Here is a 50,485-nt window from a genome sequence, read left to right as displayed (position 1 = left end):
GCCTTCCGCATGCGAAACCGCGACCTCGTCTACGTCTCCAACGCCCCCTTCACCGAAGTCTCCAAGGTCGTCAGCGTCTTCTCCACCGTCGCAGGCCCCGTCGCATCCGCAGCCTCCGTCTACGCCTACTCACGGTAGGCGACGACCGGCTCGCAACGCCCCCGGACGCGGTTCCGGGACAATCCCGTCGTGCCGCGGCGCCGACGGCGAGCCCGGGCGGGAGGGGCACGCCCGTCGGGTTCGACGTCGAGGTCGGATCCGGCGCGGCAACCGCCGCAGGACGGTCGCGTCGGCCACCGGCGTTCTCGCGTGGCATCCTCGTCGATTCGACGCGCGAACCTCGGATCATGCCGGTCGGCGCCCGAGCGCGCCTCGGCGTGCCGTCGACCGCCCTTGGCGGATCGACCGCCGCGGTGATCGCGCAACGCGAATCACCTGCCCTTCGCCGGGAACGGCCCATCCGGGCTTTCGCCCGTCGGTCGATCGCTGCGCCGCGCACCGCGCAGCGCCCCAGCAGCGAAAAACGGCTAGTCCATCGGTACTAGAACCACCTGACCGATACGCCGAGCAAGGTGTTGCGGCGCGCGATCGCCGCAGGATCGTCATCAGGATTTTTTCCCAACAACCATGGATTGGTGCGACCGCGCGGGAGAATTGCGCACAATTTAGTTCGAATCGGCCGACATTTCCGAACGTTTGTCCGCATCGCTGAGGTTCTTGATCTGCGCATTGCGCCGGAGTACCGCTGATCAGGCCGGAATTCCTCAGGATTCGGTCAAAAACCCCGAAATAATCTTGCCGGGTGCCGAAACTGAGCTTACGGTTCGAACTATCACCCGAAGTCAGAATGACGGTACGAAGATCATGAGTGAACCAGACATCGACAAGGCCCGCTTCATCACGTTGGCCGCGGACATCGTCTCCGCCTATGTCAGCAACAATCACGTCCAGAGCGCCGAACTGCCGAAGCTTCTGAGCGATGTGCACGAGGCGATCGTCGGCGTGTCTGGTGCAAATGGCCCGGTCGCCGAGGTCGGGCCGCCGAAGGCGACCGCGCAGGAAATCCGTCGCTCGGTCACGGCGGATTACCTGATCAGCTTCGAGGACGGGAAGCAGTACAAGACCCTGCGCCGGCACCTGACCCTGCGCGGCCTCTCGCCCGAGCAGTATCGCGCGAAGTGGGGCCTGGCGCCCGACTATCCGATGACGTCGCAGAGCTATTCCGAGCAGCGCTCCGAGCTGGCCCGCGCCCTCGGCCTCGGCCAGCAGCGCCGCAAGAACGTGGCGAAGGCCGCCCCGTCCGAGCCGGTGGTCACCGAGGAGGAGGCGCCCGCCGCCGAATCCGAGGCGCCCGCCAAGAAGACCCGCGCGCCCCGGAAGAAGAAGGACGCCTGAGGACCCGCCTCGGCGACCCGGGACGCGACGACACGAGACCTGCGATGCGGAAGGCCGGAGGCGGGATGACCCCTCCGGCCTTTCTGCATTCTACGCGGCCTCGGAACGTTCGGCGCGTCGTCGGCTTGCTTCCGGCGACAGGCTTGCGCGCCGGCCGGGCGGTCGCCGCGGAAGACCATCCGAGCAGGAGCGAGACATGGCCTTCATCGAGACAAGGGACGGCACACGGCTCTACTACAAGGATTGGGGCACCGGCCGGCCGGTGGTGCTGATCCACGGCTGGCCGCTCGACGCCGACATGTGGGAACATCAGATGCCGGTGCTCGCCGAGGCGGGCTACCGGGTCGTCGCCTACGACCGCCGCGGCTTCGGCCGGTCGGACCAGCCTTGGACCGGCTACGATTACGACACCTTCGCCGACGACCTGAAGGCGGTGCTCGACCACCTCGACCTCCGCGACGCCGCCCTGGTCGGCTTCTCGATGGGCGGCGGCGAGATCGCCCGCTACATGTCCCGGCACGGCGGCGCGCGCGTCGCGAAGGCGGTGCTGGTCTCCGCGGTGACGCCCTACCTCCTCAAGACCGGCAACAATCCCGACGGCGTCGACGGCAGCCTCTTTCAGGGCATGATCGACGGCCTCGTGAAGGACCGTCCGGCCTTCCTGGCGAACTTCGCCAAGACCTTCTTCGGCGCCGGCGTTTTCCACTCGCCGGTCTCGACGGAGACGATGACCTGGGCCGGCAACCTGGCGATGCTGGCCTCGCCCAAGGCGACGACGGCTTGCGTGAGCGCCTTCGGCACCACCGACTTCCGGGCCGACATGGCGCATTTCACGGTGCCGACGCTGGTGATCCACGGCGACGACGACCAGACCGTGCCGATCGCGGTATCGGGAAAGGCGGCCGCCGCCGCGATCCCCGGCGCGGCGTTCGTCGTCTACGAGGGCGCCCCGCACGCGGTGCCGTTCACCCATGCCGAACGGTTGAACGCCGACCTGCTGGCGTTCCTGGAGGGCTGAACGCGTGCGTGCGCGAGCCCGGGATCGGGCTCTCGCGCGCCGCATTCGGCCGCGATAGACAGGCCGCAAACGCCCGTCGGTCCGGGCCGGCCCGCGCCGCCGCGGGCGGCCCGGCGCCCCGACGACCCCGAGCGCCCGGAGCCCTGCATGCCTCGCCCGTCCACCCCGATCGTCCTGGTCGCCGCGCTGATGCTGTCCGCCGGCCCCGCCGCCGCGCAGATGGCCAAGACACCGGACGTCAAGACACCGGACATGAAGACCCCGGATGCGCCGCCGCTGAAGTCGGCGATGCCCGAGAAGGCGGCGCCGACGGGCAAGGGCGAGGTGCAGCTCTCCTTCGCCCCCGTGGTGAAGCGGGCGGCGCCCTCGGTGGTGAACGTCTACGCCTCGCACATCGACAAGCGGCCCAACGCCCGCACCAGTGCCATGGACGAGTTCATGCGCCGGTTCTTCGGCGCGGAGGGCGGCCGCGGGCAGGGCGGCGCCCCGGGCGAGCGGGCGCAGAAATCCCTCGGCTCCGGCGTCATCGTCGACGCGTCGGGGCTGATCATCACCAACAACCACGTCATCGACAACATGAACGAGGTCCGCGTCTCGCTGGCCGACCGGCGCGAGTTCGAGGCGACGATCGTGCTGCGCGACCCGCGCACGGATCTCGCCGTGGTGCGGATCACCAACCCGACCGGCGGGCTGATCCCGATGCCGTTCGGCGACTCGGAGAGCCTGGAGGTCGGCGACTTCGTGATGGCGATCGGCAACCCGTTCGGCGTCGGCCAGACGGTGACGCAGGGCATCGTCTCGGCGCTGGCGCGCACCCAGGTCGGCTCGTCGGACTACCAGTTCTTCATCCAGACCGACGCCGCGATCAATCCGGGCAATTCCGGCGGGGCGCTGGTCGACCTGCGCGGGCAATTGATGGGGATCAACACCGCGATCTACTCGCAGTCGGGCGGCAGCCACGGCATCGGCTTCGCGATCCCCGCCAGCATGGTCAAGGCGGTGGTCGAGACCGCCAAGAACGGCGCCACCACCGTGCGGCGGCCCTGGCTCGGCGCGCGGGTGCAGAGCGTGACGCCGGACATCGCCGAGAGCATGGGCCTCGACCATCCGACCGGCGTGCTGGTGGCGAGCCTGCAGGCCAAGAGCCCGGCGGACGAGGCGGGGCTGAAGCGCGGCGACCTGATCCTGACGGTCGACGGCTTGAGCGTCGACGACCCGGAAGCCTTCGGCTACCGCTTCGCGCTCAAGGGCATCACCGGCCAGACCAAGTTCGGCATCCTGCGCGGCACCAGCCGCAGCACGCTCCCGGTCAAGCTGACGCCGGCGCCCGAGACGCGGCCGCGCGACGTGCTGAAGGTCCGCACGCGCTCGCCGTTCTTCGGCGCCACGCTGATCAACACCTCGCCGGCCGTCGCCGAGGAGATGCTGACGGACTTCCCCGTCGACGGGGTCGCGGTGCAGGCGGTCGACGAGAATTCGATCGCGGCGCGCGCCGGCCTGCAGAAGGGCGACATGCTGGTCTCGATCAACGGGCAGCCGGTCTCGACGACGAAGGACGTCGAGCGCGCCACCCGCACCGTGCAGAGCGCCTGGGAGATCGCGATCAACCGCAACGGCGAGGTGCTGACCTCGATGTTCGGCGGCTGAGGCCGCACCGGCCCGGACGCGACCCCGGCCTTAGGCCGCCTGGAACGCGATGGCGGTGGCCTGGATCTCCTCGAGCGGCTTGCCGATCAGCGCGGTGATCGCGTCCTTCGGCATCGGGGCGCCGAACAGGTAGCCCTGGCCGTAGTCGCAGCCCTGGTCGGAAAGCCAGTCGACGCTGGCATCGGTCTCGATCCCCTCGGCGGTGGTGACCAGCCCGAGGCTGGCGCCGAGCTTGATGATCGCGTCGACGAGCTTGGCCCGCTCGGCGCTCATGGTGATGGTGTCGACGTAGGTGCGGTCGATCTTCAGCTTGTCGAACTTGAGCTCGCGCAGGTGGTAAAGGCTGGAATAGCCGGTCCCGAAGTCGTCGAGGGCGATGCGCACGCCGAGGTTCTGCAGCGAGGTCAGGGTCGTGCGGGCCGCCTCCAGGTCCTGCACCAGGGCCGTCTCGGTGATCTCGACCTCGAGGCGGCTCGGGGAGAAGCCGGTCTCGGTCAGGATCGCGAGGATGCGCTCGCACAGCCAGCGGTCCTGGAACTGTTGCGGCGCGATGTTGACCGCGAGCTGGAAATGGGGCGGCCAGTCCCGGGCGTCGAGGCAGGCCTGGCGCAGGAGCTTCATGCTGAGCTCGGCGATGAGGCCGGTCTCCTCCGCGATCCCGATGAAGCAGGCCGGCGCGAGCAGCCCGCGGACCGGGTGCCGCCAGCGGGCCAGCACCTCGACGCCGACCAGCGTCTTCTCCGGCAGCGTCACCACCGGCTGGTAGTACGGCTCGATCGCGCCGCTCGCGATCGCCTCGCGAAGCTCGCTCTCGAGCTGGGCCCGCGCCTTCAGCTCGATGTCCATCGCGCTCTTGAACACGCGGAACACGCCGCGGCCGTCCTTCTTGCCCTGGTACATCGCGAGGTCGGCGGCATGCAGAACCACGTCGGCATCCGCCTGGTCGGCCGAGATCAGGGCGATGCCGATGGTCGCGCCGACCTTCAGCTCGTTGCCCTGCCACTGGATCGGCGCCGCGATCGCCGCGATCAACCCTTGCGCGAGCCGTGTCAGGCCGTCGCTGCCGCCGTCGAGCGGCACGAGCAGGGCGAACTCGTCGCCGCCGAGCCGGGCCGCAAGGCCGGCGTCGGGCGTCAGGGCGGACAGGCGCTCGGCGACGGCGCACAGCACGGCGTTGCCGGCCGCGTGCCCGTAGATGTCGTTGACCGGCTTGAAGCGGTCGAGGTCGACCAGAAGGACCGCCTGGGTCGGGACCAGGGTCGCGGCCGCCCTGCGGCGCTCCAGCGTCTCCAGGAACAGGCGGCGGTTGGCGAGCCCGGTCAGGACGTCGTGGCGTGCCACCGCCTCGGCCTCGGCGGCGGTGATGTCGCGCTCGCGCATCGCCACCCGCAGCAGCAGGGACTTCCGCAGACTGGCGACGAACACCGCCATCCCCATCAGCGCCACGAGCATGAACTCGTTGGAGAGCTGGTGCGCCTGGACGAAAGCATTGAGCCAGGAGAAAACCTCAAATTGAATTCCAATGACCCATAAACACGCACCGATCATCAGCAAGCAGAGAACCTCGTAAAGCTCTCCTTCGCCCCAGCTGCCGCGTTTTCCGATCATGAACCGTCCCCCCGATCGGTCTCACCCTGAGCACGGGCGAGCTTAAGGGAGTCTCACGCGTCGTGGCGGCGGCAGGCGGCGCGGCTCGTTTGGCGGACGCCGGACGAAGACTTCGGTCGCGGGGGTAAATGGAGCCTTTCGCCCTTCGTCAGGCACACGCGCCCGCGTCGGCGCCGATCCCGGCCGCTCGAATCAGGCCGACCCGACGTTCGGCGGCCCTTGCCGAGGGAGGGGCGCAGGGTGTTGATGCCGGCATGCCCGACCTGTTCGCAACCGCCGGCCTCGATGCGTCGGCGCCCCGCCCGCTCGCCGACCGGCTCCGGCCCGGCACGCTCGCCGAGGTCGTCGGCCAGGATCACCTCACCGGCCCGGACGGCGCGCTGACGCGGTTGCTGCGTGGGCGGACCTTCGGCTCGCTGGTGTTCTGGGGACCGCCCGGCACCGGCAAGACGACGGTGGCGCGCCTGCTCGCGCACGAGACCGACCTGCATTTCGAGCAGATCTCGGCGATCTTCTCCGGCGTGCCCGACCTGCGCAAGGTGTTCGAGGCCGCGCGCAAACGCCGGGCGACGGGGCAGGGGACGCTGCTCTTCGTCGACGAGATCCACCGCTTCAACCGGGCGCAGCTCGACGCCTTCCTGCCGGTGATGGAGGACGGGACGGTGACGCTCGTGGGGGCGACCACCGAGAACCCGTCCTTCGAGCTCAACGCAGCGCTGCTGTCGCGCGCCCGCGTCCTGCTGTTCCGCGCGCTCGACGACGGCGCCATCGCCAAGCTGATCGCGCGGGCGGAGGACCTGACGGGCCAGGCGCTGCCGCTCACCGAGGAGGCGCGCGGCGTGCTCGTGCGCATGGCCGACGGCGACGGGCGCGCGGCGCTGACCCTGTGCGAGGAGGTCTGGCGCTCCGCCAAGCCCGACGAGATCCTCGACGCGGAGGTGCTGCAGACGCTCGTCCAGCGCCGCGCGCCGAACTACGACAAGGCGCAGGAGGGCCACTACAACCTGATCAGCGCGCTGCACAAGACGGTGCGCGGCTCGGACCCGGACGCGGCCCTGTACTATCTCTGCCGCATGCTCGACGGCGGCGAGGACCGCCTGTTCATCGCCCGCCGGCTGGTGCGGATGGCGGTGGAGGATATCGGGCTCGCCGACCCGCAGGCGCTGGTGATCACCACCGCCGCCAAGGACGCGTTCGACTTCCTCGGCAGCCCCGAGGGCGAGCTCGCCCTGGCGCAGGCGGTGATCTACCTCGCCTGCGCCCCGAAATCGAACGCCGCCTACGAGGCCTACAAGGCCGCGACCCGCATCGCTAAGGAGCACGGCTCGCTGCCGCCGCCGCGCACCATCCTCAACGGCTCGACCAAGCTGATGAAACGGCTCGGCTACGGCGAGGGCTACCGCTACGACCACGACGAGCCGGAGGCGTTCTCGGGGCAGGATTACTGGCCGGAACGGCTTGGCCGCCAGCACCTCTACGCGCCGACCGACCGCGGCATGGAGAGCCGCTACCGCGACCGGCTCGCCCACTGGGAGCAGCTTCGGAAAGCGCGGCGCGAGGAGGGATGAGCGCCGGCATGGACGTCCTCCTGAAAGGCGTGGCCGGCGGCCTCGTGACGATGGCGATCGTGCTGGCCTCGCGCCGCGGCAACGTCCTGCCCGGCATCCTGCCGCTGGCGCCGACCTTCGCGATCATCGCGCTGCTCGCGGTCGGGGCGAAGGGCGAGGCCGGCGCCTTCCGCGAGACCTGCCTCGCGGGCGTCCGCACGATTCCCGCCTACCTCGTCTTCCTCGCCGTGGCGTGGTGGCTCGGCGGGTTCTGCGACCATCGCCTCGCCCTCCTCGGCGGGCTTTGTGCATGGCTGCTGGCCGCGCTCGCGATCTTCCTCGCGCCGCGCTGGCTGTGAACGCTGGACCGGGCGCCCGTCAGCCTGTAGGGCACCCGCCCCCCGACCCTTCGCGAAAGACAAAGACCCGATGGCGGCCTGCGGCCTCGATTTCGGCACGTCGAACACGACCCTCGGACACCGCACCGCGCCGGGTCCGCGCCTCGTCCCGCTGGAGGGGCGCCACGTCACCATCCCGAGCGCGATCTTCTTCGAGCCGAACCGCGAGGCGGTGATCGGCCGGGCGGCGACCGAGGCCTATGTCGAGGGCACGCCGGGCCGGATGATGCGCAGCCTCAAGTCGGTGCTGGGCTCCGGCCTGATCGAGGAGACGACCCCGGTCGGGCGCGAGCGCGTGCGCTTCCGCGACGTGATCGGGCGCTACCTCGCCGCGGTGAAGGCGCGGGCCGAGACCGCGGCCGGCGAGACCTTCGACACGGTGGTGCACGGGCGCCCGGTCCACTTCGTCGACGGCGACGCCGAGGGCGACCGCCGGGCCGAGGACACCCTCCGCGAGATCGCCGAGAGCATCGGCTTCCGCCACGTCTCGTTCCAGTACGAGCCGATCGCCGCGGCGCTCGACCACGAGCAGAGCGTCCGCAGCGAGGAGATCGCGCTGATCGCCGACATCGGCGGCGGCACCTCGGACTTCTCGATCGTGCGGCTGTCGCCCGAGCGGCATGCCAAGGCGGAGCGGGCCGACGACATCCTCGCCAACGACGGCGTCCGCATCGGCGGCACCGACTTCGACCGCTTCCTCAGCCTCGGCACGGTGATGCCGCTGCTCGGCCTCGGCAGCCCGATGAAGCGCCCCGAGCTCTCGGTGCCGAACGCCTATTTCCACGACCTCGCCACGTGGTCGAGCATCAACCGGCTCTACAACGCCAAGACCCTGCGCGAGATCGCCGAGATCATCCGCGACGGCGCGCGTCCGGACCTCGTCGAGCGCCTGCGCACGGTGGTCGAGCTGGAGCGCGGGCATTCGCTCGCCATCGCCGTCGAGGGCGCCAAGATCGCCGCCTCGAACGACGGCGCCTCCGAGGTCGATCTCGATTGGGTCGAGCCGGGCCTGGCGGCCTCGGTCGACCGGACGGCCCTCGTGTCCCACACCGAACCGCTGGCGGTGCGGATCTCCGAGCGGGTCGGGCGCTGCCTCGCCCAGGCGGGCTTGCGCGCGGACCGGATCGATTCGCTGTTCCTCACCGGCGGCTCCACCGGCCTGCCGCATGTCCGCCAAGGGCTGACGTCCTGCCTGCCCGGCGCCCGCGTCGTCGAGGGCGACACCTTCGGCTCGGTCGGCATCGGTCTCACCATCGAGGCGATCCGCCGGGCGGCCTGAGCCGCGACGCCGGCCTGCCGTGCGGCGAGGGCGAATTGTCGCCGCCGCGGGCGGGTGCTAACGCCCTCGCATGACAGGCAATCCACCACGCGGCGGCGGCTCGGCCGGGAAAGGCTCCGGCCGGGGCCCGGACAAGGGCGCAGGCAAGACCGTCGGCAAGGGCTCCGGCCGTCCGCCCGCCGCGAAGTCCGCGGCCGGCAAAGCCGCGGCCGGAAAGGCCGCCTTCGGCAAGAGCGCGAGCCGCGGCCCCCGCGCCGGCGGTCCCGGGAAGCCGCGATTCGGCCGGCCCGAGCGCGCCGGCACCGGTCCGCGCAGCTCGGCGCTGGACGCGGCCCAGCGCGCCGCGCAGCTTCGCGGCGACGACGCGACCGGACGGTCGCCCTGGGGCGAGGTCGAGGGGGCCGAGCCGGCCCCCCGGCCCGCCCGCGCGCCGCGGCGCCCGGCGCCGGAGGAGCACGCCTCGACGGAGCAGACCCGCGCCGAGCCGTCCCGTACCAAGCCGGCGATCGCGCGGGCGACCCGTCCGCGGCCGGCCGACGAGATGCCGGCGCCCCTCGCCGAGGGACCGACCCGGCGCCAGCAGCGCGCGGCGGCCTCGGCGACGCTGGCGTCCGGCGTGCAGACGCTGACCGTCGAGACCGACGAGGCCGGGATGCGGATCGACCGCTTCCTCACCGCGCGGTTCCCGCAGCTGCCCTTCGCCCGGGTCCAGAGCATCGTCCGCAAGGGCGAGCTGCGGGTCGACGGCAAGCGCGCCAAGCCCAACGACCGGCTCGAGCCGGGCATGGCGGTGCGGGTGCCGCCGCTCAAGCTCGACCAGCCCGCCGACCGGCCGCGCAACCCGGTGCGGGACCAGAACGACGCCGAGTACATCCGCTCGCTGATCCTCTACGAGGACGCGGACATGATGGTGCTGAACAAGCCGTTCGGCCTGGCGGTCCAGGGCGGTTCGGGCACCGTCCGGCACGTGGACGGGCTGCTCGAGACGCTGGCCGGCCCAGACGGGCAGAAGCCGCGCCTCGTCCACCGCCTCGACAAGGACACCGCCGGCTGCCTGATCGTCGCCAAGACCCGGGTCGCGGCGGCGACGCTCGCCAAGAGCTTCCGCTCGCGGGCGGCCCGGAAGATCTACTGGGCGCTCACCGCCGGCGTGCCGCGCACGCCGCAGGGCCGGGTCTCGACCTACCTGGTCAAGGAAGAGCCGACCGATGCCGACGCCCGCATGCGGATCGCCCAGCACGGCGAGGAGGGCGCCACCCACGCGCTGACCTACTACGCCACCGTCGACCAGGCGGCGCAGAAGGTGTCGTGGCTGTCGTTCAAGCCGGTGACCGGGCGGACGCACCAATTGCGGGCGCATGCCGCCCATATCGGGCATCCGATCGTCGGCGACCCGAAATACTTCTCGGTCGAGAACTGGGCGCTGCCCGGCGGCATCCAGAACCGGCTCCACCTGCTCGCCCGCCGGATCGTGATCCCGCATCCGCGCACCGGCAAGCCGATCGACGTGAGCGCGCCGCTGCCGCCGCACATGGCCCAGAGCTGGAACCTGCTCGGTTTCGATGCCGCGCGCTACGACCCGATCGTCGACGCGCCGGAGGCGTGAGGCCAAGCGTTCGTGATCGCGGCGGCGCCCGGCCGTCGTGCACCGCGCGGGCCGCGAGGGTTGGCAACCGCCCCGCGAGGCTCATATCCTCGAAGGGCACCGGGCCGGCGGCCATCCGCCCTGGGCACCCGGCCGACATCGACCCTCGTGGTGAGACCTGATCGACATGAAGCTCACGACGCTGGCCTGCCTCGCCGCCCTCGGCCTGCTCGGCCCCGAGACGCTGGCGACGGCCGCGCCCGCGGCGCCCCCGAGCGCGCAGGCGCAGCCGTCGCTGGGCCGCGCGGGGCCGCCCAGCGCCCACAGCGGCGACAAGCGGCGGCGTTCGTACGCCGCGTGCAACCGCGCCTCGCATGCGCGCGCGCTCCACGGCGGCAGGCGCCGCCGATTCCTGATCCGGTGCAAGCTCGGCTACGAGCGGCCGCGCACCCCGTCGGCGGCGCAGCAGCAGGCGGCCCCGACGGCCGCACCGACTCCCGCGACGGCGCCCGTGTCCGTCCCGCCGACGCCATCGGCGCCGGCTCCCGCGGAGCGCAGGCCGTGAGGCGGCCCTGCCGTCCCGGCACGTGAAGCTCGTCGTCTTCGACGTCGACGGCACCCTGGTCGACAGCCAGCACCTGATCGTCGCCGCGCAGGGCACGGCGTTCGCCGAGAATGGGCTTCCGGCGCCGAGCCGCGCCGAATCGCTCTCAGTGGTCGGCCTCTCGCTGCCCCAGGCGTTCCGGCGCCTCGTCGGGGACGACGGCCCGGTCGCCGAGCTGTCCGAGAGCTACAAGCGTGCGTTCAACGCCCTCCGGCTCGACCCGGACTACGAGGAGCCGCTGTTTCCCGGCATGGGCGAGCTGATCGCGCGGCTGCACGCCCGCGACGACGTGCGGCTCGGCATCGCCACCGGCAAGTCGCGGCGCGGCGTCGACCACCTCGTCGCCTTCAACGGCTGGGAAGGGTGGTTCGCCACCACCCAGACCGCCGACGACGCACCCTCGAAGCCCGATCCCGCGATGCTGCTCCAGGCGATGGCGGAGGCGGGCGTCGGCCCGTCGGCGACCGTGATGGTCGGGGACACCAGCTACGACATGGCGATGGCGGTGGCGGCGGGCGCCGCGGCCATCGGCGTCGCCTGGGGCTATCATGCCGCCGGCGCCCTGTTCGGCGCCGGCGCCGTGACTGTCGTGGACACGGCCTCGGCTCTCGGCGACCTGTTCCGGGACGGGTCCGGCGGCTGATCGGGCTCGCGAAACCGCACCCGATCGCCTATCTCCGAACCATGAGCGACGACGTCACGCAAGACTGGCTGGGCCAGCCCTCCGACACCCCGCGCCCCGACCCGATGCGGGCGGTGCGCGACCACGGCAAGCCGGTGCTGCCGAAGCGCTTCTACAAGGAGACCGGGTTCGCGGAGGGCGCGGGCGGCTTCCGCCTGACGCTGGACGGACGCCCGGCCAACACGCCGGCGCGCAACCCGCTGGCGGCGCCGACGCGGGCGCTGGCCGAGCGCCTCGCCGCCGAGTGGGCGGCGCAGGGCGAGACCATCGATCCGGCCAGGATGCCGTTTACCCGGCTGATCAACACCGCGATCGACGGCGTCGCCCCGCGCATGGCGGCGGTGGCCGAGGATCTGTGGCTCTACGCCGGCACCGACCTCGTCGCCTATCGCGCCGGCTCGCCCGAGCGCCTGGTCGCGGCGCAAGCCGAAGCCTGGGACCCGATCGTCGCGTGGGCGCGCGAGGCGCTGGGCGCCCGGCTGATCCTGAGCGAGGGCGTGATGCACGTCGCGCAGCCGGAGGATTCGGTCGCGGCCCTGCGCCGGGCGGTGTCGGCGATCGACGACCCGTTCCGGCTCGCCGCCTTCCACACCCTGACGACCTTGAGCGGCTCTCTGCTGATCGCGCTGGCGGTGCTCGCCGGCCGCCTCACCGCGGAGGAGGGTTGGGACGCGGCCCATGTCGACGAGACCTACCAGGCTGCCGTCTGGGGCGCCGACGAGGATGCCGCGACCCGGCTCGCCGGGCGCAAGGTCGAGTTCCTGGCCGCGGCCGAGGTGGCGGCGCTCGCGCGCTGAGCGAAGTGGTCGCGCTGGCGCGCCCGGCGAGGTGGCGGGCCAGGCTTTGCCGGAGCGGTCGCGCACCGGAAAATTCGCCTTGTCGCCTCGCCAAATCAGGTTCAATTCCCCGGCGCGGAACCGCGTGCTAAGGCGCTTCGAAGCTTGAGCGGGCCGGCCTCCTCGGCCAGCTTAGGCAAGACAAGACTCTTCCGACGCCCGAGGCAGGACCGCTCGACCCATGAAGGACATTCTGGAAAAGCTCGAGGAGCGCCGGTCGCTCGCCCGCCTCGGCGGCGGCGAGAAGCGGGTCGACGCCCAGCACAAGCGCGGCAAGCTCACGGCGCGCGAGCGCATCGAGCTCCTGCTCGACCACGGGTCGTTCGAAGAGTTCGACATGTTCGTGCAGCACCGCTCGACCGATTTCGGAATGGAGAAGCAGAAGATCCCCGGCGACGGCGTCGTCACCGGCTGGGGCACGGTCAACGGCCGCACCGTGTTCCTGTTCTCGAAGGACTTCACCGTGTTCGGCGGCTCGCTCTCCGAGACGCACGCGCAGAAGATCATCAAGGTCCAAGACATGGCCCTGAAGATGCGCGCCCCGATCATCGGCATCTTCGATGCCGGCGGCGCGCGCATCCAGGAGGGCGTGGCGGCCCTCGGCGGCTACGGCGAGGTGTTCCGGCGCAACGTCGCGGCGTCCGGCGTCATCCCGCAGATCTCGGTGATCATGGGGCCGTGCGCGGGCGGCGACGTCTACTCGCCGGCGATGACCGACTTCATCTTCATGGTCCGCGACACGAGCTACATGTTCGTCACGGGCCCCGACGTGGTGAAGACCGTCACCAACGAGGTCGTCACCGCGGAAGAGCTCGGCGGGGCCAAGGTCCACACCACGAAGTCGTCGATCGCCGACGGCGCGTTCGAGAACGACGTCGAGGCAATCCTCCAGATCCGCCGGCTGCTCGACTTCCTCCCGGCCAACAACATCGACGGCGTGCCGGAGATCGAGAGCTTCGACGACCCGCTGCGGCTCGACAAGTCGCTCGACACGCTGATCCCGGACAACCCGAACAAGCCCTACGACATGGGCGAGCTGATTCGCCGGGTCGTCGACGAGGGCGACTTCTTCGAGATCCAGGCGGCCTACGCCCGCAACATCATGACCGGCTTCGGCCGGATCGAGGGCCGCACGGTCGGGTTCGTGGCCAACCAGCCGATGGTGCTGGCGGGCGTCCTCGACTCGGACGCCTCGCGCAAGGCCGCCCGCTTCGTGCGCTTCTGCGACGCCTTCTCGATCCCGATCGTGACCTTCGTCGACGTTCCGGGCTTCCTGCCGGGCACCGCGCAGGAATACGGCGGCCTGATCAAGCACGGCGCCAAGCTGCTGTTCGCCTACTCCCAGGCGACGGTGCCGCTGGTGACGATCATCACGCGAAAGGCCTTCGGCGGCGCCTACGACGTGATGGCCTCCAAGCACGTCGGCGCCGACCTGAACTACGCCTGGCCGACCGCGCAGATCGCGGTGATGGGCGCCAAGGGCGCCGTCGAGATCATCTTCCGCAGCGAGCTCGGCGACACCGACAAGATCGCCGCGCGCACCGGCGAGTACGAGGACCGCTTCCTGTCGCCGTTCGTGGCGGCCGAGCGCGGCTACATCGACGAGGTGATCATGCCGCATTCCACCCGCAAGCGCATCGCGCGGGCGCTGGGCATGCTGCGCACCAAGGAGATGGAGCAGCCCTGGAAGAAGCACGACAACATCCCGCTCTGAGGGCGGGAGGCAACGAGGTGCGGGTCGTCGACCGCACCGCGAAGGCACGTCTTGTGATACTGGCTGCTGATATCATATGAAGCTCGGCGGACGGCATCGGACGACGCTGGCGGCGATCTTCGCCGACCCCGTGTGCTCGGGTGTCGTCTGGTCCGACATCGAGTCCCTGATGAGCGCGTGCGGCGCGGAGATCACGGAAGGCCGCGGGTCGCGGATCCGGGTGGCCCTGCACGGGGTGCGGGCGGTGTTTCACCGGCCTCATCCGCAGAAGGAGACGGACAAGGGCGCGGTCAAGTCGGTGCGACGCTTCCTGATCGAGGCTGGAGTCACGCCATGACGACGATGCAGTATCGGAACTACGAAGCCTCCGTCGAATACGATGCGGAAGCCGATATCTTTCACGGCGAGGTCTTGGATCTCCGCGACGTGATCACGTTCCAGGGCCGGTCCGTCGACGAGCTGAAGCAGGCGCTCGCCGACAGCGTCGAGGATTACCTAGCCTTCTGCGCCGAGCGCGGGGAAGAGCCGGAGAAGGCCTTTTCCGGGCAGTTCGTGGTGCGCGTCGAGCCGGGCCTGCATCGCGCGCTGGTCTCGTCGGCACGCCGGGCCGGAATCAGCCTCAACAAGTGGGTCGCCCGCACGTTGGAGCAGGCGGCCGATTGAGGCGGCCCTCCGCGCTCAGCTCCGGTCGCTGTGCTCGATCACGGCGCACATCGTCAGGGGGCCCTTGTCGGTGCCCGAGACGGAGCAGGTGATGCGGGCGCCGCCGGCGTCGACGTTGCTGTGGCGCAGGCGGCTCGCCGCCTCGCGGGCCTTGTGGGCCGCCGCCTCGATCACGTCGGCCGCGATGCCGGTGACGGCGTGGCCGGCCTTGCCGAACAGGGCGTAGTAGCCGTCGGGCGGGGCGTCGCCGCGGAACTGCGCGCCGACCGACGAGAGCTGCGGGCCGCCGCAGGACAGCGTCAGGGTGGTGCCGTCGCCGGCCGTGAAGTTGGCGAAGTCGGCGCTGCGGTTGCCGGGACTCGCCGTCGTCGCCTTGGCGACCTTGTCGATCAGGTCGCCGCATTCGTCGGCGAGCGCCGGGACGGGCAGGGCGAGGATGAAGCCGACGAGGAGCGCGCGCATGCCGAGAACGTAGCGTGCGTGCGCGAAACGGCCAGCGCCGGCGCGTGAGGCGTCTCGCCGCTCAGGCGGTGGGCGCCGGGCTCGACCCGAGCTCGAGCAGAACGATCTCGGGCGGCACGCCGAGGCGGACCGGGATGCGGCTGACGCCGAACCCGCCCGAGACGATCATGTGGCGCCCGTCGGTGACGACGTGGCCGTAGGAATAGTCGTGCCCGTGGATCGGGCGGATCGCCGGCGAACGGCCGAGCAGGCGGATCTGGCCGCCATGGGTGTGCCCGGCAAGCGTCAGCGACACCCGCTCCGGCACGTCGACGAAGGCGTCCGGCTCGTGGATCATCAGGATCACCGGCGCCGCGTCGGTCACCTTGGCCATCGTCGCGGGCAGGTCGTCGCGACCGCTGTCGTCGTCGAAGACCAGGAACGGCTGCTGGTCGCCCAGCCCCGCGATCCAGAACGGGTGCCCGTCCTTGGAAAGGCGCAGCGCGTCGTTCTCCATCACCGGGATGCCGACCGCCTCGAGCACGCGACGTGCTTCTGGCACGCCGCCGCGGGCCGCCTGAGCGGCCGCGTCGTCCCACCAATCGTGGTTGCCGAGGATCGAGTAGGTGCCGAGCGGCGCGCGCAGGCCCGCGGCGAGCCGCGCGAACTCGGGCAGCGGCACGCGTTTCCAGGCGATGCGGCCGGCGGCCGGATAGTCGCCGAGCATGAGAATCAGGTCGGGCGACAGCGCGTTCGTCGCGTCGACGATCTCGGCGACGCGGTCGAGCGGCATGAACGGCTCGCAGACGTGGAAGTCGGCGAGCACCGCGACCTTGAGGGCGAGCCCCGGCGTCCAACCCGGCAGGCGCGGGGCGTAGCGGGTCACCACGAGGCGATGCAGCGGCTCGACGCCGAAGGCGTAGGCGCCGGTCGAAAGCCCCGCCGCAGCGAAGGTGCCGCCGATTCCGGTCAGGACCTGCCTGCGGCTCGGCAGGATCAGCATGGAAGCCTCGGGTTCGCGTCTGTCGGGCGCTCCTAGCGCGGCACTCCGGCGAAAGCGCGGCGCGGGCTGGGAGCGGGCGACGATGACGCGAACCCGTCGAGAAAGTCTGAACCGAACCGTCGGGAACGGGGCGGTTCGCGCGATCGGTCAGTCGATCGGCGCATCCTCGTGCACGATGCCGAGCACGCCCTTGCGGTTGGTCCGCGGGGCGACCTTGCCGGCCGGCTTCACCGAGTGGGCGGCGGCGGCGAGCGCCGGAAGCGCGAGGGGACGGAAGCCGTAGCGGGCCTCGGCCTGGTCCATCTGCCGGCGCTCGGGCTCGTGAGCCTGGGCCTGCATCTCCGAACCTTGCATCGCATCGGGGGCGTACATGGGTTTGCGTCCTGTGGTCGTTCGCGTGACGGTCGCGCCGTCGCTTCGTGCCCCCACGCCGCTCCAGGGCGGTGGCGGGCGATTCGAGATCATCCCCGGGTCCTGAGCCGGCGGATGAACGATAAGGGTGCAGCCGGGATGAACGCAGGCTTAAGAAAGCGCTGCCGCGTCGCAGCATTCCAGGGGGCGCAGTACGGTGCTAGAGGGATGGCATCGCCTCCAGCCCTTCGGCGCGGATCCACGCCGCGGTCCGGTCGAGCGCCCGTGTCAGGCGGTCGAACAGGGCGTCGATCTCGTCCGCGGTGATGATCAGCGGCGGGCAGACGGCGATGCGGTCGCCCATCAGAAAGCGCACGATCAGCCCTTCCGCTTGCGCGAAGGCGACGCAGCGGGCGGCCACCCCGGCCTTCGGCTCGTACTGCCGGCGCGAGGCCTTGTCGGCGACGATCTCGAGCCCGCCGATCAGGCCGAGGCCGCGCGCCTCGCCGACGATCGGGTGCTCGGCCAACGCGGACAGCCGCGCCTGGAAGTGCGGCGCCTTCGCCGCCACGCCCTCGACGATGCGCTCGCGCTTGTAGATCTCGATGGTCTTCAGGGCGACGGCGCAGGCGACCGGGTGGCCGGAATAGGTGGTGCCGTGCCCGAAGGTGCCGATCTTCCGGCTCTGCTCGCGCATCGCCTCGTAGAGCGGCTCGTCGATCGAGACGCCGCCGAGCGGCACGTAGCCCGAGGTCAGGGCCTTGGCGAAGGAGAGTGTGTCCGGCCGCATCCCCAGCGCCTCGCTGCCGAACCAGGTGCCGAGGCGGCCGAAGCCGCAGATCACCTCGTCGGCGATGAAGCGCACGTCGTAGCGGGCGAGCACCGCCTGGATCGCCGCGAAGTAGCCCTCCGGCGGGACGATGGCGCCGCCGGCGCCCATCACCGGCTCGGCGACGAAGGCGGCCACCGTCTCCGGCCCCTCGCGCAGGATCGTGGCCTCGAGCTCGTCGGCCAGCCGCTGCGAGAACGCCGCCTCCGTCTCGCCGGGCTCGGCAAACCGGTAGACGTGCGGGCAGCCGACATGGAGGAAGCCCGGCAGCGGGAGGTCCCAGTCGGTGTGGTTGGCCGGCAGCCCGGTCATCGAGGCGGTGGCGATGGTGACGCCGTGATAGCCGCGCTGGCGCCCGATGATCTTCTTCTTCTTCGGCCGGCCCAGCGCATTGTTCAGGTACCAGGCCAGCTTGACCTGCGTGTCGTTCGCCTCCGATCCCGACGAGGTGAAGAAGATCTTCGAGGTCGGGACCGGCATCAGCTCCTTCAGCACCTCGGCCAGCTCGATCGCCGGATCGTGGCTGCGGCCGGAGAACAGGTGGGTGAACGGGAGCTTGCCCATCTGCGCGCGCGCGGCCTCGACGAGCTCGCCGTTGGAGTAGCCGAGCGCCGTGCACCACAGCCCCGCCATGCCCTCGATGTAGGGGCGGCCTTCCGTGTCGTAGACGTGGACGCCCTCGCCGCGCTCGAGCACCAGCGGCCCGGCGCCCCGGTGCGCATCGAGATTGGTGTAGGGGTGGATCAGGGTTTCGACGTCGCGGACGGCGAGGTTCGAGAGCATGCGGGCGATCCGGTGCTGTGGCGCGTAGGCCCGCCACACTACCGACCCGATGCGGGCTCAGGTACCCCGGCAGAACCGCGCGGCCTCGGCCGGGCCCCTTTCGTAACCGCGAAGCCTCGACGCGATGCTCGATCCCGCCACCATCGTCGCGATGCCGGCCCCCGGCCGGGCCTGCGGCGCCTGCACGCTGTGCTGCAAGGTCTACGACGTGCCTGCGGTCGAGAGCGTCGCCGGGCAATGGTGCCGCCACACCCGGGCAGGGCGCGGCTGCGCGATCCATGCCGACCGGCCCGACCATTGCCGCGCCTTCCACTGCCTGTGGATGACGGAAAGCTGGCTCGGCCCCGAGTGGAAGCCCGACCGCGCCAAGATGGTGCTCAGCCTCGATCCGGTGAACCGCAACATGAACGTGCAGGTCGACCCCGGCCAGCCGAAGGCGTGGACGCGCGAGCCGTATTACGGGCAGCTGAAGGCCTGGGCCGCGGCCTCGCTGCCGATGAAGCGCCACGTGCTGGTCCACCTCAACAAGGCGACGACGGTGGTGCTGCCGGACCGGGACGTACCGCTCGGGACCCTGACGCCCGACGACCGCATCACCATGCGCGAGCGCATGGGCCCGCACGGCCCGACCTTCGACATCGCGGTCGTCCGCGCCGCCTGAGGGCAACCGTCGATCGGGTGCCTTTAACCCCTCCGCAACCATACCGCGCGATAAATCCGCGACCGCCATCCTCGTACCGGAACCAGCCGGGAGGATCGTCGGGCGTGGCTTTTCCAGTACGGGTCGGTTCGGCGTGGGCACGAGACGAGGACGACGCGGACGGGGCCTCATCGGGCTCGGCACCGCCTTCACGCCCTGGATGGCCGGCCTCGGGCTGCTGGTCTCCTTCACGGCGAGCGCCGGCACCGAGACCAGCTTCGGGTCGAGCCGGCTGACCGAGAGCGACGCACGCCTGGTCCCGGCCCTGCCGGCCGGCACCGTGCTGATCGGCGCGAGCCTGCGCCGCGACGGCGCCGGCGCCCTCCTCACCATCGAGCGGGCGGACGCCGTCCGCGCCCGGCGCCGGGTCGGCGACGCGCCGCTGCAGGCCGATCTCAAGGCCGAGGCGCGGGTGTTCCCGATCGTGCAGCGCGGCGGCAAGGACGATCCGGCGCGCACGCCGGGCCCGAGCTTCGAGCGCACCGCGGCATCGTTGCGCGAAGCCGGCACGTCGCTGCTCTTCGCCAACCTCACCGGCAACGTCACCGGCCTGCTGACGCCGGGGACCGCCACCTGGAACCCGGACCTCGAGCCGGACGCCGGCTTCGTCCCCGTCCCCGATCTCGGGCTCGGGCGCGCCGACACGGGCACGCCCGGCGACGACGACGCGATCGCCGAGGCCGCGGAGGAACGCCGCGACGACGGCTCGACGCCGCCGGTGCCGCGCGCGGTCGCCCTGTCCTCGACGACGCCGGCGCCGGCCGACGCGACGCCGGTCGAGGTCGCCTCGGCCAGCTTGATGCTGCCGGGCCTCACCATCCGCACCGACCGGACGGAGCCGCCGGTGGCGCAATCGGTCCCCGAGGACGCCCGCCATCGCTACGCTGACCTGATCGGGCCGGACGCCATGGACAAGGAGCAGCGCTGCCTCGCCGAGGCCGTGTACTTCGAATCGCGCAGCGAGCCCGAGGCCGGCCAGGCCGCCGTCGCCCAGGTGGTGCTGAACCGCGTGAAGAGCGGGCTCTACCCGTCGAACGTCTGCGGCGTCGTCTACCAGAACCGACACCGCTACATGGGCTGCCAGTTCTCCTTCGCCTGCGAGGGCAAGGCCCTGCGCATCACCGATTCGGGCTCGTGGGCCACCGCCACCCGCATCGCGCAGTCGGTGATCGAGGGGCGCACCTACCTCGCCGAGGTCGGCGACGCGACGCACTACCATGCCGACTACGTCAAGCCGGGCTGGTCGCGGCGCCTGCGCAAGATGGACGTCATCGGCCGGCACATCTTCTACGAGCTCAAGCCCGGGCAGACGTAGGATCGAAGAGCAGCGAAATTTCGCAATGCAGTTCATCGAGGATTTACTTACGTAGACGGTAACTACGTACTCCGGATCGAGGGTTAATTTTACCCTACTTTCGGATAGTGCTTGCTTGTACAGCAACCCGACGGCCTCTTGAGCGTCGAGATGTGCGCGCCCTTCGCGTCATCCCTTTCGTTCCGCGTATCAGAGGAAGCCGTCATGACCGCGCCGGTCGCCCGAAACACCCTGCTCTTCGCCGCCCTCGCCGGTGCCGTCCTCGTCGCATCGCCCGCTTCGGCCGGCGGCTGCTACGGCTCCGAATGCTACCGCCACGTCTCGACCCCGCCGGTGTTCGATACCGTGCAGGAAAACGTGCTGGTGCGGCCGCCCCGCACGATCTACCGCACCACGCCGCCGGTCTACGACACCGTGTCGGAGCGGGTGATGGTCTCGCCCGGCGGCCGGACCTGGCAGACCCGGCGCGGGCCCTACGGCGAGCTGATCGGCTGCTGGGTCACCACCCCGCCGCAGTTCACGGTGCAGCACCGCCGCGTGCTGGTGCAGCCGGCGCAGTCGATCCCCGAGACGATCCCGCCGGAATACGCCAGCGTCAGCCGCCGCGTCCTCGTCGCGCCGGCCCGCTCGGGCTGGGTGCCGGTCGGCGGCGGCTATGGCGGCGGATACGGTGGCGGCTACCAGGGCGTCGGCTACGGCGGGCCGCGGTTCGGCTCGATCCCGGACGCGCTCGGCATCGCCGGCGCGAGCTCGGCCGATATCGGCGTCGGCCTCGGCTTCTCCTCGGGCAGCCTCTACGACGGCTACTAAGAGCCCCGTCCACATCGCCCCGCCGGAGCCCGACCCTCCGGCGGGTTGATTTCGCGCCGCTCCCGCCACAGGTCCCCCGAACGCATCGGGAGGCGAGCATGGCGCGGTTCAAGGCTTGGGTGATCGAGAAGGGCGAGGCCGGTCAGAGCCTGTCCTTCACCGATTTCGACGAGGCCGACCTGATGGACGGCGACGTCACCGTCCGCGTCACCCATTCGTGCCTGAACTACAAGGACGGGCTGGCGATGACCGGCGCGTCGCCGGTGGTGCGCCGTTTCCCGATGATCCCCGGCATCGACTTCTCGGGCGTCGTCGAGGCCTCCGACCACCCCGACTACAAGCCCGGCGACGCGGTGGTTCTCACCGGCTGGGGCGTCGGTGAGACGCATCTGGGCGCCTATGCCGAGAAGGCGCGGGTGAAGGGCGATTGGCTGGTGCCGCTGCCCGCCGGCCTGTCGCCCGAGCAGGCGATGGCGATCGGCACCGCCGGCTACACCGCGATGCTCTGCCTGATGGCGCTCGACGCCCACGGCCTGACCCCGAAGGACGGTCCCGCCCTGGTCACCGGCGCCTCGGGCGGCGTCGGCTCGGTCGCGGTCGCGCTGCTGGCGCGAGCCGGCTGGCACGTGATGGCCTCGACCGGGCGCGCCGGGGAAGCGGAGTATCTCAAGTCCCTCGGCGCCGCCGAGATCGTCGACCGCGACGAGCTCGGCAAGCCCGGCAAGCCGCTCGGCAAGGAGCGCTGGGCCGTCGCCGTCGACGCCGTCGGCTCGACGACGCTCGCCAACGTGCTCGCCCAGACCAAGGCCGACGGAGCGGTCGCCGCCTGCGGCCTGGCGCAGGGCATGGACCTGCCGACCTCGGTCGCCCCCTTCATCCTGCGCGGCGTGTCGCTGCTGGGCATCAACAGCGTGACCACGCCGCAGGCGAAGCGGCGCGCCGCCTGGGCGCGGCTGGCCGACGAGCTCGACCTGCAGAAGCTTGCGGCGATGACGAACCGCGTCGGCCTCGCCGAGGTCGGCGGGCTTGGAGCCGACATCCTCTCGGGCAAGATCCGCGGCCGGACGGTGGTCGAGATCGGCTGACGCGCGACGCCGAACGCCGATCGCCCCGGCGATGAGTCGGCTTCGGGACGGAACCGCGGCGCAAGCCGGGGCATTCTCGACCCATGAGCAGTGCATTCGTTCGCGAGAAGGAGGGCGGGGAAGCCTTCGAGGACCTCCCCGACCGCCCGATCTCCCCCCACACCAACTTCGTCACCCCGGCGGGGCTCGCGCAGATCGAGCAGGAGGTCGCGCGCCTCCAGGCCGAGCAGGCCCAGCTGACGCCCGACGACAAGGCCGACACCGCCCGCGTCACGCGCGACCTGCGCTACTGGACCACGCGGCTCGGCACGGCCCAGCTCGTCGAGACGGTCGAGGGCGACACCGTGCATTTCGGCTCGACGGTGACCGTGCTGCGCGAGGACGACACCCGCCAGACCTTCCACATCGTCGGCGAGGACGAGGCCGATCCGGCCAGGGGCTCGATCGCCTACGTCGCCCCGCTCGCCAAGGCGATCACCGGCAAGAGCGTCGGCGACGTCGTCGAGGTGAACGGGCAGGAAGTCGAGATCACCGAGATCAAGGCCGGCTGATCGTCGGTTCGTCCCGCCCGGCTAAGCCGTTCCGTCGTTCGCCGTACGGCCCTCGATGACCGGGCGCAGCGCGACGACCGCATCGCCGACGAAATCCATGAAGGCCCGGACCCGCACCGAATGGCGCAGATCCGGGTGCGTCAGCATCCACAGGCCGTCGGCGAAGTGGGGATCGGGTGGCCGCAGCCGGCGCAAACCTGGTTGCCGATCGGCGCTGAGGCAGGGCAGCAGGCCGATGCCGATGCCGGCCTCCACAGCCTCGCACAGGCCGGCGACCGTGTTCAGCTGCATCACGATGCGGTCCGGGTCGCCGTGCTCGGCGACGAAGCGCAGGAACCTGCCGTCGCCGACCTGCTCCGACGGCGCCACCCAATCCGCACGCCGCGGGTCGCGATCCGTATCGTCGGCGCGGCCGTAGAGGGCCCAACCGACGGTCGAGAGGCGGCGCCCGAACAGGTTCTGCGGCGGGTCGTTGCTGGCGCGGACCGCCACGTCGGCATCGCGGCGCGAGAGATTCAGCGCGTCGTCGGACACCACAACGTCGAGGCGGATCCCCGGGCACCGGGTGCGAAAATCGGCGAGGATCGGCATCAGCAGGTCGGTGACCAGGCCCGACGGCGCGGTGATGCGGAGAAGGCCGGTCGGTTCCGAGGCGCGCCCGGCGACGTCGCGGGCGAAACGCGCGGCGGTCTCCTCCATCGCGCCGGCCGCCTCGACCATCGCCATCCCGGCCTGCGTCGCCGCGTAGCCCGCACGCGAGCGCTCGAACAGGCGTGCGCCGACGGACGCCTCGATCGCCGCGAGGCGCCGAAACGCGGTCGAGTGGTTGATGCCGAGGCGTGCGGCGGCCGCGGTCAATCCGCCATGGTCGGCGATGGCCTTCACCAGCCGAAAGTCGTCCCAGGGCGTCGCCATCCATCGACCTTGCATTCACGCAAGATCGTTCTTGCAGATCGGGGCATTTGCGCAAAGCCCGGCGGGTACGATCTTCGGGCGAGCGCGAGGCGGCCGCCGATCCCGGCATCGCCGCCCGGCCATGCGAACGGAAGCCGACGATGACGAAGATCCTGGTGCTGTACTATTCGTCCTGGGGCCACGTGGAGCAGCTCGCCCACGCCGCCGCCGAGGGCGCGCGCGAGACCGGCGCCGAGGTGCACGTGAAGCGCGTGCCCGAGCTGGTGCCGGAGGAGGTCGCCAAGCAATCGCATTACAAGCTCGACCAGCCGGCCCCGATCGCGAAGCCCGAGGAGCTGGCCGACTACGACGCGATCATCTTCGGCACGCCGACCCGCTACGGCAACATGGCCGCGCAGATGAAGCAGTTCATCGACCAGACCGGCGGCCTCTGGGCGACGGGCGCCCTCGTCGGCAAGGTCGGCTCGGTGTTCACCTCCACCGGCTCGCAGCATGGCGGGCAGGAGACCACGATCACCAGCTTCCACACCGTCCTGCTGCACCACGGCATGGTGATCGTCGGGCTTCCCTACTCGTTCAAGGGGATGAGCGACGTGCAGACGGTGTCGGGCGGCACGCCCTACGGCGCCAGCACCATCGCCGGCGGCGACGGCTCGCGCCAGCCGATCGCGATCGAGCTCGAGGGGGCGAAGTTCCAGGGCCGGCACGTGGCCGGGATCGCCGCCAAGCTGGCGGGCTGACGCCGTCGAGGGCCGGGGCGGTTCGCTGCCTCGGCCCGCCGCTGCCGGAAAAGCGCAAGAAAAAAGGCTCGGATTGCTCCGAGCCTGGAAGGAAAAAGGCCATTGGGGGCTGAACTGGCCTTCGTGATGGGGAAACAGCCCTCGCGACCCCCGGTTCCACGCCGGACGAAAGATTTTTTCAGCGCGGGGCGGCGGCCCGTCCGAGCCGGTCCAGGATCGCCTCGCCGAGGCCGTCGGCGGGGATCCAGCATACCGCGATCGTCGCGGCTCCCGACGCGTCGAGGTCGCGCAAGGCGGCGAACAGGCGGGACGCCGCCTCCGTGAGGTCGCCGCGCGGAGAGAGGTTCGAGACCGCGCGCGCGCGCTCGATCCCCACCGGGCGCGACGCACCGAACAGCAGCACCGCCTCCTCGGGCTCGACCACCTCGGCGTCGAGCCGCAACGCAGCCCGCGGCGCGTAGTGCGAGGCCAGGAGGCCGGGGCCGATCGGCCGGGCCGCATCGTCCTGCGCCGGTGCGGCCAACGCCGTCCCGAGCACGGCCGCGATCGCCGCGCGGGTGATGCCGCCGGGCCGGAGCAGCCGCGGCGGGCCGCCGAGGCAGGCGATCACCGTCGATTCGACCCCGACCGGGGTGTCGCCGCCGTCGAGCACGGCCGCGATCCGCCCGTCGAGGTCGGCGAGCACGTGGTCGGCCCGCGTCGGGCTGACCCGGCCCGAGCGATTCGCCGACGGGGCGGCGACGGGGCGGCCGATTGCGGCGAGAAGATCGCGGGCGAGCGGGTTGGCGGGAACCCGCAGCGCCACGCTCGGCAGGCCGGCACGCGCCAGGTCGCACACGGTGGTGCCGCCCGAGGCCGGCACCACCAGGGTGAGCGGGCCCGGCCAGAACGCCTCCGCGAGCCGAAGCGCGTGGTCGTCGAACGTGCCCTGACCCTCGGCGGCGGTGCGGCCGGGCAGATGGGCGATCAGCGGGTTGAAGCGCGGGCGCGCCTTCGCCGCGAAGATCCCGGCGACCGCCTCCGCATCGGTGGCGTCGGCGCCGAGGCCGTAGACGGTCTCGGTGGGGAAGGCGACGCAGGCGCCGGCCCGGATCAGGCGCGCCGCCTCCGCCACGCCCGATCCGTCGCCCGGGAGGCGGGCCGTCGGGCGCCGGCCCGAGGCCGGGGCGGGGATTGACGCGAGATCGTTCATATATAAACCTTCTCCGGCGGTGACGGCGGGGCCGGTTCGGGCGTATGCCGTCAGCGGAGGGCGTGGGCCTAGCGTGCCCCCGCGCCGACCGTCAAACGAGACGCCGAGGCCCGGTCGAACCGGGCCGGGCGGGAGGAACAGCCGATGAGCTACCGCGCACCCGTGTCCGAGATGGTGTTCACCCTGCAGCACATCGCCGGGCTCGACGGCACGGGCGCGCTCGGCATCGAGGACGCGGACGCGATCCTCACCGAGGCCGGACGCCTCGCCGCCGACGTGCTCGCCCCGCTGAACCGCATCGGCGACCGGCACGGCGCGACGCTCGCGGACGGCGTCGTCACTACGGCGCCGGGTTTCGCAGACGCCTACAGGACATTCGTCGCCGGCGGCTGGAACGGGCTCACCGCCGACCCGGACCATGGCGGGCAGGGCCTGCCGCAGGTGCTCGACGCGGCCTGCACTGAGATGTGGAACGGCGCCAACCTCGCCTTCGGCCTGTGCCCGCTGCTCACCGCCGGCGGCATCGAGGCGCTGGCGGCGCACGGCTCGGAGGATCTGAAGGCGCGCTACCTCGGCAAGCTCGTCTCCGGCGAGTGGACCGCGACGATGAACCTGACCGAGCCGCAGGCCGGCTCGGACCTGGCCGCGATCCGCACCCGCGCGGAGCCGGCCGGCGACGGCAGCTACCGCATCGTCGGCTCGAAGATCTACATCACCTACGGCGCCCACGACATGGCCGAGAACATCGTCCACCTCGTGCTCGCCCGCCTGAAGGATGCGCCCGCGGGCACCCGCGGCATCTCGCTGTTCCTGGTGCCGAAGGTGCTCCCCGACGGGTCGGAGAACGACCTGCGCTGCTCGGGCCTGGAGCACAAGCTCGGCATCCACGCCTCGCCGACCTGCTCGATGGCCTTCGGCGACAACGGCGGCGCCGTCGGCTGGCTGATCGGCGAGGCGAATCGCGGGCTCGCCTGCATGTTCACGATGATGAACAACGCCCGCCTCAATGTCGGGCTGCAGGGCGTGGGCATCGCCGAGGCGGCGACGCAGCGGGCGCTGGCCTACGCCCGCGAGCGCCGGCAGGGAAAAGCGGCGGCCTCCGCCGAGACGAGCGCGATCGTCGCCCATCCGGACGTGCAGCGCATGCTGCTGACGATGAAGGCCTGCACCGCGGCCGCGCGCGGCATCTGCTACCTGACCGCGGCCGCCCTCGACGCGGCCGAGGGGCCGGAGGGCAAGGCGGCGCTCGACCGCGCCTCGCTGCTGACGCCGGTGGCCAAGGCGTTCTCGACCGACATCGCCAACGAGGTCGCCTCCCTCGGCGTGCAGGTGCACGGCGGCATGGGCTTCGTCGAGGAGACCGGCGCGGCGCAAGCGATGCGCGACGCCCGCATCCTCGGGATCTACGAGGGCACCAACGGCATCCAGGCGATCGACCTCACCGGGCGCAAGCTCCCGTTGAACGACGGCGCCACGGTGCGCGCGCAGATCGCCGCCATGCGCCGGGTCGCCGAAGCCCTGCTCAAGGCCGCCGACCCGGCCCTCGGCCACGCGCCGGCGCGGCTGCGCGTCGGCATCGAGGCCCTCGACCGTGCCACCAGCCACCAGCTGGCGAGCCTGAGGTCCAACCGGCCCGACGCGGCCCTCGCCGGCGCGACGCCGTACCTGCGGCTGTTCGGCCTGGCCCAGGGCGCGGCCTGCCTCGCCCGCGAGGCGCTGGCCGCCCGCGCCGCGCTGAAGGCGGGCGAGACCGATCCGGCGCACGCCGCGCGGATCGCGCTGGCGCGCTTCTTCGCCGAGAACCTGCTGCCGGCCGCCGACGGGCTGGCCCAGGTGGTGATCGACGGCGGCGGGTTCCTGGACGATGCGGCCGCAATGCTGGTGGCGTGACCCAAGCCCTCCGCCCGTCATTCCGGGTCCGCGACGCGGAGCCCGGAATCCAGAACCGCAGGTGGCACCTCATCGAGCCCGGCCGGCGGCTCCGGATCCCGGGCGCACCTTCGGCGCCCCGGGATGGCGGGTCTGGAACGGAAACGGTGACATCGATCGGTCGCTGGCGAGGCCTGGAACGAATGATCAGGGGGAGGCGGAGATGAGCGAGCACGTGGCGATCACTGACGGCGCGGACGGCGTCCGGTCGATCACGCTGAACCGGCCCGAGAAGAAGAACGCGCTCACCGGGGCGATGTACGACGCGATGCGCGAGGCGCTGGCCTCGGCCGACGCGTCGGATGCCGTCGGCGCGGTGGTGTTCTCCGGGGTGCCCGGCATCTTCTGCGCCGGCAACGACATCGCCGAGTTCGTCTCGCGGGCGGAAAAGGCGTTCAGCGAGGCGCCCTCGCTCCGCTTCATCCGGCAGCTCGCGCGCACGGCGACGCCGATGGTCGCGGCGGTCGACGGGATCGCCGTCGGCATCGGCACGACGCTGACGCTGCACTGCGACCTCGTCTACGCCAGCCCGACGGCGCGCTTCCGCATGCCCTTCGTCGAGCTCGGCCTCGTGCCGGAGGCGGCCTCGAGCTACCTGCTGCCGCGGCGGATCGGCCGCCTCAAGGCGACCGAGCTGCTGCTGCTCTCGGAGATGTTCAGCGCGGATGCGGCCGAATCGCTCGGGCTCGTCAACGCGGTGATGCCCTCCGACATGCTGCTGGAGCACGCCCTCGGCCAGGCCGCGCGCCTCGCCGCCCTGCCGCGCGGCGCGCTCGCCGCCTCGCGAAAGCTGATCCGCGGGGACCAGGCCGCGGTCGAGGCGGCGCTGGACGCCGAGGCCGAGGCGTTCGACCGGCAGCTGCGCACGGAGGAGGCGCAGGGCGCGTTCCGGGCATTCCTCGCCCGGTCGAAGCCCGGCCCGAGGCCGTGACGCCCGACCTCGGCCAGAAGATCTGCCTCGTCGCGGGCGCCTCGCGCGGCGTCGGGCGGGGCATCGCCCGGGCGCTCGGCGAGGCGGGGGCCACGGTGGTCGTCACCGCCCGGTCGAGCGAGACCGGGCCGCGCACCGAGCAGCGCGCCGAATCGATCGAGGACACCAGCCGCGAGGTCGACGCCGCCGGCGGCGAGGGCCATCACTACCTCTGCGACCACACCAGCGAGCGCGCCGTCGATGCGCTCGTCCACTGGACCCTGCGCCGCTTCGGCCGCATCGACGTCGCGGTCTCGAGCGTCTGGGGCGGCAACGAGGGCTACGACGGCGAGCGCTACCCGGACGGGACCGGATGGGGCACGCCGTTCTGGCGCCGCTCGGCCGAGCCGTTCGCGGAATTCGCCCGCGTCGGCCCCTATCCCGGCCTGCTGCTCGCTCGCGCCGTGGCGCCGGCGATGATCGCGGCCGGATCGGGCCTGATCGCGCTGGTCTCCTTCGGCACCGAGGACGGCTACCTCGGCGACGTCTACTACGACCTCGCCAAGGCGACGACGAACCGCCTCGCCTTCGCCTTCGGGGAGGAGCTGCGCCCGCACGGCGTCACCGCGCTCGCCCTTTCGCCGGGCTTCGTGCGGACCGAGCGCGTCTGCGACCTCGGGCAGGGCGCGCTCGCCACCGAGAGCCCGCTCTATGCCGGCCGCGCGCTGGCGGCGCTCGCCGCAGACCCCGACGTGATCGCCCGGTCGGGCCGGGTGATCCACGCCGGCGACATCGCGGCGGAATACGGTTTCACGGATGCCGACGGGACGCAGCCCGTCCGCTTCCGGATCAAGCCCTGACACGCAACGCCCGACCCCCGCGCGGAGGAAGCGATGACCGGTACCCTGGCCGACAAGACCCTGTTCATCACCGGCGCCTCGCGCGGCATCGGGCTCGCCATCGGCCTGCGCGCGGCCCGCGACGGGGCCAACGTGGTGATCGCGGCCAAGACCGAGACGCCCCACCCCAAGCTCGAGGGCACGATCCACACCGCCGCCGCCGCGATCGAGGCGGCCGGCGGCCGGGCGCTGCCGCTGGTGGTCGACGTGCGCGACGAGGATTCGGTGCGCGACGCCTTCACGCGCGCCGCGGAGACGTTCGGCGGCGTCGACATCGTGGTCAACAACGCCAGCGCGATCTCGCTGACCCCGACGCGCCAGACCGAGATGAAGCGCTTCGACCTGATGCATCAGATCAACACGCGCGGGACCTACATGGTCTCGAAATACGCGCTTCCCTATCTGGAAAAGGCGCAGAACCCGCACATCCTGATGCTGTCGCCGCCGCTCGACATGGCGGAGAAGTGGTTCTCGCCGCACCTCGCCTACACGATGGCGAAGTTCGGGATGTCGCTGTGCGTGCTCGGCCTCGCCGGCGAGCTGCGCAAGGCCGGCATCGCCGTGAACGCGCTGTGGCCGCGCACCACCATCGCGACGGCGGCGGTCAACAACCTGCTCGGCGGCGAGGCGCTGATGCGGGCGAGCCGCACCCCCGAGATCATCGCCGACGCGGCCCATACCCTGTTTCTGAAGCCGGCTCGCGAGATCACCGGCCAATTCCTGATCGACGACACGTTCCTGTCGCAGAACGGCGTCACGGATTTCTCGCAATACCGCGTCACCGCGGGCGTGCCCCTTGCGCCGGACTTCTTCGTGCCGGATGCAAGCGCGCCGCCGCCCCACGCGCTCGACTGAGCGCGTTCGTCCCTGAACGGCGCTCGCGTGAGCGCCCCCGCCCATGACGGCGCTCGACAGAGCGCCCATCCCCAGGTTCGCTCTTCGTGATCTTCATCCACCAGCCGGTCACCGGCACCGGCCAGATGCTGCTGGAGCGCCGCCCCCTCGAGCTGCAGGACCCGATCCCCGACGACACCGTCTGGCTCGACATGATCAAGCCGACGCGGGAGGAGGACCTCAAGGTCGAGGCCTTCATGGGCATCCAGGTGCCGACGCGGGAGGAGATGAAGGACATCGAGCCGTCCGAGCTGCTCTACGTCGAGGACGGCGCCCGCTACATGACCGGGCGCGTGCTCTCGAAGGTCAGCGATTCGGAGGATCCGGGGCTCGCCGGCATCACCTTCATCCTGCAGGGCCGCAAGCTCGTGACGGTGCGCTACGAGGAGCCGCAGGCGTTCCGGATGTACACCCAGCGCGCCGGCCGGGCGACCGGCAGCGGGCCGACGGGGACGCCCTCGGGCGAGACCATCCTCGCCGGCCTGATCGAGGCGGTGATCGACCGCGCGGCGGACGTGCTCCAGCTCCAGGGCGAGCGCATCGACCGGCTCTCGGGCAAGATCTTCGAGGTCCAGGCCGACCCGAGCGCGCGCAACACCGCGCTCCAAGACACGCTCCGCGCCCTCGGCCGCCACGGCGACCTGATCTCGAAGCAGCGCGAGAGCCTCGTCTCGATGGAGCGCATCCTGCTCTCGCTCTCGGCCACCTACCGGACGGCCAAGGCCCCGCGCGAGCTGCGCGAGGACGTGCGCTCGACCCTGCGCGACCTGCAATCGCTCGAGGAGCACGCGACCTTCCTGTCCTCGAAGATCCAGTTCCTGCTCGACGCGACTCTGGGGCTGGTGAACCTCGAGCAGAACAACATCATCAAGCTGTTCTCGGTCATGGCGGTGGTGTTCATGCCCCCGACGCTGATCGCCTCGATCTACGGGATGAACTTCAAGACCATGCCGGAGCTCGACTGGAGCTTCGGCTACCCGATGGCGGTGGTGATGATGGTCGTCGCCGCCGTGCTGCCTTACGTGTTCTTCCGCTGGAAGAAGTGGCTCTAGACGGCCGCCGCGCGCCGCCGCGGGCGGCGATCGCCGGCGGATAGGAACCTCTCGGGATGTGCGGACGCTTCTTCATCGCCCAGGCGCCCGAACGCTTCGCCGAATTCTACGGCTACCCGGAGCGCCCGAACTTCCCGCCGCGCTACAACGTGGCGCCGACGCAGCCCGTGCCGATCGTGATCGCCGAGGGCGGCGCGCGGCATTTCCGGCTGGTGCGCTGGGGATTCTGGCCGAGCTGGCTGAAGGACCCCAAGACCTTTCCGCTGGTGATCAACGCGCGGGTCGAGACCATCCTGGAGAAGGCGACCTTCCGCGGCGCGGTGCGCCACCGCCGCTGCGTCTTCCTGGCCGACGGCTTCTACGAATGGCGGCGCGAGGGCACCGGACGCAGCGCGGTGCGGACGCCCTTCGCGATCCGCCGCGCGGACGGCGCGCCGATGGCGCTCGCCGGCCTGTGGGAATCCTGGCTCGGGGCGGACGGCTCGGAGATCGACACGGCGGCCATCGTCACGACGGGCGCCAACGGAACCATGGCGGCGGTGCACGACCGGATGCCGGCGATCCTCGCGCCGGAGCAGGTCGCACCCTGGCTCGACACCCGCGCGGTGGATCAGGCCGAGGCGGCGGCCCTTTGCCGGCCATGCCCGGACGACTGGCTCCGCCTCGACCCGGTCTCCGACCGGGTGAACGCCGTTCGCAACGACGACGCGGCGTTGATCGAGCCGGTCGGCCGGCCTCAGCCGGCCATCCCACCGGCGGATCGTCCAGCAGCCGAACAGCCGCGGTCCAGCGACGAGGACGCGCAAGGCAGCCTGTTCTGAACCGGCACACGCGGTAACAGAAACGTGAGGCCGACATACAACTTATGTTGGTGTTACTTCTCGCCGGCCGAGTGAACGTGCAGCATCCAACCGCCCTATGATCCTTTTTCGTTGGTTGGGGCGCGGCAGCCGTGCCCAGGACCCTACCGAGGCACGACGTGGCCCGCATTGGCGCACCGGGTCCACGAAAGCCTGATGCCCAGGTCACGCGACAAACAAATCTGAACATCAGACGTTGATTTGACGCAAAACTGTCAGTGCCCTATCGTCTATTGCTTTCGCATTTGCACGATCATCGATTTCATCACCTGCGAGATCATATCCATGATTGCTTATCGATGCGAGAAAGCAGCTCTCAAGACCCGGATACGACAGAGCCGTCGGCGCATCGGGCATTCGAACGATCTGATGGCGCTGTCGCGCTTGGCGATCGATCGGTCGCGCGAGGCGATCCGATCCTCGAGCACGCGTTTCGCCCCAGCGTGGCAGGAACCGAAGCAGGCCGTCTCCGTCGGCGCCGTCCAGACTCTCCTGGCCGACATGAACGGCGAGGCGCTCGATGCGGTCGTCGAGGACTTCTCCGCCGCCTACCGCGAAGCTGTGGCGACCGGGAACGACGAGGCCGCCGACATCGTGCGGAAGGCCCTGGTGATCCTGGGTCGCCATCTCGCCAACAGCCTTGGGCCGAAGGCGGCCGGAGTCTCGATAAATTGATTGGCTCCGTGGGAGGCCGTGCCTATGAGGTCGTCTTGTGAAAAAGCCGGATGCCCATCTGTCCATCGCGCGCGCCAGCCTCGAGCGGATCGCGCAAACGCTCGATGAGCCGGTCAGCACGTTCTTCACGGGGGGCGAGCCCGAATCCCGAGAGGCCGAGACCTTGGCCCTCGTCCGAGCCTTCGACCGCATCAGGGATCCGCAGGCCCGCGCCCGCTGCCTGACCTTCGTGACGGCCGAGGCCGACCGCTCGTAGCCGGCCCCACCCCGTGTGCGGCCCCGCGCCTTCGCGGCGACCGACCCGCACGGAGCGACGAGGTTCGACCTCTTCCCTGCCTCCGGGAGGCGTGACGCTCCCGTCGCGTCCGCGCGGGCTCGGTCCCGCGTCGAGGCGGCCGCCGGCCGCTACAGCCGGCGCTTGACCGCGACCGCCCTGCGGAACACGCCGACCATCTCGACGTGGCCCGAGTACCGGAACTGGTCCACCGGGGTGACCCGCTCCAGGCCGAAGCCCGCCGCGACCAGGGTCGCCGCGTCGCGGGCGAAGGTCCCGGCGTCGCAGCTGACGCCGACGGCCAGCGGCACCTTGGATTCCGCGATCTGCTTCGCCTGCGCCTGTGCGCCGGCCCGCGGCGGATCGAAGACCACGGCGTCGTAGCCGTTCAGATCGTGGGCGAGGACGGGGCGGCGGAACAGGTCGCGGGCTTCCGTGGTGACGCCCTTCAGGCCGAGCGCGGAGCGATAGGACCGCGCGATGCCCGCAAGCGCGCCGGCCTCGCTCTCGACCGCGTGGACGATGGCGGTGCGCGCCATCGCCAGGGTGAAGGGCCCGCAGCCGGAGAACAGGTCGACGGCGCGCTTGGTCTTCTTGGTGAAGGCGTCGCGCACCAGCCCGGATAGCGTCGCCTCGCCGGCCGCCGTCGCCTGGAGGAAGCCGCCCGGCGGCGGATGGAGCCGCGCGTCGCCCGAGGCCACCGTGACGGCCTTGCGCTCCACCACCACGTCGCCGTGCAGCGACAGGCGGGCGAGGTCGAGCTCTCCGGCGAGCCGCACCAGCGTGGCGCGCACGCCGGCCTCGACCGGGCCGTGGCCGCGCAGGTCCACATCGAGCCCGGCCTCGGTCGCGGTCACCGCGACGTCGAGGGGCTTTCGCCCGTGCCCGAGGGGCGCACTGAGCGCCCGCGCGATCTCGGGGGCCCGATGCAGGGCCGGCACGGTGATCGGGCAATGGTCGATCGCGACGAGGGCGTGGCTGCGCGCGGCCATCAGCCCGGCCTCGGCCCGGCTCTCGACCTCGCGGACGTGCAGGGTGATGCGCCGGCGGCCCTCGCCGTGGGCGTCGATCAGCGGATCGGGAGCGCGGTCGAGCCCGGCTTGGGCCAGGGCGTTGGCGACCTGCGCGTATTTCCAGGCGGCGTAGGGCTCGGGCGCGACGTGCTGTGTCGCGCAGCCGCCGCAGCGGGTGAAGTACGGGCAGATCGGGGCGATCCGATCGGGCGAGGGCGTCTCGATGCCGAGGAGCTCGCCGCGCCCGCCGTCGCGCCGGATCGCGACGCGCTCGCCCGGAAGCGCGAAGGCGATCGCCGTGCCGTCTTCGGCGATGCCGTCCCCGCGCGCGCCGAGGCGACGGATCGTGACGGTTTCAGATGCGGTCATCGGGTCTTTCGTGCGGTCGATCGGCGCGTGCGCCGACGAGGAATTCGGTGTTGCCGTCCCCGCCCCGAACGGGGGAGGGGATCAGGCCGAAGATCGTGAAGCCGAGGCCGGCGAGGGTGCGGCGCACCGCATCGCAGACCTCCGCGTGGACGGCGTCGTCGCGGACGATGCCGCCGCGGCCGACGCGCTCGCGGCCGGCCTCGAATTGCGGCTTGATCAACGCGATCAGGTGCGCGCCCGGCGCCAGCAGCCCGGCCACCGCCGGCAGCACGAGGCGCAGGGCGATGAAGCTCACGTCGATGCTGGCAAGGCAAGGGGCAGGGTCGAGGCTGCCCGGCGCGAGGGTTCGGATGTCGGTCCCTTCGCGGTTCGTGACCCGTGGGTCGGCGCTCAGACTGGCGTGAAGCTGGCCGTGCCCGACATCGACCGCGACGACCCGCGTCGCGCCGCGGCGCAGGAGCAGGTCGGTGAAGCCGCCGGTCGAGGCGCCGACGTCGAGGCAGGGGAGGCCGGCCGGATCGAGGCCGAAGGCGTCGAGGCCCGCCTCGAGCTTCAGGCCGCCGCGCGAGACGAAGGGGTGGGGCGCGCTGGCCTCGATCGCCGCGTCGGCCGGCAGCCGCTCGGAGGCGCGGGTGACCGCGCGCCCGTCGGCCCGCACGAGGCCGGCGGCGATGGCGGCCTGCGCCCGCGCCCGGCTCTCGAAATGGCCGTGCTCGACTAGCAGGAGGTCGGCCCTGATCCTGTCGCGCGTCATCGAGGCTGGTTCACGGGGAAGGGGTCACGAATGGTCCGGCCGCCGGGCTGCCCGGGCGGCGCGATCGAAGAAAGCCCTGTCGGAGGACCGGATGACGGCCTAACTAGCCCGACGTGGAGAGGAGAGCCATCACATGACACGCACCCTGCCGTTGCTCGCAGCCCTCGTCGGCTTCGCATCCGGCGCCACCGGAGCGCTCGCGCAGACCCCGCCGGCCGCGGAGTCGGCCCCGGCCGCCGCACCCCAGACCTTCACCGGCGAGATCAAGAACAACAAGGGCGAGCCGATCGGGACGCTGACGATCCGCGACGGCGCGAACGCGCTGGTGATGCGGATCGCGATCAAGGCCGGCGGCCTGCCGCCCGGCTGGCACGGCATCCACTTCCACGCGGTCGGCGACTGCTCCGACACCGACAAGTTCATGAACTCGAAGGCGCACGTGAACCATGACCAGAGCAAGCACGGCCTGCTCAACCCCGACGGCCCGGACGAGGGCGACCTGCCCAACGTCTACGCGGCGGCCGACGGCTCGGTGAACGCCGAGGTCTCCAGCGAAACGCCGCTGACGGGCGACGGCGGCCTCCAAGACGGCGACGGCTCGGCGCTGATCGTCCACGCCAACGAGGACGACCACACCACGCAGCCGATCGGCGGCGCCGGCAACCGCATCGGCTGCGCGGTGATCAAGTGACCCGCACGACGATCCGCTGAGGGGCACGAGGCCCTCGGTCGAAGGCGGCCGACGCCCGACGAGGGATGTCCCGGTCCGTGCCGACCGGCGGATCGGTCGGATCCGACGCGGCGGCGCGGTCCCCGGCCGCGCCGCCGAGCGCTTCCGGCCCGCTACCGCGGGACTGCCCGACCCACTTCGACGACGAGGACGACCGACGCCGCGTTCAAGCCGACCGTCTACCTGAAGGCGGGCTGCCCGTTCTGCTTCAAGGTCCGCCTGTTCCTGCTCGAAACCGGGCAGCTGGATCGGGCGGACCTGCGCGAGTTCGTCCCCGGCGACGCGGCGGAGACGTCGATCCGCAGCCGGCTCGCGCCGGCGGTCGAGACGGTGACCTTCCCGACGGCCGAGCTTGCGCCCGGCCGGTTCACGACCGAATCCGATGCCATCGTCGCCCATTTCGCGGGGCGCGCCGGCGTCGCGCCCGATGCCTTGCCGACCTACCAGGCCTATCTCGGCGGCGTCTTCAAGAACCTCCAGTCCCTCTACCGCGAGAACATGGAGCTCAAGAACCGGTCCCGGACGGCCTGACGGGCATTCCGCGCGACGGCAGGGCCGGGCTCAGGCCCGCGCCAGGCGCGGCTTGCCTCCGAGCGCCTCCTCCACCGTGCCGTCACCGTCGAGATAGCCGTGGACCTTCGGGTTCGGCATGATCAGCGAGGCGACGAAGGCGATCGCGAGCAGGATGGTGACGTACCAGAAGAAGCTCGATTCCATCCCCGCCTCCTTGAACCACAGCGCCACGTATTCGGCGGTGCCGCCGAAGGTGGCGTTGGCGAGGGCGTAGGACAGGCCGACGCCGAGCGCGCGGACCTTGGTCGGGAACAGCTCCGCCTTCACGATGCCGCTGATCCCCGTGTAGAAGCTCACCGCCAGCAGCCCCAGCGTGATCAGGCCGAAGGCGACGTAGGGGTCCTGCGTCGCGCCGATCGCGGTCATCAGCGGCACCACCATCAGCGTGCCGAGGCCGCTGTAGAGCAGCATGTTGGCCTTGCGCCCGATCCGGTCCGACAGCGCACCGAACAGCGGCTGGACCATCATGTAGACCAGCAGCACCGCGGTCATCGTGCGCGAGGCCGTGCCCTTGTCGAAATGCGCGGTGTTGACGAGATACTTCTGCATGTACGTCGTGAAGGTGTAGAACACCAGCGAGCCGCCGGCGGTGTAGGCCAGGACCACGCAGAATGCGCGCCAATGCTTGGCGAGCTCGGAGAAGGTGCCGGCGTTCTCCTTGTCGGAGCCCGCAGTCTCGGCGAGCGAGCGCCGCAGGTAGAGGGCGACGATGGCGGCCACCGCCCCGAGGAAGAACGGGATTCGCCAGCCGAAGCTGTGCAGCTGCGCCTCGGTGAGCGCAAACTGCAGCACGATCAGCACCAGCGAGGCCAGGAGCTGGCCGCCGATCAGCGTCACGTACTGGAACGAGGCGAAGAATCCGCGCTGACCCTTCAGCGCGACCTCGCTCATGTAGGTGGCGCTGGTGCCGTACTCGCCGCCGACCGAGAGGCCCTGGAGCATGCGCGCCAGCAGCAGCAGCACGGGGGCTGCGGCGCCCACGGTCTCGTAGGTGGGCAGCAGGCCGATGAACAGCGAGCCGATGCACATCATCAGGACCGAGATGACCATCGAGGTCCGGCGCCCGACGCGGTCGGCGATGCGCCCGAACAGCCAGCCGCCGATCGGCCGCATGAAGAAGCCCACGGCGAAGATGCCGGCGGTCTGGAGAAGCTGGCTGGTGGAATCGCCCTTCGGGAAGAACGACGACGCGAAGTAGATCGCGAAGAAGGCGTAGCAGTAGAAATCGTACCACTCGACCAGGTTGCCGGACGACGAGGCGACGATCGCCCGGATGCGGCGGCTGCGGTCGGCCGCCACGTCTTCGGCGGTTGGCGCGATCCCGATCGAGTCGGACATGCTGGCTCCCTGTCTCCGTCGTTCGGACGGCGCATTCTTGATACGGGCGACGTTACAGGCGGGGACCGGGACCGCCTAGGCCGCGTGGGCGCGCGAACGAGGATGCCCACCGCCCGTGTCACGTCGTCTCCGAGCGGCAGGCTCCGACGGAACGCTTTTCGGGACTGTACCGTTTCGGGGCGGTGACTTCGTCGGTCGGCGACGGACGTGGCCTTTCAACAATAACGGGACGGGATCGAGCGCCATGAACAAGATCTTTCGCGGAACGGTGACGGCCGCCGTGCTGGTGCTGGGCACGGCCACGGCCTTCGGCCAGGGCGGCCCCGGCGGCGGTGCCGGCGGGCCGGGCGGCGGCGGCGGACCGGGCGGCGGCGCCGGCGGACCGGCGGGCGGTGCTGGCGGCGGCGCCGGCGGTGGCATGCGCGGCGGTGCAGGCCCTGGCGGCGGTGCTGGCGGTGGTGCCGGCGGCGCGATGCGCGGGAACGACGCCGGCGGCCCGGCGGGCGGCGCGGCCGAGCGCGGCGGGCCGGGCGGCGGTGCCGATCGCGGGGCGCCGGGCGGTGCGGAACGCGGCGGTGCGATGCGCGACGACGGCCCCGGCGGTAAGCCCGGCGCCCGCGACGAGCGCGGCGGCCCCGGGCGCAACGAGACCGGCGGCCCCCGCGGGGATCGCGACGGTCCGGCGGCGCGCGACGGACGCGGCGACCGTGATGGTCCCGGCGCCCGTGACGGCCGGGGCGATCGCGACGGCCCCGGTGCCCGCGGCGACCGCGACGGTCGTCCGGATCGCGGCGCCCGCGGTCCGCGCGGCGGCGGCGAGGCCCGCGGCGCCTATGGGCGTCTCGGCGGCGCCGAGCGCACCCGGTTCCGCCAGGACCTGTTCCGCAGCGGCGTGCCGCGCCTGGCGGCCGGCGCCTTCGCGCTCACCGTCGGCACGGCGATCGCCCGCAGCTATGAACTGCACCGCCTCCCGCCGGCGATCGTCGAGCTGGCACCGGAATACGAGGATTACAGCTACGTCCTCGTGGACGACGACATCGTCATCGTCGATCCGGACACCTACCAGATCGTGGACGTGATCCGCGGCTGAGGCGAAAACCCGCGCCGGCCTGCCCTCCCTCCTCTGCGGGGGAGGGTGTGCCTCGTGGCGGCAAGGGTCGGGAGAGGCGGGTGCGTCGTCCGGATACGGCGCTCCCCCTCTCCCGATGTGCTTCGCGGGCCGACATTCCGCGCCAACCGAGGGGCGCGGCGGCGCATCGGGCGAGCGGCCCCGGCCCTACGTCCCGCGGTCGAGCATCCGCGAGACGACCCGCGCCGTGTAGTCGACCATCGGCACGATGCGGGCGTAGTTCAGGCGCGTCGGGCCGATCACGCCGACGACGCCGACGATGGTCTGCGAGCCGTCGCGGAACGGCGCCGCGATCAGCGACGAGCCGGAGAGCGAGAACAGCTTGTTCTCCGAGCCGATGAAGATCCGCACCCCGTCGCCGCCCTCGGCGCGGGCGAGCAGGTCGATCACGTCCTTCTGCGTCTCGAGGTCCGAGAACAGCAGCCGCATCCGCTCGAGGTCCTCGATCGCGCGAAGGTCGTCGAGCAGGTTGGCCTGCCCGCGCACGATGAGCTGGCGGGCCTCGCTCGGGCCGACGGACACGGCGAGGCCCGCATCGACCAGGCGCTCGGTGATCGCGTCGAGCTCGCGCTTCATCGCCTGGCGACCCGCCTCGATCTCGGCGCGCAGGCCGCCGAGGGTGCGGCCGTGCAGGCGGGCGTTGAGGTAGTTCGACGCCTCCTGCAGCGCGCTCGCCGGCAGGCCCGGCGGCAGGTCGAGCAGGCGGTTCTCGACCGAGCCGTCGTCGGAGACGAGCACCACCAGGGCGCGTGCCGGATCGAGCCGCACGAACTCGATGTGCTTGAGCTGCACGTTGGTCTTGGTCGTCAGCACCACGCCGGCTCCGCGCGAGATGCCCGAGAGCAGGCTCGACGCCTCGGCCAGCGCCGAATCGAAGGTGTGCCGCGAGGCCGCCGCCCGCATCTGCGCCTCGATCCGCTCCTGCTCCTCGCGGCCGACATCGCCGAGCTCGAGCATCGCGTCGACGAAGAAGCGCAGGCCCAGCTCGGTCGGCAGGCGCCCGGCGGAGGTGTGCGGCGCGAAGATCAGCCCGGACTGCTCCAGGTCGGACATCACGTTGCGGATCGAGGCCGGCGACAGGGTCATGGGCAGGATGCGCGCGAGGTTGCGCGATCCCATCGGCTCGCCGGTGGAGAGATAGCCCTCGACGATCTGCCGGAAGATCTCGCGGGCACGCTCGTTCAGCGCGGCGAGGGCCTGCGCCTGCGGCGGTTGGGAGAAGGGTCGGGAAAACTCGGTCACGCGCGGTTCCTGGCCGATGATTGTGTCCCGCTAAAGCCTGCGGATCAATCCATGAGCTTCTCATACGGCGCTCGGGCGCTTCGGGTTGCCGCGTGTGGCGGCGCAGCCTAAGCACCCCGCTCGAATTCGGGAATCAGGAGAACGCCGCATGCGGCCTTCGAAGCGCGCGGCCGACGAGTTGCGCAAGGTCACGCTCGATTGCTCAGTCGCCCGCTACGCGGAGGGCTCCTGCCTCGTGACCTTCGGCGAGACCCGGGTCCTGTGCACCGCCTCGCTGGAGGAGCGCGGGCCGCACTGGCTACGCGGCTCCGGCAAGGGCTGGATCACGGCGGAGTACGCCATGCTGCCGCGCGCCACGCACGAGCGCACCCGCCGCGAGGTCAATTCCGGCAAGCCCTCGGGCCGGACGCAGGAAATCCAGCGGCTGATCGGGCGATCTCTGCGCGCCGTCACCAACTTGCCGGCGATGGGCGAGAAGCAGATCACCGTCGACTGCGACGTGATCCAGGCCGACGGCGGCACCCGCACGGCATCGATCACCGGCGCCTGGGTCGCGCTGCACGAGTGCTTCGCCTGGATGCGCGCCCGCTCGATGATCTCGGTCGACCCGCTGCGCGACCACGTCGCCGCCATCTCCTGCGGCATCGTCAAGGGCGCCGCCGTGCTCGACCTCGACTACGCCGAGGATTCGGGCGCCGAGACCGACGCCAACTTCGTCATCACCGGCACCGGCGGCCTCGTCGAGGTTCAGGGCACCGCCGAGGGCAAGCCGTTCTCGGAGGACGAGCTGCTCGCGCTGCTCCGGCTCGCCAAGGGCGGCGTCGCCGACCTCGTCGCCCTCCAGAAGCAGGCGATCGCATGAGCCACCGCATCCTCTCGGGCCGGGTCGTGATCGCGACCCACAATGCCGGCAAGCTGGTGGAGATGCGCGAGCTGCTCGCGCCCTTCGGCGTCGAGGCGGTCTCTGCCGGCGAGCTCGGGCTCGCGGAACCCGACGAGACCGGCACGATGTTTTCCGAGAACGCCGCGATCAAGGCGGTCGCCGCCGCCAACGCCGCGGGCCTGCCGGCCTTCGCCGACGATTCGGGCCTGTGCGTTGATGCGCTCGATGGGGCGCCCGGGCTGTTCTCCGCCCGCTGGGCCGGGGCGTCCAAGGACTTTTCCGGCGCGATGGCGCGGATCTTCGCGGAGCTGGACCTGCGCGGGGCGAGCGACCGGAGGGCGCACTTCGTCTCGGCCCTGGTGCTGGCCTGGCCCGACGGCCACACCGAACTGTTCGAGGGCCGCGTCTTCGGCGACCTCGTCGAGCCGCGCGGCACGGCCGGCTTCGGCTACGACCCGATGTTCCGGCCCGACGGCTTCGACCGCACCTTCGGCGAGATCGCGTCGGAGGAGAAGCACGGGGTCGACTGGCAGACCGGCGACGCCCTCTCGCATCGGGCCCGCGCCTTCGTGAAGCTCGCCGCCGCATGCCTGCGCCGGCCGGGCTGAACGGATCGGGCGATTGCCAAACGGCGCGCACGCGAGCACATCGCGTGCGATGACCGACCGTTCAGGCCCGGACCACCCGACCCGCGATGCGGGCTTCGGCGTCTACGTGCATTGGCCCTTCTGCGCCTCGAAGTGCCCGTATTGCGACTTCAACAGCCATGTCCGCCACGCGCCGGTGGACGAGGCGCGCTACCTCGCGGCCTTCCGCGCCGAGATCGCGCACGTGGCGGGGCGCACCCCCGGCCGCACCGTCTCGAGCATCTTCCTCGGCGGCGGCACGCCCTCGCTGATGCAGCCCGCGACGGTCGCCGGCATCCTCGATGCCATCGCCGCAGCCTGGGGCGTCGAGCCCGGCGCCGAGATCACGTTGGAGGCCAACCCGACCAGCGTCGAGGCCGGGCGCTTCCGGGGCTACCGCACGGCCGGGGTCAACCGCGTCTCCCTCGGCGTCCAGGCCTTCGACGACGCTTCGCTCAAGAGCCTCGGGCGGCTGCACAGCGCCGAGGAGGCCTTCGCCGCGATCCGGGTCGCGCAGGGCGCGTTCGACCGCAGCTCGTTCGACCTGATCTACGCGCGCCCGAACCAGACCGCCGCGGCGTGGCGGCGCGAGCTCACCGAGGCGATCGGCCGGGCGGCCGAGCACCTCTCGCTCTACCAGCTCACCATCGAGCCCGGCACACCGTTCTACGGGCTCGCCGCCGCCGGCCGGCTGGTGCCGCCCGACGACGAGACCGCCCGCGCGCTCTACGACGTGACTCAGGAGGTCTGCGACCGGGCGGGCCTGCCGGCCTACGAGATCTCGAACCACGCGCGTGCCGGCGCGCAGTCGCGCCACAACCTGCTGTACTGGCGCTACGGCGAATATGCCGGCATCGGCCCCGGCGCGCATGGCCGTCTCGTGACGGAGGCCGGCCGCCTCGGCACCGTCACCGAGAAGGCACCGGAGGCCTGGCTCGCCCGGGTCGAGCGCGACGGCCACGGCATCGCCGAGACCGAGACGATCGCCGGCGCCGACCAGGGCGACGAGTTCCTGATGATGGGCTTGCGCCTGTCCGAGGGCATCGACCCGGCGCGCTATGCCGCGCTCAAGGGCCGCCCGCTCGACGGGTCGCGGGTCGCGGCGCTGATCGGCGACGGCCTCGTGGCGCGGCTCGACGGCGGCCGCATCGCCGCGACCGCGCGCGGCGCTCCGGTGCTCAACGCCGTGGTCGCGAGCCTCGCGGCGTGATGCCGTACGCCTCCGCGCGCGTCGAAAGCCGATCCGTGAGCCGGCGATGACACCGACCGTCATCGTCCTCGTGCTGCTCGCGCCGCTGCTGCATGCCGGGTGGAACACGCTGCTGCGCGGCGGCGCCGACCGGCTCTGGACCAATCAGCGTGATGAACTTCACAGTCGGCGGGCTCGGGCTCCTCATCACCGTCGCGGTCGAGCTGCCAGGTCTTCGACACCGCGGCGATGGTCACCGTCCACCGCGCGTTTCCGCTCTGGCTCCTGCTGACGCGCGGATCGGCGGCCCTCGGCGGGCGGCCCGCCGCGGTCGCGCGCGCCGTCGGCGGGGGCGCCGCCTCGCTGCTGGCCTACGCGGCGGTGATCTGGGCGATGCGGCTCGGGGCGATGGGGCCGGTCTCGGCCCTGCGCGAGACCAGCGTGGTCTTCGCCGCGCTCCTCGGCCGCGCCTTCCTGGCGGAGCGCCGGACCGCCGGCCGCATCGCCGCCTGCACGGTCGTCGCGGCCGGCGCGGCGATGATCGGCCACGACTGACGCGCGGTGGAGGCTCAGGTGCCGGGTTTGGCCAGGGCGCGGGGCGCCGGGCTGACCACGCTCGACGCGTTGTTGCGGATCTCGTGGACGGCGAGCGCCCGGTCGCTCAGGCCGTCGGCGCGGAAGCGGAAGGTGCCGTCGACGCCGGCGAACCCGGCGCTCTTGGTCAGGGTCGCGTCGGCGAAGCGCTGGGTCCCGTATTGCCGCGCGAGCGCCGCACTGAGCGAGACCGCGTCGTAGGCCAGCGAGGCGACCCGCGGCGGGCTCGTGCCGAACCGCGCCTGGTAACGCCCGGCGAAGTTGCCGAATCCGCCGGTGTCCGGCGCGGCGAAGCGGCCGCCCTGCAGGGCCGGCAGCGCGAAGAGCCGCGGCTCGTTCCACACCGCGGTGCCGATCGGCCGGACGCGGGACGGCGCGAAGCCGGCCTTGCTGAGCGCGGCCGCCACATTCGGCAGCCCGTCGGCGGTCTCGGGCAGGAACAGGGTGTCGGCCTGGGCGCCCGGTCCGGTGATCAGGCCGCCGAGGCGCGCGATCGCCGCCTCCGGCGCGCCGGGGGCGTAGCGTTCGATGCCGACGAGACGGGCGCCCTTGCGCGCCACCGCTTCGCGGAACTGCGCCTCGACGGCGTTGCCGTAGGCGTTCTCGGGGATCAGCGCGGCGAAGGAGCGGCGCCCGCCCGCGACCGACTCGTCGACGATCCGGTCGACCTCGGCCTGCGGGAGGAAGCTCAGCAGGTAGGTGCCGGGGCCGGCGACGCTCGCATCGGTCGAGAACGCGATCACCGGCTTGCCCGCGGCGCGCGCCGTCGCCGAGGCGGCCGCGACGTTGGCGGCGAAGAGCGGGCCGAGCACCAGCTCGGCGCCCTCGGCGATGGCGGCGCTCGTCGCCTCGCGGGCGCCGTCCGGCGAACCGCGGTCGTCGCGCACCAGGATCTGGAGGTCGGGCTGCTGGTATTCCTCGATCGCGAGCTCGGCCGCGTTGCGCATCGCCGCCCCGAGATTGGCCCCCTGGCCCGAGAGCGGCACGACGAGGGCGACCTTGACCGAACCGGTGCCGATCCGGCCCGGCGCCGAGGCGGCGGCCGGCGTCGAGCCGGGAACGGCGTCGGCGGGCGGTGCGAGGTCGGGAGCGAGTTCGGCCCGCGGCGGCGGCGCGGCGCGGACGGAACGCGCCCGATCCGGAACGCCGATGCAGCCGGCAAGGGCGAGGATCACGGCGAGGGCGGCGCCGGCCCGGAGGGCGCGGGGCGGGACACATCGCGCCATCGCGAAACTTCCTTCCCGTAAAGATCGTCCACGCGGGATCGTGGCTCTGGCTTAAAGCGTGGACCCGAAAAGTAAACGCGCCGATGTCGCAGGATCGCGCGCGCGCCCGGAAAACACGAATCAGCGGGGGTTCGCGGCGGTTCGGCGGCCGCAAGCAAATTCCGCTCGGCGGCTTGGCGTGGCAAGGTCCGCGCGATGACACAGCGAATCGAGCCCGCACGCCGCCCCCGCAGGGACGGGCCGGCCAAATCCACCGCGACCAAGGTTGCGACCTTCACCGCCTTCGGGCTGGCGACGGAAGCGGAGCCGCTCGCGCCGGGCCTGCACGTGGTGGCGACGCCGATCGGCAACCTGCGCGACGTCACAATCCGGGCGCTCGCGACGCTGGCCGCCGCCGACGCGGTGCTCGCCGAGGACACCCGCGTCACCCGGACGCTGCTGATGCACTACGGCATCACCACGCCGCTCGTCGCCTACCACGAGCATTCGAACGCCGCCGTCCGCGAGCGCATGGTGCGGCGGATGCTGGACGGCGAGGCGCTGGCGCTGGTGTCGGATGCCGGCACGCCGCTGGTCTCCGATCCCGGGTTCAAGCTGGTCCAGGCGGCGATCGAGGCGGGGATCTGCATCACGCCGATTCCCGGCCCGTCGGCGGTGATGACGGCGATCGTCGCCGCCGGCCTGCCGACCGACCGGTTCTTCTTCGAGGGTTTCCTGCCGCAGAAGGCCGGCGCCCGCCGCAACCGGCTCTCGGCGCTGGCGACCGTGCCCGGCACGCTGGTCCTGTTCGAATCGCCCCACCGCCTGCCGGAGATGCTGGCGGACGCGGCGGAGGTCCTCGGCGGCGCCCGTCCCGCGGCCGTGGCGCGCGAGCTGACGAAGATGTTCGAGACGATCCGCCGCGGCACCCTGGCCAGCCTCAACGACACCTTCGCGGAGGAGGGCGCCCCGAAGGGCGAGGTCGTGGTGGTGATCGGGACCGCGCCGGACGAGGCCACTCCGGAGGAGGCCGATGCCGGCCTCGACGCGGCCCTGCGCGTCGCGCTCGCGCGGCACTCGATCAAGGATGCCGCAAGCCTCGTTGCCGACGAGACCGGGCAGCCGCGCCGCGCCGTCTACAACCGTGCGCTGGTGCTGGCTCGCGAGACCGATGCGGACGCCTGATGCCGCGCGCCGGAAGGCGACCGAACGCCGCGGGCGCCGGGCCGAATGGCTGGCGCTCGGCGCGCTGATGCTGAAGGGCTATCGTCCCTTAGCGATGCGGGTGAGCGCGTCGGGCGGCGAGATCGACCTGATCGTGCGCCGCGGCGGCACCATCGCCTTCGTCGAGGTCAAGGCGCGCGCGACGCTGATCGAGGCGCAGGGCGCGATCGGCCGGGTCAAGCGACAACGCTTCTCGCGCGCGGTGCGGAGCTGGATCGCGCGGCATCCGTTCGCCGGGAGCCTGACCCTGCGGGCGGACGCGGTCTTCATCGGCGGACGCAGCTGGCCGGTCCACCTCGTCGACGCGTTCCCGATCGAGGGCCTGTAGCGGACGGTCAGGCGCGCCCGGCGCTGATCGCGCCGATGAGCGTGCGCTTGAGGTCGGCCTGGCTGAACGGCTTCTGCACCACCGGGCGATCGCGGAACGGCTCGCGGATGCCGGCGCCGCCGTAGCCGGTCGAGAAGATCAGCGGCAGGTCGCGCTTCGCGATCGCCTCGGCGACCGGGTAGATCGGCTCGCCGGCGACGTTCACGTCGAGGATCGCGACCTCGAAGGTCTCGCCCTCGGCCATCTCCAGGGCGGTCGAGAGGCGTGCGGCCGGGCCGACCACGGTGCAGCCGAAATCGAGCAGCATGTCTTCGAGCAGCATCGAGATCGCGGCTTCGTCCTCGACGACGAGCACCCGCTTACCCTGGAGAACGTCGTCGTTCGGTTCCGCGCTCACGCCGAGGTGTCTTCCTTGTCGATCCGCTCCGCTTCAACGGAACGTCGCCATGATGGCTGGTCGGATCCGATCGTCGCGCCAGGAGAACCAAGCGGGTACACCGGGCGGCTGAGGGGTCGCCCGGAACGCCGGTTGTGTCAAGCGTCCGGCGCGGGCTGTTCCGTCGGCAATGTTACACGGCGATACATTTCGCGATAGGGTGTGGCACGGTCCGCGTGAGGGCAGAACCCGCAATGGGCCGATCTTTTCCTGACACGACCGGATTTTTCCTGTGAGGGGTCGCCCCGTTCCGATCTGCGACCGCCGCGCCGTGCTGGTCGGCCTCGGCGCCGCCATCGCGGCGGCGCCCGCGCGCGGGCAGGGCGCGGTGGTGGTCGCCTCGAAGAGCGACACCGAGGGCACGCTCACCGGCAGCATGATCGCCCTGTGCCTGGAGGATCTCGGCATCCCGGTGCAGCGCCGCCTCGGCCTCGGGCCGACGCTGATCGTGCGCTCGGCCCTGATGTCGGGCGATGTCGACCTTTATCCCGAATACACCGGCAACGGCGCCTTCTTCACCGGCACCGAGGGCGATCCGGCCTGGAAGCGGGCCGACGGCGCCTACGCCGCGATCGCGGCGGCGGATCGGGCCAAGGGCCTCGTCTGGCTCGGGCGGGCGCCGGCCAACAACACCTGGCTGATCGCGGTGCGGGGCAGCCTCGCCCGGCGCGAAGGGCTCGCCACCATGGCGGATTTCGCCGGGGCCGTGCGGCGCGGGTTGATCCTGCTCGCGGCCTCGACCGAGTTCGTCGAGAGCCCGGCGGCCCTGCCGTCCTTCGAAGCGGCCTACGGGTTCTCGCTGCCGATGAACCGCATCATCAGCCTGCCCGGCGGCGACACGGCGGTGACCGCGCGGGCGGCGGCGCAGGGCATCAGCGGCGTCAACGCCGGCATGGTCTACGGCACCGACGGGGCGCTCGACGCCCTCGACCTGACCGTGATGAGCGATCCGAAGGGCGCGCAGATCGTCTACGAGGTCGCCCCGGTGATCCGCGCCGACACCCTGGCGCGCCACCCGCGCATCCGCGAGAAGCTCGATCCGGTGTTCGCGCGCCTCGATGCCCATACGCTCCGCCGGCTCAACGCCCGCATCACCGTCGAGGGCCAGGTCGCCGAGACGGTGGCACGGACGTTCCTGCGCGACGCCGGCTTCATCGCTTGACGCCCGCAACGGAGGATCGACGCGGGGGCATCGGCCCGCCGCTGTTCGCCGCCGCCTTCCTCGGTGCGGTCTACGGCCTGCCGCTGCTGCGCATCGCGAAGAACCGCCTCGTCGTCGGCGAGCCTGTCTACGCGCTGGACGGCCTCGGGGCCCTGCCCGGATTCGGGCCGGAGATCGAGGCGGTGGCCGGGCTCGTGCTGGGCGCGGTGCTGCTCGCCCGGATCGGGCGGACGCGGATCGGCGTCGGCGCCGCCACCGTGCTCCTCGCCCTGGCCCTCGGGCTGCTGATGCTGGCGCTGGGCAGCACGGCCGGGGACCTTCTCGCCGGCGAGCCGCCGGCCGCCCGCGCCGGCCTCGCCTCCGGTGCCTGGACGGCGCTGCTGCTGCTCGCGGGCGGGCTCGCCCACCTCGCCCGCCGCATGGCCGTCCCCGGGCTCGAGGGCGCGCTCGCGGCCGCGTTCCTGGGCTTCGTCGCGCTGGCCGGCTCGACCGGGACGCTTGGGAGCCTGTCGCTCGCCGTCGAGTTCGCGGCGCGCAAGGACGTGGTCGGCGAAGCCTTGGTGCGGCATCTGCTGCTTTCGGGAAGCGCGGTGCTGCTGGCAGTCGGCGGTTCCGTGCTGCTCTCGCTGTGGCGACGCGGGCAGGGCCTCGTCGAGGTGCTGGTCGGCGGCATCCAAGTGGTGCCGGCCGTGGCCCTGCTCGGCGCGCTGGTCGCCGTCGCCTCGGGCCTGCTGCAGGCGGTCCCGGCGCTCCGCGAGGCCGGCCTCGGCGCGCTCGGGCCGGTGCCGGCGGTGATCGGCATCGCCGCCTATCTGCTGCTCCCGCTGTGGCGCGGCCTCGCTCTAGCGCTCGCAGCGCCGGACCCGGCGACCCTCGACGCGGCCGAGGCCCTCGGCCTGCCCCCACGAACGATCCTGTTCCAGGTGCGGCTGCCGATCGGCGCCGGCATCCTGCTTGGGGCGCTGCGCGTCGCCTGCGTCCAGGGGATCGGGCTCGCGACCCTCGGGGCGCTGGTCGGGGCCGGCGGCCTCGGCGGCATCGTCTTCGACGGCATGGCGCAGTTCGCCCCGGACCTGATCCTGCTCGGCGCGATCCCGATCGTCGCGCTCTCGCTCGTCGTCGAGCGGACCTTGAGCCTCGCCGAGGATCGCTGGCGCGGGACGCCGGCATGACCCGGCTGCGTGCCCTGCACCCGGCCCTCGGAGCCGTCGCCGCCGGCCTCGTGCTCGCGTGCTTCAGTCATCCGACCGTCGCCGCGGCGATCGTCTCGGCGCTCGGCGAGACGCCGCGGCGGGCGCTGCCGCTCAACCATCTCGGTGCGCTCGCCCTGCACCACCTGATCCTCGCCGGGACCGGCCTCGTCCTCGTCGCGATCACGGGAATCGGCCTCGGGATCCTCGCGACCCGCCCCGGCGCGGCCTCGGTCCGGGGCGGGATCGATACGCTGGCCGCCGCGGCGCAGGCGGTGCCGCCGGTGGTCGTGGTGGCGCTCGCCCTGCCGGTGCTCGGCTTCGGCGGCCCGCCGACCCTGCTGGCCCTGGTGCTCTACGGCATCATGCCGACGCTCCGCGGCACGGTCGGCGCCCTGGAGGCGGTGCCGGCGGAGACGCGCGAGGCCGCCAAAGCGCTTGGGCTCACCGCCCGTCAGACCCTGACGCGGATCGAGCTGCCGCTGGCCGCGCCCGCCATCGTCGAGACCTTGCGCACGGCCCTCGTCCTCGCCGTGGCGACCGCCGCGGTCGGCGCGCTGGCCGGCGCCGCGACGCTCGGCACGCCGATCGTCGCCGGCCTCCAGAACCAGAACACCGTGCCGATGCTCCAGGGCGCCGCCGCGACGGCGGCGCTCGCCTTCCTGTGCGACGCGCTGATGGTCGCGGCGGCAGGCCTGCTTCGCCGCTGATCGCCTCCTCGACGACGAAGCGCGAATCCAATAGGCCTGAATAGGAAAATACTCTACGTGAGGTACGCGACGTCCACCGGCTTCGTCGCACGCGAAGTCGGCTTCGGTCTTTTGGGAGGGCGTGTGCGGATCACCTGCGGTACGCATGCCCTCGGCAATTTGGTGGATCGAGCACTGGAGCGCGTGTGGATCGAACGCACCGTGGCAGAGCCGGAAGAGACCGAGACGGACCCGAAGCACCCGGAACGAAGACGGGCCTATCGCTCGGTGCCGGAGCGCGACGGCAGGATGCTGCGCGTGGTATACGTGCCGACCGAAGATGGCGTGCACATCGTGACCGCATTCTTCGATCGCAGCCGGAGGCGCTCACGTGAAGTCGCGGTATGACGCTAAGACCGATGCGCTCTACGTGCGCTTCGCGGATACCCCCGTCGTCGAAAGCGAGGAAGTCCGTCCCGGCCTAGTTGTCGTTGCCCAGAAGGTTGTTCAGCCTTTGCCAGGGTGTCTGTCGGCTGAGGGCGGAGTGGGTTCGGCTGGTGTTGTAGTGGTCGATCCAGGGGCTCATGGCTTGTGTCCGCTCGGCGGATGAGGCGTAGGGCTCGGCGT

Annotated in this window: 54 protein-coding genes and 2 pseudogenes; 42 read left to right on the top strand and 14 right to left on the bottom strand. The window is 71.8% G+C overall.

What is annotated here, in order from left to right:
* The 4 genes and pseudogenes from MKK70_RS20340 to MKK70_RS20325 form a co-directional block, all read left to right on the top strand.
* Positions 1 to 138: pseudogene (locus MKK70_RS20340) on the top strand (sugar transporter); the annotation flags it as partial.
* Positions 139 to 864: 726 nt separating this feature from the next.
* A complete protein-coding gene (locus tag MKK70_RS20335) occupies positions 865 to 1,395 on the top strand; it encodes a MucR family transcriptional regulator (RefSeq protein WP_147729521.1) in 531 nt (176 codons plus the stop codon).
* Positions 1,396 to 1,591: 196 nt separating this feature from the next.
* Complete coding sequence (locus tag MKK70_RS20330; RefSeq protein ID WP_243949538.1) at positions 1,592 to 2,413, top strand: alpha/beta fold hydrolase; 822 nt, start codon at positions 1,592 to 1,594, stop codon at positions 2,411 to 2,413.
* 147 nt (positions 2,414 to 2,560) lie between these two features.
* Positions 2,561 to 4,060 carry a Do family serine endopeptidase gene (locus MKK70_RS20325; RefSeq protein WP_243949537.1) on the top strand — a complete coding sequence of 500 codons (1,500 nt, stop codon included), beginning with the start codon at positions 2,561 to 2,563 and terminating at the stop codon, positions 4,058 to 4,060.
* A 30-nt stretch (positions 4,061 to 4,090) separates the two neighbouring features.
* Here the strand turns inward: MKK70_RS20325 and MKK70_RS20320 are convergent, their stop codons facing one another.
* Positions 4,091 to 5,608, bottom strand: a complete 1,518-nt coding sequence (locus MKK70_RS20320) for a putative bifunctional diguanylate cyclase/phosphodiesterase (protein WP_243949541.1) — start codon at positions 5,606 to 5,608, stop codon at positions 4,091 to 4,093.
* Positions 5,609 to 5,922: 314 nt separating this feature from the next.
* On the opposite strand from MKK70_RS20320, the gene MKK70_RS20315 reads away from it, so the two are divergent.
* From MKK70_RS20315 to MKK70_RS20270, 10 genes are all read left to right on the top strand, one after another.
* Entirely contained in the window at positions 5,923 to 7,236 is a 1,314-nt protein-coding gene (locus MKK70_RS20315; RefSeq protein WP_243949535.1) for a replication-associated recombination protein A, read from the top strand.
* Between the two features lie 8 nt (positions 7,237 to 7,244).
* On the top strand, positions 7,245 to 7,574 hold the full coding sequence (locus MKK70_RS20310; protein ID WP_147843991.1) for a GlpM family protein: 330 nt from the start codon (positions 7,245 to 7,247) through the stop codon (positions 7,572 to 7,574).
* Between the two features lie 70 nt (positions 7,575 to 7,644).
* Positions 7,645 to 8,892 carry an Hsp70 family protein gene (locus MKK70_RS20305; protein WP_243937333.1) on the top strand — a complete coding sequence of 416 codons (1,248 nt, stop codon included), beginning with the start codon at positions 7,645 to 7,647 and terminating at the stop codon, positions 8,890 to 8,892.
* A 70-nt stretch (positions 8,893 to 8,962) separates the two neighbouring features.
* Positions 8,963 to 10,498 carry an RluA family pseudouridine synthase gene (locus MKK70_RS20300; protein ID WP_243949533.1) on the top strand — a complete coding sequence of 512 codons (1,536 nt, stop codon included), beginning with the start codon at positions 8,963 to 8,965 and terminating at the stop codon, positions 10,496 to 10,498.
* Positions 10,499 to 10,664: 166 nt separating this feature from the next.
* Entirely contained in the window at positions 10,665 to 11,042 is a 378-nt protein-coding gene (locus tag MKK70_RS20295; RefSeq protein WP_243949531.1) for a hypothetical protein, read from the top strand.
* A 22-nt stretch (positions 11,043 to 11,064) separates the two neighbouring features.
* The gene (locus MKK70_RS20290; RefSeq protein WP_243949530.1) at positions 11,065 to 11,724 is read left to right on the top strand and encodes an HAD-IA family hydrolase; all 660 of its coding nucleotides are present in this window, start codon (positions 11,065 to 11,067) and stop codon (positions 11,722 to 11,724) included.
* Between the two features lie 41 nt (positions 11,725 to 11,765).
* Entirely contained in the window at positions 11,766 to 12,560 is a 795-nt protein-coding gene (locus MKK70_RS20285; protein ID WP_243949529.1) for an ATP12 family chaperone protein, read from the top strand.
* 220 nt (positions 12,561 to 12,780) lie between these two features.
* Entirely contained in the window at positions 12,781 to 14,313 is a 1,533-nt protein-coding gene (locus tag MKK70_RS20280) for an acyl-CoA carboxylase subunit beta (RefSeq protein ID WP_147727895.1), read from the top strand.
* Between the two features lie 76 nt (positions 14,314 to 14,389).
* Positions 14,390 to 14,650: a type II toxin-antitoxin system HicA family toxin gene (locus tag MKK70_RS20275; RefSeq protein ID WP_243949527.1), complete on the top strand. Its 261-nt coding sequence runs from the start codon at positions 14,390 to 14,392 to the stop codon at positions 14,648 to 14,650.
* Positions 14,647 to 14,976: a type II toxin-antitoxin system HicB family antitoxin gene (locus MKK70_RS20270; protein ID WP_147727897.1), complete on the top strand. Its 330-nt coding sequence runs from the start codon at positions 14,647 to 14,649 to the stop codon at positions 14,974 to 14,976. The genes MKK70_RS20275 and MKK70_RS20270 overlap by 4 nt, the downstream gene beginning before the upstream one ends.
* Before the next feature lie 15 nt (positions 14,977 to 14,991).
* On the opposite strand, the gene MKK70_RS20265 is transcribed toward MKK70_RS20270, so the two are convergent.
* From MKK70_RS20265 to MKK70_RS20250, 4 genes are all read right to left on the bottom strand, one after another.
* Positions 14,992 to 15,438, bottom strand: a complete 447-nt coding sequence (locus MKK70_RS20265; RefSeq protein ID WP_243949526.1) for an ABC transporter ATPase — start codon at positions 15,436 to 15,438, stop codon at positions 14,992 to 14,994.
* A 61-nt stretch (positions 15,439 to 15,499) separates the two neighbouring features.
* The gene (locus tag MKK70_RS20260) at positions 15,500 to 16,420 is read right to left on the bottom strand and encodes a metallophosphoesterase (protein ID WP_243949525.1); all 921 of its coding nucleotides are present in this window, start codon (positions 16,418 to 16,420) and stop codon (positions 15,500 to 15,502) included.
* 147 nt (positions 16,421 to 16,567) lie between these two features.
* Positions 16,568 to 16,792, bottom strand: coding sequence for a hypothetical protein (locus MKK70_RS20255; protein ID WP_147843706.1), 225 nt, complete (start codon positions 16,790 to 16,792; stop codon positions 16,568 to 16,570).
* A gap of 199 nt (positions 16,793 to 16,991) precedes the next feature.
* Complete coding sequence (locus tag MKK70_RS20250; protein WP_147859561.1) at positions 16,992 to 18,383, bottom strand: aminotransferase; 1,392 nt, start codon at positions 18,381 to 18,383, stop codon at positions 16,992 to 16,994.
* A 124-nt stretch (positions 18,384 to 18,507) separates the two neighbouring features.
* Here MKK70_RS20250 and MKK70_RS20245 point away from each other — a divergent pair, with 124 nt between their 5' ends.
* The 5 genes from MKK70_RS20245 to greA all read left to right on the top strand — a co-directional run bounded on the left by MKK70_RS20245 (position 18,508) and on the right by greA (position 22,844).
* Entirely contained in the window at positions 18,508 to 19,044 is a 537-nt protein-coding gene (locus tag MKK70_RS20245) for a hypothetical protein (protein WP_147843704.1), read from the top strand.
* A gap of 199 nt (positions 19,045 to 19,243) precedes the next feature.
* The gene (locus tag MKK70_RS20240; RefSeq protein ID WP_243949540.1) at positions 19,244 to 20,398 is read left to right on the top strand and encodes a cell wall hydrolase; all 1,155 of its coding nucleotides are present in this window, start codon (positions 19,244 to 19,246) and stop codon (positions 20,396 to 20,398) included.
* A 204-nt stretch (positions 20,399 to 20,602) separates the two neighbouring features.
* Entirely contained in the window at positions 20,603 to 21,208 is a 606-nt protein-coding gene (locus tag MKK70_RS20235; protein ID WP_147728531.1) for a hypothetical protein, read from the top strand.
* 98 nt (positions 21,209 to 21,306) lie between these two features.
* The gene (locus MKK70_RS20230; protein WP_243949523.1) at positions 21,307 to 22,293 is read left to right on the top strand and encodes an MDR family oxidoreductase; all 987 of its coding nucleotides are present in this window, start codon (positions 21,307 to 21,309) and stop codon (positions 22,291 to 22,293) included.
* 83 nt (positions 22,294 to 22,376) lie between these two features.
* The gene (gene greA, locus MKK70_RS20225; protein ID WP_243949521.1) at positions 22,377 to 22,844 is read left to right on the top strand and encodes a transcription elongation factor GreA; all 468 of its coding nucleotides are present in this window, start codon (positions 22,377 to 22,379) and stop codon (positions 22,842 to 22,844) included.
* Positions 22,845 to 22,865: 21 nt separating this feature from the next.
* Here the strand turns inward: greA and MKK70_RS20220 are convergent, their stop codons facing one another.
* Positions 22,866 to 23,759, bottom strand: a complete 894-nt coding sequence (locus MKK70_RS20220; protein ID WP_243949519.1) for a LysR family transcriptional regulator — start codon at positions 23,757 to 23,759, stop codon at positions 22,866 to 22,868.
* Between the two features lie 140 nt (positions 23,760 to 23,899).
* Here MKK70_RS20220 and wrbA point away from each other — a divergent pair, with 140 nt between their 5' ends.
* Complete coding sequence (wrbA, locus tag MKK70_RS20215) at positions 23,900 to 24,499, top strand: NAD(P)H:quinone oxidoreductase (RefSeq protein ID WP_147728527.1); 600 nt, start codon at positions 23,900 to 23,902, stop codon at positions 24,497 to 24,499.
* Positions 24,500 to 24,677: 178 nt separating this feature from the next.
* Here wrbA and MKK70_RS20210 read toward each other — a convergent pair whose 3' ends face one another.
* Positions 24,678 to 25,691, bottom strand: coding sequence for an L-threonylcarbamoyladenylate synthase (locus MKK70_RS20210; protein WP_243949517.1), 1,014 nt, complete (start codon positions 25,689 to 25,691; stop codon positions 24,678 to 24,680).
* A gap of 144 nt (positions 25,692 to 25,835) precedes the next feature.
* On the opposite strand from MKK70_RS20210, the gene MKK70_RS20205 reads away from it, so the two are divergent.
* The 8 genes from MKK70_RS20205 to MKK70_RS20170 all read left to right on the top strand — a co-directional run bounded on the left by MKK70_RS20205 (position 25,836) and on the right by MKK70_RS20170 (position 33,166).
* Entirely contained in the window at positions 25,836 to 27,581 is a 1,746-nt protein-coding gene (locus MKK70_RS20205) for an acyl-CoA dehydrogenase (RefSeq protein WP_243949515.1), read from the top strand.
* Positions 27,582 to 27,783: 202 nt separating this feature from the next.
* Positions 27,784 to 28,551 carry an enoyl-CoA hydratase-related protein gene (locus MKK70_RS20200; protein WP_243949513.1) on the top strand — a complete coding sequence of 256 codons (768 nt, stop codon included), beginning with the start codon at positions 27,784 to 27,786 and terminating at the stop codon, positions 28,549 to 28,551.
* Positions 28,548 to 29,390, top strand: coding sequence for an SDR family NAD(P)-dependent oxidoreductase (locus MKK70_RS20195; RefSeq protein ID WP_243949511.1), 843 nt, complete (start codon positions 28,548 to 28,550; stop codon positions 29,388 to 29,390). Before MKK70_RS20200 ends, MKK70_RS20195 begins: the two co-directional genes overlap by 4 nt.
* A 33-nt stretch (positions 29,391 to 29,423) precedes the next feature.
* Positions 29,424 to 30,284 (top strand): SDR family oxidoreductase, encoded by an 861-nt coding sequence (locus MKK70_RS20190; protein ID WP_147728141.1) that lies wholly within the window; start codon positions 29,424 to 29,426, stop codon positions 30,282 to 30,284.
* An 86-nt stretch (positions 30,285 to 30,370) separates the two neighbouring features.
* Positions 30,371 to 31,375, top strand: a complete 1,005-nt coding sequence (locus tag MKK70_RS20185; RefSeq protein WP_147728142.1) for a magnesium transporter CorA family protein — start codon at positions 30,371 to 30,373, stop codon at positions 31,373 to 31,375.
* A 56-nt stretch (positions 31,376 to 31,431) separates the two neighbouring features.
* Positions 31,432 to 32,196, top strand: coding sequence for an SOS response-associated peptidase (locus MKK70_RS20180; RefSeq protein WP_147728143.1), 765 nt, complete (start codon positions 31,432 to 31,434; stop codon positions 32,194 to 32,196).
* A 240-nt stretch (positions 32,197 to 32,436) separates the two neighbouring features.
* Positions 32,437 to 32,910: a hypothetical protein gene (locus MKK70_RS20175; RefSeq protein WP_243949509.1), complete on the top strand. Its 474-nt coding sequence runs from the start codon at positions 32,437 to 32,439 to the stop codon at positions 32,908 to 32,910.
* 37 nt (positions 32,911 to 32,947) lie between these two features.
* Entirely contained in the window at positions 32,948 to 33,166 is a 219-nt protein-coding gene (locus tag MKK70_RS20170) for a hypothetical protein (protein WP_243931806.1), read from the top strand.
* 149 nt (positions 33,167 to 33,315) lie between these two features.
* Here the strand turns inward: MKK70_RS20170 and MKK70_RS20165 are convergent, their stop codons facing one another.
* Positions 33,316 to 34,566, bottom strand: a complete 1,251-nt coding sequence (locus MKK70_RS20165) for a class I SAM-dependent RNA methyltransferase (protein ID WP_243949507.1) — start codon at positions 34,564 to 34,566, stop codon at positions 33,316 to 33,318.
* The gene (locus tag MKK70_RS20160; protein WP_243949505.1) at positions 34,553 to 35,320 is read right to left on the bottom strand and encodes a TlyA family RNA methyltransferase; all 768 of its coding nucleotides are present in this window, start codon (positions 35,318 to 35,320) and stop codon (positions 34,553 to 34,555) included. The genes MKK70_RS20165 and MKK70_RS20160 overlap by 14 nt, the downstream gene beginning before the upstream one ends.
* Positions 35,321 to 35,453: 133 nt before the next feature.
* Between MKK70_RS20160 and MKK70_RS20155 the strand changes: the two genes are divergently transcribed.
* Together MKK70_RS20155 and MKK70_RS31130 are read left to right on the top strand one after the other, a co-directional pair.
* The gene (locus tag MKK70_RS20155) at positions 35,454 to 36,011 is read left to right on the top strand and encodes a superoxide dismutase family protein (RefSeq protein WP_147729999.1); all 558 of its coding nucleotides are present in this window, start codon (positions 35,454 to 35,456) and stop codon (positions 36,009 to 36,011) included.
* A 222-nt stretch (positions 36,012 to 36,233) separates the two neighbouring features.
* Positions 36,234 to 36,581 carry a glutathione S-transferase N-terminal domain-containing protein gene (locus MKK70_RS31130; RefSeq protein WP_405044362.1) on the top strand — a complete coding sequence of 116 codons (348 nt, stop codon included), beginning with the start codon at positions 36,234 to 36,236 and terminating at the stop codon, positions 36,579 to 36,581.
* Between the two features lie 30 nt (positions 36,582 to 36,611).
* On the opposite strand, the gene MKK70_RS20145 is transcribed toward MKK70_RS31130, so the two are convergent.
* Positions 36,612 to 37,961: an MFS family transporter gene (locus MKK70_RS20145; RefSeq protein WP_147729610.1), complete on the bottom strand. Its 1,350-nt coding sequence runs from the start codon at positions 37,959 to 37,961 to the stop codon at positions 36,612 to 36,614.
* 244 nt (positions 37,962 to 38,205) lie between these two features.
* Between MKK70_RS20145 and MKK70_RS20140 the strand changes: the two genes are divergently transcribed.
* The gene (locus tag MKK70_RS20140; protein ID WP_243949501.1) at positions 38,206 to 39,051 is read left to right on the top strand and encodes a DUF1236 domain-containing protein; all 846 of its coding nucleotides are present in this window, start codon (positions 38,206 to 38,208) and stop codon (positions 39,049 to 39,051) included.
* 186 nt (positions 39,052 to 39,237) lie between these two features.
* Here MKK70_RS20140 and hrcA read toward each other — a convergent pair whose 3' ends face one another.
* Positions 39,238 to 40,332, bottom strand: coding sequence for a heat-inducible transcriptional repressor HrcA (hrcA, locus tag MKK70_RS20135; protein ID WP_147728964.1), 1,095 nt, complete (start codon positions 40,330 to 40,332; stop codon positions 39,238 to 39,240).
* 148 nt (positions 40,333 to 40,480) lie between these two features.
* Here hrcA and rph point away from each other — a divergent pair, with 148 nt between their 5' ends.
* From rph to MKK70_RS20115, 4 genes are all read left to right on the top strand, one after another.
* Positions 40,481 to 41,194: a ribonuclease PH gene (gene rph, locus MKK70_RS20130; RefSeq protein WP_243949499.1), complete on the top strand. Its 714-nt coding sequence runs from the start codon at positions 40,481 to 40,483 to the stop codon at positions 41,192 to 41,194.
* On the top strand, positions 41,191 to 41,823 hold the full coding sequence (gene rdgB / locus MKK70_RS20125; RefSeq protein WP_147728962.1) for an RdgB/HAM1 family non-canonical purine NTP pyrophosphatase: 633 nt from the start codon (positions 41,191 to 41,193) through the stop codon (positions 41,821 to 41,823). Before rph ends, rdgB begins: the two co-directional genes overlap by 4 nt.
* Positions 41,824 to 41,872: 49 nt before the next feature.
* Positions 41,873 to 43,051, top strand: a complete 1,179-nt coding sequence (hemW, locus tag MKK70_RS20120) for a radical SAM family heme chaperone HemW (RefSeq protein WP_147844311.1) — start codon at positions 41,873 to 41,875, stop codon at positions 43,049 to 43,051.
* Positions 43,052 to 43,279: 228 nt separating this feature from the next.
* The gene (locus MKK70_RS20115; RefSeq protein WP_243949497.1) at positions 43,280 to 43,585 is read left to right on the top strand and encodes an EamA family transporter; all 306 of its coding nucleotides are present in this window, start codon (positions 43,280 to 43,282) and stop codon (positions 43,583 to 43,585) included.
* A gap of 14 nt (positions 43,586 to 43,599) precedes the next feature.
* Here the strand turns inward: MKK70_RS20115 and MKK70_RS20110 are convergent, their stop codons facing one another.
* Complete coding sequence (locus MKK70_RS20110; RefSeq protein ID WP_243949496.1) at positions 43,600 to 44,850, bottom strand: penicillin-binding protein activator; 1,251 nt, start codon at positions 44,848 to 44,850, stop codon at positions 43,600 to 43,602.
* A gap of 195 nt (positions 44,851 to 45,045) precedes the next feature.
* Between MKK70_RS20110 and rsmI the strand changes: the two genes are divergently transcribed.
* Positions 45,046 to 46,014 (top strand): 16S rRNA (cytidine(1402)-2'-O)-methyltransferase, encoded by a 969-nt coding sequence (gene rsmI, locus MKK70_RS20105; RefSeq protein ID WP_147859666.1) that lies wholly within the window; start codon positions 45,046 to 45,048, stop codon positions 46,012 to 46,014.
* On the top strand, positions 46,001 to 46,381 hold the full coding sequence (locus tag MKK70_RS20100; RefSeq protein WP_243949495.1) for a YraN family protein: 381 nt from the start codon (positions 46,001 to 46,003) through the stop codon (positions 46,379 to 46,381). Before rsmI ends, MKK70_RS20100 begins: the two co-directional genes overlap by 14 nt.
* A 7-nt stretch (positions 46,382 to 46,388) precedes the next feature.
* Here the strand turns inward: MKK70_RS20100 and MKK70_RS20095 are convergent, their stop codons facing one another.
* A complete protein-coding gene (locus MKK70_RS20095; RefSeq protein ID WP_243949493.1) occupies positions 46,389 to 46,778 on the bottom strand; it encodes a response regulator in 390 nt (129 codons plus the stop codon).
* 271 nt (positions 46,779 to 47,049) lie between these two features.
* On the opposite strand from MKK70_RS20095, the gene MKK70_RS20090 reads away from it, so the two are divergent.
* From MKK70_RS20090 to MKK70_RS31125, 5 genes and pseudogenes are all read left to right on the top strand, one after another.
* Positions 47,050 to 47,979, top strand: coding sequence for a glycine betaine ABC transporter substrate-binding protein (locus tag MKK70_RS20090; protein WP_409567250.1), 930 nt, complete (start codon positions 47,050 to 47,052; stop codon positions 47,977 to 47,979).
* The gene (locus MKK70_RS20085) at positions 47,976 to 49,151 is read left to right on the top strand and encodes an ABC transporter permease (RefSeq protein ID WP_243949491.1); all 1,176 of its coding nucleotides are present in this window, start codon (positions 47,976 to 47,978) and stop codon (positions 49,149 to 49,151) included. The genes MKK70_RS20090 and MKK70_RS20085 overlap by 4 nt, the downstream gene beginning before the upstream one ends.
* A gap of 5 nt (positions 49,152 to 49,156) precedes the next feature.
* Positions 49,157 to 49,879 (top strand): ABC transporter permease subunit, encoded by a 723-nt coding sequence (locus tag MKK70_RS20080; protein ID WP_405044363.1) that lies wholly within the window; start codon positions 49,157 to 49,159, stop codon positions 49,877 to 49,879.
* 57 nt (positions 49,880 to 49,936) lie between these two features.
* The gene (locus MKK70_RS20075; protein WP_243949488.1) at positions 49,937 to 50,266 is read left to right on the top strand and encodes a DUF4258 domain-containing protein; all 330 of its coding nucleotides are present in this window, start codon (positions 49,937 to 49,939) and stop codon (positions 50,264 to 50,266) included.
* A pseudogene (locus tag MKK70_RS31125) lies at positions 50,250 to 50,303 on the top strand (DUF2283 domain-containing protein); the annotation flags it as partial. The gene MKK70_RS20075 and the pseudogene MKK70_RS31125, both read left to right, overlap by 17 nt.
* A 36-nt stretch (positions 50,304 to 50,339) precedes the next feature.
* On the opposite strand, the gene MKK70_RS31120 reads toward MKK70_RS31125, so the two are convergent.
* Positions 50,340 to 50,485: integrase core domain-containing protein (locus MKK70_RS31120; protein WP_409568300.1), on the bottom strand; the 146-nt coding region annotated here is incomplete at its 5' end.

The organism is Methylobacterium sp. E-041, assembly GCF_022829665.1.
Classification (GTDB): Bacteria; Pseudomonadota; Alphaproteobacteria; order Rhizobiales; family Beijerinckiaceae; genus Methylobacterium.
Note: the sequence above shows the minus strand (reverse complement) of the source record. Positions and strands in the feature narration are given on the sequence as shown.

Excerpts from the sequence above, each read along its gene's own strand:
- MKK70_RS20335 (WP_147729521.1), top strand. The coding sequence starts at position 865 with ATGAGTGAACCAGACATCGACAAGGCCCGCTTCATCACGTTGGCCGCG.
- MKK70_RS20330 (WP_243949538.1), top strand. The coding sequence starts at position 1,592 with ATGGCCTTCATCGAGACAAGGGACGGCACACGGCTCTACTACAAGGAT.
- MKK70_RS20325 (WP_243949537.1), top strand. The coding sequence starts at position 2,561 with ATGCCTCGCCCGTCCACCCCGATCGTCCTGGTCGCCGCGCTGATGCTG.
- MKK70_RS20320 (WP_243949541.1), bottom strand. The coding sequence starts at position 5,608 with ATGATCGGTGCGTGTTTATGGGTCATTGGAATTCAATTTGAGGTTTTC.
- MKK70_RS20315 (WP_243949535.1), top strand. The coding sequence starts at position 5,923 with ATGCCCGACCTGTTCGCAACCGCCGGCCTCGATGCGTCGGCGCCCCGC.
- MKK70_RS20310 (WP_147843991.1), top strand. The coding sequence starts at position 7,245 with ATGGACGTCCTCCTGAAAGGCGTGGCCGGCGGCCTCGTGACGATGGCG.
- MKK70_RS20305 (WP_243937333.1), top strand. The coding sequence starts at position 7,645 with ATGGCGGCCTGCGGCCTCGATTTCGGCACGTCGAACACGACCCTCGGA.
- MKK70_RS20300 (WP_243949533.1), top strand. The coding sequence starts at position 8,963 with ATGACAGGCAATCCACCACGCGGCGGCGGCTCGGCCGGGAAAGGCTCC.
- MKK70_RS20295 (WP_243949531.1), top strand. The coding sequence starts at position 10,665 with ATGAAGCTCACGACGCTGGCCTGCCTCGCCGCCCTCGGCCTGCTCGGC.
- MKK70_RS20285 (WP_243949529.1), top strand. The coding sequence starts at position 11,766 with ATGAGCGACGACGTCACGCAAGACTGGCTGGGCCAGCCCTCCGACACC.
- MKK70_RS20280 (WP_147727895.1), top strand. The coding sequence starts at position 12,781 with ATGAAGGACATTCTGGAAAAGCTCGAGGAGCGCCGGTCGCTCGCCCGC.
- MKK70_RS20275 (WP_243949527.1), top strand. The coding sequence starts at position 14,390 with ATGAAGCTCGGCGGACGGCATCGGACGACGCTGGCGGCGATCTTCGCC.
- MKK70_RS20270 (WP_147727897.1), top strand. The coding sequence starts at position 14,647 with ATGACGACGATGCAGTATCGGAACTACGAAGCCTCCGTCGAATACGAT.
- MKK70_RS20265 (WP_243949526.1), bottom strand. The coding sequence starts at position 15,438 with ATGCGCGCGCTCCTCGTCGGCTTCATCCTCGCCCTGCCCGTCCCGGCG.
- MKK70_RS20260 (WP_243949525.1), bottom strand. The coding sequence starts at position 16,420 with ATGCTGATCCTGCCGAGCCGCAGGCAGGTCCTGACCGGAATCGGCGGC.
- MKK70_RS20255 (WP_147843706.1), bottom strand. The coding sequence starts at position 16,792 with ATGTACGCCCCCGATGCGATGCAAGGTTCGGAGATGCAGGCCCAGGCT.
- MKK70_RS20250 (WP_147859561.1), bottom strand. The coding sequence starts at position 18,383 with ATGCTCTCGAACCTCGCCGTCCGCGACGTCGAAACCCTGATCCACCCC.
- MKK70_RS20245 (WP_147843704.1), top strand. The coding sequence starts at position 18,508 with ATGCTCGATCCCGCCACCATCGTCGCGATGCCGGCCCCCGGCCGGGCC.
- MKK70_RS20240 (WP_243949540.1), top strand. The coding sequence starts at position 19,244 with ATGGCCGGCCTCGGGCTGCTGGTCTCCTTCACGGCGAGCGCCGGCACC.
- MKK70_RS20235 (WP_147728531.1), top strand. The coding sequence starts at position 20,603 with ATGACCGCGCCGGTCGCCCGAAACACCCTGCTCTTCGCCGCCCTCGCC.
- MKK70_RS20230 (WP_243949523.1), top strand. The coding sequence starts at position 21,307 with ATGGCGCGGTTCAAGGCTTGGGTGATCGAGAAGGGCGAGGCCGGTCAG.
- greA (WP_243949521.1), top strand. The coding sequence starts at position 22,377 with ATGAGCAGTGCATTCGTTCGCGAGAAGGAGGGCGGGGAAGCCTTCGAG.
- MKK70_RS20220 (WP_243949519.1), bottom strand. The coding sequence starts at position 23,759 with ATGGCGACGCCCTGGGACGACTTTCGGCTGGTGAAGGCCATCGCCGAC.
- wrbA (WP_147728527.1), top strand. The coding sequence starts at position 23,900 with ATGACGAAGATCCTGGTGCTGTACTATTCGTCCTGGGGCCACGTGGAG.
- MKK70_RS20210 (WP_243949517.1), bottom strand. The coding sequence starts at position 25,691 with ATGAACGATCTCGCGTCAATCCCCGCCCCGGCCTCGGGCCGGCGCCCG.
- MKK70_RS20205 (WP_243949515.1), top strand. The coding sequence starts at position 25,836 with ATGAGCTACCGCGCACCCGTGTCCGAGATGGTGTTCACCCTGCAGCAC.
- MKK70_RS20200 (WP_243949513.1), top strand. The coding sequence starts at position 27,784 with ATGAGCGAGCACGTGGCGATCACTGACGGCGCGGACGGCGTCCGGTCG.
- MKK70_RS20190 (WP_147728141.1), top strand. The coding sequence starts at position 29,424 with ATGACCGGTACCCTGGCCGACAAGACCCTGTTCATCACCGGCGCCTCG.
- MKK70_RS20180 (WP_147728143.1), top strand. The coding sequence starts at position 31,432 with ATGTGCGGACGCTTCTTCATCGCCCAGGCGCCCGAACGCTTCGCCGAA.
- MKK70_RS20165 (WP_243949507.1), bottom strand. The coding sequence starts at position 34,566 with ATGACCGCATCTGAAACCGTCACGATCCGTCGCCTCGGCGCGCGCGGG.
- MKK70_RS20160 (WP_243949505.1), bottom strand. The coding sequence starts at position 35,320 with ATGACGCGCGACAGGATCAGGGCCGACCTCCTGCTAGTCGAGCACGGC.
- MKK70_RS20155 (WP_147729999.1), top strand. The coding sequence starts at position 35,454 with ATGACACGCACCCTGCCGTTGCTCGCAGCCCTCGTCGGCTTCGCATCC.
- MKK70_RS20145 (WP_147729610.1), bottom strand. The coding sequence starts at position 37,961 with ATGTCCGACTCGATCGGGATCGCGCCAACCGCCGAAGACGTGGCGGCC.
- MKK70_RS20140 (WP_243949501.1), top strand. The coding sequence starts at position 38,206 with ATGAACAAGATCTTTCGCGGAACGGTGACGGCCGCCGTGCTGGTGCTG.
- rph (WP_243949499.1), top strand. The coding sequence starts at position 40,481 with ATGCGGCCTTCGAAGCGCGCGGCCGACGAGTTGCGCAAGGTCACGCTC.
- rdgB (WP_147728962.1), top strand. The coding sequence starts at position 41,191 with ATGAGCCACCGCATCCTCTCGGGCCGGGTCGTGATCGCGACCCACAAT.
- hemW (WP_147844311.1), top strand. The coding sequence starts at position 41,873 with ATGACCGACCGTTCAGGCCCGGACCACCCGACCCGCGATGCGGGCTTC.
- MKK70_RS20115 (WP_243949497.1), top strand. The coding sequence starts at position 43,280 with ATGGTCACCGTCCACCGCGCGTTTCCGCTCTGGCTCCTGCTGACGCGC.
- MKK70_RS20110 (WP_243949496.1), bottom strand. The coding sequence starts at position 44,850 with ATGGCGCGATGTGTCCCGCCCCGCGCCCTCCGGGCCGGCGCCGCCCTC.
- rsmI (WP_147859666.1), top strand. The coding sequence starts at position 45,046 with ATGACACAGCGAATCGAGCCCGCACGCCGCCCCCGCAGGGACGGGCCG.
- MKK70_RS20100 (WP_243949495.1), top strand. The coding sequence starts at position 46,001 with ATGCGGACGCCTGATGCCGCGCGCCGGAAGGCGACCGAACGCCGCGGG.